Consider the following 57,671-nt stretch of genomic DNA (forward strand, 5'->3'; position numbering starts at 1 on the left):
GGTCGATGATGTCGATCAACTGGTGCGAATATTGGGCCAACAGCGCCTTCGAAGGCTTGGCCGTACCGATATCCATGTCCCGGTAAACCAGGGCAGAGTCGACACTGATCAGCTCGCAAGGCAGCACCTTGGTCAGCTCGATGGCCAGGTCGGTCTTGCCGGCGGCCGTGGGGCCCATCAGGAAAATGGCGGGGGGCAAGGCACTCATCAACGGCCGCGCAAAAACAGTTTGTCCAGATCGTCCAGGCCCATCTGGGTCCAGGTCGGTCGGCCATGGTTGCATTGGCCGCTGCGCTCGGTGTTTTCCATATCGCGCAGCAGGCCATTCATTTCCGGCAGGGCCAGGCGGCGGTTGGCGCGGATGGCGCCGTGGCAGGCCATGGTGCCAAGCAATTCGTTGATATGCGCCTGGATACGGTCACTGGTGCCGTACTCCATCAGGTCTGCCAGCACGTCGGCCACCAGGCGGTTGGCCTCGGCCTGCTTGAGCAGCGCGGGAATCTGGCGGATCGCCAGGGTTTCCGGGCCCAGGCGTTGCAGTTCGAAGCCCAGCTTCTGGAACACACTGTGATGTTCTTCTGCGCAGTCGGCTTCACGCTGACTCACCGCCAGGGATTCAGGCACCAGCAGCGGCTGGCCGCTGAGGCCTTCGCTGGCCATGGCGATCTTCAGACGCTCGTACATGATCCGCTCATGGGCCGCGTGCATGTCCACCAGCACCAGGCCATGGGCGTTTTCGGCGAGGATATAAATGCCTTTGAGCTGCGCCAAGGCATAGCCCAGCGGCGGAATATCACCGCCGCCCTCGGGCAACGCCACAGCAGCGCCCGGCTCGGCACCCGGTAGCGGCGCGAAAAACTCACGGTACGCCGCCTGGGCCTCGGCCACCGGCACCGTCGATTGCGGGCGCGGTGTGTATTGATACTGATAACCCGCACCGGCACCCGAGTTTGGCGCGGTGTAGGCTGGCTGCGCCTGTGGCGATTGCAGCAGGTTGGCGGCCAGGCTCATCTCGCCTTGGGGGCCGAACTCGCCGGCTTCCGGACCGCTCGGCCGCACCACCGCTGTGACGATCGGCGCGGACAGTTGATCATCCGGACGCACGTCGCCCAGGGCGCGGTGCAGCGTGCCGTAGAGGAAGTCATGCACCATGCGCCCGTCACGGAAGCGCACTTCGTGCTTGGTCGGGTGCACGTTGACGTCGACCACCGAAGGGTCAACCTCAAAGAACAGCACAAAGGTGGGGTGGCGCCCGTTGAACAGCACATCGCGATAAGCCTGGCGTACCGCGTGGGCCACCAGCTTGTCGCGTACCGCACGGCCGTTCACAAAGAAATACTGCAAATCGGCCTGGCTGCGGGAGAACGTCGGCAACCCGACCCAGCCCCACAACCTCAGGCCATTGCGCTCGATCTCAATCGGCAGCGCCTGCTCCAGGAAACCGCTGCCACACACCGCCGCCACCCGCCGAGCACGCGCGGCGTCGTCGTTGGCTTCGTGCAGGCTGAGGATGGTCTTGCCATTGTGGCGCAGGTGAAAGGCCACATCGAAACGCGCCAAGGCCAGGCGCTTGATGACTTCTTGCAGGTGATCGAATTCGGTTTTTTCGGCCTTGAGGAACTTGCGCCGCGCCGGGGTATTGAAGAACAGGTCGCGCACTTCCACCGAGGTGCCCACCGGATGCGCCGCCGGCTGGACCCGAGGCGCCATGTCGCGGCCTTCGGTTTCCACTTGCCAGGCCTGCTCGGCGCCGCGGGTGCGGGAAGTCAGGGTCAGCCGGGCCACGGAGCTGATGGAGGCCAGGGCCTCGCCACGAAAGCCCAGGCTCATGACCCGCTCCAGGTCTTCCAGGTCGCGGATCTTGCTGGTGGCGTGACGCGCCAGGGCCAGAGGCAGGTCATCCGAAGAGATGCCGCTGCCATCGTCACGTACCCGCAGCAGCTTGACGCCGCCCTGCTCCACATCGACATCGATGCGTTTGGCACCGGAGTCGATGCTGTTTTCCAGCAATTCCTTGATCACCGACGCCGGGCGCTCAACCACCTCACCCGCGGCGATCTGGTTGGCAAGGCGCGGGCTGAGCAATTCAATGCGCGAGCCGCTGTTCAAGGTGGATTCGCTCATCACTGCGCCGCCAATGAAGTGCCGGGGATGGTCAACACCTGGCCGATCTTCAACTCATCGGTCTTCAGGTTATTGGCGCTGCGCAAGGCTGCAGGCGTGACCTGGAAACGTACCGCCAGCATGGCAACGGTATCACCGGGTTGCACACGATGGTCACGCGGGCCCTGGGCGATTTTGCCGGAGTCGCGCAGCCAGGCGATATAGGTGCCCGGCGGCGGGTTCTGCTGGAAGAACTGGCGCACGCCGGCGCTGATCGAGCGCGCCAGCGCTTGCTGGTGGCTGGCGCTGGCCAGTTTCGACGCTTCGTTGGCGTTGGAGATAAACCCGGTTTCCACCAGGATCGACGGGATATCCGGCGACTTCAACACCATGAACCCGGCTTGTTCCACGCGCTGTTTATGCAGCGAGGTCACACGGCCGATATTGCTCAGGACTTTCTGGCCCACGTTGAGGCTGGAGGTCAGCGAGGCGGTCATCGACAGGTCGAGCAGTACGCCTGCGAGCATCTTGTCCTTGTCATCAAGGGACACGTTGCCGGCGCCACCGATCAAGTCGGAACGGTTTTCACTGTCGGCCAGCCAGCGCGCGGTCTCGGAGGTAGCGCCGCGATCCGACAGAGCAAATACCGAGGCGCCAAAGGCAGCGGTTGAAGGCGCGGCATCGGCGTGAATGGATACGAACAGGTCGGCGCCCTTCTTACGGGCGATTTCAGTACGACCACGCAACGGAATGAAGTAGTCACCGGTGCGGGTCAGTTCGGCGCGGTAGCCTTTCATGCCGTTGACCTGGCGCTGCAGTTCACGGGCGATGGCGAGCACCACGTCTTTCTCATGCTGGCCGCGAGAGCCGGAAGCCCCCGGGTCTTCGCCACCGTGGCCGGCGTCGATCACCACGATGATGTCGCGCTTGCCGGCCGGTGCAGGCGGCGGCGGTGGCAGCTTGACCTGGGGCTGCGAAGGGTTGACCGGCACCGCAGGCACCGTCGCCACGCTCGGCGTTGGCGCAGGCGGCGGTGCGGCGTCGGCGGGGTTGTCGAACAGGTCGACCACCAGGCGGTTGCCGTACTGGGCATTGGGGGCCAGAGAAAAGCTTTTGGGGGTCACGGCCTTTTTCAGGTCGATGACCACACGCAGGTCGGTCGGCGTACGTTGGGCCGAGCGCATGGCGGTAATGGGTGTGTTGGCGGTGGAGACTTTCAGCGGCGCGGCCAGGCTGGCACCGTTGATGTCGATCACCAGGCGATCAGGCGCCGTCAAGGTAAAGACGCTGTGCTGGACCGGGCCAGACAGGTCGAACACCAGTCGCGTGTTATCCGGCGCTCGCCACAGGCGAACACTTTTCACCTGTGAAGCAGCCAGAGCATTGACAGTCATTGCCGCAAGCAACACCCCCACGACAGCAACCAACGCGCGAAAGCGCATACCTAACCCCACCAATTATTTGAATTCCAATGCCAGAGCAGCACACCACGACTCAGCGCGTGGGCTCTGGGGCAACAACTTCAGCTGACGTCCGTGCTCATGCGGCGTAATGGTAATGGTCAGGTCCGGCTTTGGCAAAAAGCCTGTGCCTTTATTTGGCCACTCGATCAGGCATAACGCATCCTCGTCGAAGTAATCACGGATGCCCATGAACTCCAGCTCTTCCGGATCGACCAGGCGATAGAGGTCGAAATGGAAGGCGCGCACCTCCCCGATCTCGTAGGGCTCGACCAACGTGAAGGTCGGGCTTTTTACCGCGCCGGTATGGCCCAGGCCGCGAATAATCCCCCGGGACAGTGTGGTTTTACCTGCACCCAGGTCGCCTTCTAGAAAGATCAACCCGGCCCCTTCCGTGACCTGCGAAATACGCTGGCCCAACGTGACCATGGCCTCTTCATCTGCCAAAAAAAGAACTACTTCAGGCACGGCGACTGCTCCTCCAGCAATTGACGAATGGCGGGGATCAGGTCGCTGGCAGCCAAGCCGCGACCAAAACTGCCCTGGCGGTCTCCGGCGGTCGCGTGCAACCACACGGCCAGGCAGCTCGCTTCGTACGCGGGCATACCCTGAGCCAATAGTGCGCCGACCAGGCCGGCCAGCACATCGCCGAGCCCCGCTGTTGCCATCGCCGGGTGGCCTTGATCACACCGCGACACGCGCCCATCCGGGCTGGCAATCAAACTGCCAGCACCCTTGAGGATAGCCACTGCATTGAATTTCTGACTCAACGCGCGCGCCACCTTAAGGCGATCTGCCTGAACCTCGGCTGTCGATAGCCCCAACAAACGCGCAGCTTCGCCCGGATGAGGGGTAATCACACAATTGGCCGGCAGCTCGACGCTGCCAGTGGCCAGTTGGTTGAGCGCGTCGGCATCCCACACCTGCGGCAGGCTGGCATTGGCCGCGACCGACAACAGGCTCTTGCCCCAGGCGGCATCGCCCAGGCCTGGGCCAATGACGATCACTGAGATTTTTTCCAGCAGGCCCATCAACTGGTTGGCCGAGCTCACGCCAACGGCCATGACCTCCGGCAGCCGAGCCAGAGCGGCCGGCACATGTTCCGGCCGCGTCGCCAGCGAGACCATGCCGGCGCCGCTGCGCAGGGCACTTTCGCTGCTCAACAGCGCCGCGCCGCCAACGCCACGGTCACCACCGATGACCAGCAGGTGGCCGAATTGGCCCTTATGGGCGTCCGGAGAACGCGCAGCCAGTTGCGGCAAATGGCCGGGCAACAACAGCTGAACGTCGGTAATTGGGTGTTTTGTCTGAGGCATGCGTCTTCAAGCTCCGATGTCTGGCAGAATTATACGCATCTAACCTGTGGTTTCCCGTGTCTCATGCCTGCTATTACCTCCGATCTGCCCGCCCTCGCCCAATCGATCAAAGACTGGGGCCGCGAGCTGGGCTTTCAACAAGTCGGCATCAGCGGCCTCGACCTGGCTGAGCATGAACAGCACCTGCAACGCTGGCTCGACGCGGGCTACCACGGCGAAATGGAATACATGGGCGCCCACGGCAGCAAACGCTCGCACCCGGACGAGCTGGTGCCCGGTACCTTGCGCGTGGTGTCACTGCGCATGGACTACCTGCCCGGCGATACCCAAATGGCGCAATTGCTGGCCCAGCCAGAAAAAGCCTACATCTCGCGCTACGCCCTGGGCCGCGATTACCACAAGCTGATCCGCAAGCGCGTGCAGCAATTGGCCGACCGTATCCAGGCGCAGATCGGGCCGTTTGGCTTTCGCGCCTTTGTCGACAGCGCGCCCGTTCTGGAAAAAGCCATCGCCGAACAAGCGGGCCTGGGCTGGATCGGTAAAAACACCCTGGTCCTCAACCGCAAGGCCGGCAGTTACTTCTTCTTGAGCGAACTGTTTGTCGATTTACCATTGCCGGTAGACCCACCCCACGCCACCGAGCACTGTGGCCGCTGCACGGCGTGCCTGGACATCTGCCCCACCAACGCCTTCGTCGGTCCTTACGTGCTGGACGCGCGACGTTGCATTTCCTACCTGACCATCGAACTCAAGAGCGCCATCCCCGAAGACCTGCGCCCATTGATCGGCAACCGGGTATTTGGCTGCGATGACTGTCAGATCGTTTGCCCGTGGAATCGTTTCGCCCGACCCACCGCCGAAAGCGATTTCACGCCACGGCACAATCTGGATAACGCGGAACTGGCCGAATTGTTTATGTGGGACGAGGATAAATTCCTCAGCAGCACCGAGGGCTCGCCCCTGCGCCGCGCCGGTTACGAGCGCTGGTTACGCAACCTGGCGGTGGGCCTGGGCAATGCGCCGTCTAGCATTCCGGTGTTGGAAGCCTTGAAGGCGCGGCGGGACTACCCGTCTGAGTTGGTGCGCGAACACGTGGAATGGGCGCTGGAGCAACACGCTGCGCGCTAGTGAACGTCGTCGTTGTAGACGAACTTGGGCATTTCCCAGTGAAAACGGATCGCTAGCAGGCGCAACAGGAAGCCACTGAACAGCGTCAATAGAATCGCTTGCTCGCTGGGCAACTCCAGGTACAGACACAGCAAGTAGAACCACGCCGCCAGGAAAGACACGCTGGCATATAGCTCGCGACGGAAGATCAGCGGGATGTCGTTACAGAAGATATCCCGCAGGATACCGCCGAATACCCCGGTGATGACGCCGCTGACCGACGCCACCAACATGCCATGGCCCATTTCCAGGGCGGTCATGCAGCCGATCAGGGTGAAGGCCACCAGCCCCACCGCATCCAGCGCCAGGAACAGCGAGCGCAGGTGGCGCATCAAGGGCGCGATAAAGATCGTCACCAACGCCGCAACAGAGGTCAGCACCAGGTACTCCGGGTGCTTGACCCAGGTCAGCGGGTAGTGGCCGAGCAACACATCGCGCACCGAACCGCCGCCCAAGGCCGTCACGCAAGCGATCAACACCACGCCAAACCAGTCCATGCCACGCCGACCCGCGGACAGGGCGCCAGTCATGGCTTCGGCGGTGATGGCGACGAGGTAGAGCATCAGCAACATGATGGCGATCCTGACAGAGAGGCCGGCAGTCTAATCATTTGCCGAGGGCACCAAAAGGGGGCACTTAGCGATAAACCGCGCCGCCTGCATCGCAGGCAAGCCAGCTCCCACACTTTGATTTGCGAATGCAGTCAAATGTGGGAGCTGGCTTGCCTGCGATGGCGCCTCCAATGCCGCCGCAGAATCAAGCCTTGATGAAATGCTTGCGGTAATGCTGCAACTCGGCAATCGACTCGCGAATATCATCCAGCGCCAGGTGCGTACTGCCTTTATGGAAGCTGTCTTTGACTTCCGGCGCCCAGCGCGCAGCCAGTTCCTTCAAGGTCGACACGTCGAGGTTGCGGTAGTGGAAGTAGCTTTCCAGCCCCTTCATGTGCGTACAAAGGAAGCGACGATCCTGGCAGATGCTATTGCCGCAGATCGGCGACTTGCCCTTGGGCACCCACTTTTCCAGAAAGGCGATGGTTTCGGCCTCGGCTTCGGCCATGCTGACGCGGCTATCGCGCACGCGCTGGGTCAGCCCGGAGTTACCGTGGGTGCGGGTGTTCCACTCGTCCATGGTGGCGAGTACGGCGTCGCTGTGGTGGATGGCGATCACCGGGCCTTCGGCCAACGTGTTGAGGTTGCTGTCGGTGACAATGGTCGCCATCTCGATGATGACGTCGGTGTCGGGGTTCAGACCGGTCATTTCCAGATCGATCCAAATCAGGTTCTGTGGGTTTTGCATGGCTTGATTCTCTTGGCACCTTGGCGTAGCCGGGCAGTTTAGCAGGCGGGGGCGTGCTAGACTCGCGACCGTTTTACCCAACTTTTGTATTATCGACACGGAACACCAATGGCCAAACGCCAGCTCAACCGTCGCCAAAACTGGCGCATCGAAAAGATTCAAGGTGAACGCGCCGCCCGCGCCGCCAAACGTGAATCCTCCGCCGTGGAAGCGCTCGAGGGCGGCGACCTGGGCCCCGAACAAACGGGCCTGGTGATCGCGCACTTTGGTGTGCAGGTCGAAGTCGAGGCACTCGAAGGCGAACTCGCGGGCCAGGTGTTCCGTTGCCACTTGCGCGCCAACCTGCCTGCGCTGGTCACCGGCGACAAGGTGGTGTGGCGTGCCGGCAACCAGGGCATCGGCGTCATCGTCGCCCAGTTGCCGCGCAGCACCGAACTGCGCCGCCCCGACAGCCGTGGGCAGCTCAAGCCGGTGGCGGCCAACGTCGACATGATCGTGATCGTGTTCGCGCCGCTGCCCGAGCCCCATGCCAACCTGATCGACCGTTACCTGGTCGCGGCTGAGCATGCCGGTATCCGCCCGTTGCTGCTGCTGAACAAATTCGACCTGATCGACGAGCAGAACGCCCCGGCGCTCAATGCGTTGCTGGCGGTCTACCGCACCCTGGGCTACCCGGTGCTGGAAGTGTCGGCTCACCACGGCAACGGCATGGAACAGCTGCAACAGCAGTTGGACGGGCGGATCAGCGTGTTCGTCGGCCAGTCTGGCGTGGGCAAGTCGTCGCTGGTCAACAGCCTGTTGCCGGAAGTCGAAACCCGCGTGGGCCCGCTGTCGGAACTGTCCGGCCAGGGCACCCACACCACCACCACCGCGCGGTTGTTCCACTTCCCGGGCGGCGGCGAGTTGATCGACTCCCCCGGTATTCGTGAATTTGGCTTGGGCCACGTCAGCCGCAGCGATGTGGAAGCGGGCTTCATCGAGTTCAACGACCTGATCGGCACCTGCCGCTTCCGTGATTGCAAACACGACCGCGAGCCGGGTTGTGCGCTGCTCAAGGCACTGGAAGATGGGCGCGTGCAGCAGCAGCGGATGAACAGCTATCGGTCGATTATTGCGAGCTTGCCCGAGAGCAGCTACTAAGCTGCCCCCCCTCCTCTGTAGGAGCGAGCTTGCTCGCGAAGGCCTCAAGCGCAACGCGGGCATCCTGGATACACGCGTTATCGTTGACGTTTTTCGCGAGCAAGCTCGCTCCTACAGTGACAGATACAACAAGGCCGCGATCATCGCGGCCTTGTTGTATCTGGAGCTTACGACTTCGGTGCAGGCACCGTAGGATCCTTCACCCCACCATCCTCAAACAGGTTCAGCTTCTGGCGCAGCTCATGGGCTGGCAGCGGTTCCTGCTCCGGCGGCAGCGCGTTCGGGTCGGCCGGCACTTCGCCAGGCGCGCCCTCGCCCTGGGTCGGCGCCGGTGGCGGTGGTTGATCGCCTTCAATCGCACGCTGGGCTTTTTTGGTCAGCACCACGATGTCGATACGGCGGTTGACCGGGTTGAACGGGTCTTTGGGATCAAACAGCTGCGAGGAGGCAAAGCCCACCACCCGCGCCACTTGCGGGTCCGGGTAGCTGCCGGCCACCAGCGCACGCCGGGCGGCGTTGGCGCGGTTGGCCGAGAGTTCCCAGTTGCCAAAATCGCCCTGGCCCGCGTAGGGCTTGGCGTCGGTATGCCCGCTGATGCTGATCTTGTTCGGCACCGCCTTGATGGTGTCAGCCATGGCCAGCAGGATGTCTTCAAAGTACGGTTTTAAGCGCGCACTGCCAGAGTCGAACATCGGCCGGTTGGCCGCATCGGTAATCTGGATGCGCAGCCCTTCGGGGGTGATTTCGAAGGAAATCTGGTCCTTGAACTTCAGCAACTGTGGGTTTTCTTCCACCTTGTTCTGCAATTCCTGCAGCAACAGTTCCAGACGCTCCTGTTCGACCTGTTCGGCCATGGACTCGACAGTGTCGCGCTCAATCGGGATTTTTTCCTGGGGCGACTCCGTTTGCACTTCCGGGTTGATGGTGCGCTCGGGCGCCAGTTCCGGCGAGCCGCCCAGGTCAATGACAAACGGCGTGCCGCTTTCCGAAAAGCCAATCGGGTCTTTGAAGTAGCCGGCGATGGCGATCTTCTGTTCTGGCGTAGCGGTGGACATCAGCCACAGCACCAGGAAGAACGCCATCATCGCCGTGGCAAAGTCGGCGAAGGCGATTTTCCAGGCACCGCCATGGTGCCCCGCGGCGAAGCGCTTGACGCGCTTGATGATGATCGGCTGGTTGTTTTCCATGGCTTAGCGACCGCGAACCGCTTGTTCCAGCTCGGAGAAACTCGGGCGATGTTTCGGGTACAGCACCTTGCGCCCGAACTCCACGGCCAGCGACGGCGGCATGCCCGACGCCGATGCCACCAGGCACGCCTTGATCGCTTCGTAGAGGTTGATCTCTTCCTTGGCATCGTGGGCCAGGGAAGTGGCGAGCGGGCCGAAGAAACCGTAGGCAGCAAGAATACCGAAGAAGGTGCCCACCAGCGCCGCACCTACGTGCATGCCGATGGCCGCCTGATCGCCCTCGCCCAGGGAGGCCATGGTCACCACGATACCCAGTACCGCCGCGACAATACCGAAACCGGGCATGCCGTCGGCGATGCCGGTCACGGCGTGGGACGGATGCTCCAGCTCTTCCTTGAGGCTGAACAACTCCATGTCGAACAGGCCTTCCAGTTCGTGGGGTGCCATGTTGCCGGAGGACATGATGCGCAGGTAATCGCAGATATACGCGGTCATGCGCTCGTCTTTGAGCACGGCCGGGTACTTGGCAAAAATCGGGCTGGCTGCGGCGTCTTCGATATCACCTTCGATCGCCATCATGCCTTCACGGCGGCTCTTGTTGAGGATCTCGTAGATCAGCCCCAGCACTTCCAGATAAAACGTGTGGGAGAAGCGCGAGCTGAACATGCCCAGGGACTTCTTGACCACGTGCATGGTCATATAGCCTGGGTTGGCCTGCAAAAATGCGCCGAACGCGGCACCGCCAATAATCAGCACTTCGAAAGGCTGGATCAGTGCGGCGATTTTACCGTGGGAGAGGACGTACCCTCCGAGCACACTTGCGATGACGACAATGATGCCGATAATTTTAGCCATAGGAGAGGGGTACTTGCGCCGTCGGGTTCATGGACATAGGGGGTGTTGCACAAAACTCTTGTTCTACTTATCGGCAAAACTGCGCCAGACTATAGCCCGTTAAGGCGAAAAGCCAATTCGGCCCGTTCCGGGCGTGTTGAACGCAAGTGATGATCGCGCCCCAATCATGGCAATTGAACCGACAGTCCCAACGAACCGCCCCACTACCCTCGCCGCTTGGATCAAGTGCCTGGACGACGTGCTGCTGCCCGTGCCCCAGGCTAGCCATGAGCGCGTGTGCAAAGCCATTCGCGATAGCCGCAGTTCATTGCGAGATATTGCTGAGCTGATGCACAACAGCCCAGCCCTGGTGTTGAGCGTGATGCGCGAAGCCAACAGCCAAGCCCACGGCAGCCTGGCCGAACCTGCGGAAAACCTTGAAGTCGGGCTTAACCGCCTGGGCCTCAAACGTGCCGAGGAGTTGTTGGCGCGCCTGCCTTCGGTACCCGCCCGGGAAATCCCCGTGGCCTTGCGTCAGCTGTTGCTGATCAGCCAGCACGCATCCCAGCAAGCCAACGGTTTGTTCGGCAGTCGCCTGGCGCGGCTGTGGCAGGACATCCACTGGGGCAGCCTGTTGTTTTTGTCGCCGCTATGGCCGATGGCCGTCGCCTACCCCAAGCTGCTGGAAGAATGGGAGTTGCGGGTGATCCATAAAGGCCAATCGGCGCGCCAGGTCGAGCAACAACTGTTCGGCGTGCGCTTGCTCGACCTGTGCCTGGGCCTGACCGAAGCCTGGCACCTGCCGATCTGGGTTTCACAGGGCTACAAGCTGCTGTTGGCCGAGCAACGCCTGCTGGTCAAGGCGCTGCACATTGCTCGTCAAGACGATGCCCTGCGTCACCAGCAATTGCTCGATGCCGAGCCCAACCTGCGACGCTGGCTGAACCAGCCGGCCAACACCGTGTTGCTGGCCAATGGCCTGGCGATGTCGGCCCAGGAATCCTGGACCTGCCCGCACACCGAGCGCTGGCAATACCTGACGGCGCTGTACCTGCAAACGCCATTGAGCGATGTGCAACAGCAAGCCCACCAGCAAGCGGTGACCAGCGCTCGCACCACCTTGATGCCCGACCTCTGGCACCCGGCGCTGTCGCTGATCTGGCCGTGGCATGTGCAGAAAGTCCATCGCGGCTTGTTGCCTGCACCGCCGCCCACTGCCGAAGCCTTGGCCGTGTGGCGCACGCGTTGCACCGAATTGCTGGTGGAGCCGAGCCGCTTTGCCAACGCCATGCACCTGACCACTTGCGCCAAGGAAGCGCTGGTGGCCAGTGGCATGCAGCGGGTACTGATATTCATGGCCGATCGCGCCTTGAGCACCTTGCGTGTACACCAGGCCGACGGCCTGCCCAAGGACGCGGCTCACCTGAGCCTGGATGTGGTCAACAGCACGTTGCTGCAACGCCTGCTGGAAAAGTCCGCCCAGGTACGCCTGAACCCAGATAACCATGCGCAGTTTTCCGCCTTGCTGCCACCGATCCTGCGTCGCCTGTTTGTCGGCGAGCACCTGCTGTTGCGCTCACTGAGCTGCAACGGCCGCGTGGTCATGCTGATCGTGGCGGACCAGGGCGGCGGGCCGTTCTCGGAAACCACCGTGCAAGCGTTCGGCAAAACCGCCCAATGCATCGAGAAAGCCCTGCACAGCTTTACCAACCGCAGCGCCTGATGCTTGCGCTACAATCACCGGCCTTTATCGCCAACATTTGTGCCCAGGAGACCTCACATGCCTGACTTCTCTGGCTTGCCGCTGGTGATCGAATCCGCCGACCTGTCGAGTCGCCTCGATTCCAAGCACTTGATCCTGGTGGACCTCACCAGTGTCGCCCGCTACGCCGAAGGGCATATCCCCGGCGCGCATTTCGTTGACCCCAAGCGCACCCAACTGGGCCAGCCACCCGCACCCGGGCTGCTGCCGAGCACGGCCGACCTGGAAAAACTGTTCGGCGAACTGGGCCACACCCCGGACGCCACCTATGTGGTCTATGACGACGAAGGCGGCGGTTGGGCCGGGCGTTTTATCTGGATGCTCGACGTAATCGGCCACCAGAAATACCACTACCTCGACGGCGGCCTGCTGGCATGGCTGGAGGAAGGGAAGCCGACTTCCACCGCTGTGCCCCCAGCCGCCGGCGGCCCGGTCAGCCTCACGCTGCACGAGGGCCCTACCGCCACCCGTGAATACCTGCAAAGCCGCCTTGGCGCGGCCGACCTGGGGATCTGGGACGCCCGTGGCCCGCTGGAGTATTCCGGCGAGAAAGTGCTCGCAGCCAAAGGCGGCCATATTCCCGGCGCGGTGAACTTCGAATGGACCGCCGGCATGGACAAGGCGCGCAACCTGCGTATCCGCCGTGACATGCCGCAGATCCTCGAAGACCTCGGGCTGACCAAAGACAAAGAAATCATCACCCACTGCCAGACTCACCATCGCTCTGGCTTCACCTACCTGGTGGCCAAGGCGCTCGGTTATCCGCGAGTCAAAGGTTATGCCGGTTCCTGGGGCGAATGGGGCAACCACCCCGACACCCCCGTTGAGATTTAAGGTTTAAGGACAGTTATGAAAAAGCAGTTGTTTATCCTCAGCCAGTACTTGCTGCCGCACCACTTGCTGTCGCGCCTGGCCGGCTGTATCGCCGAGTGCCGCGTGCGCTGGTTCAAGAACGCCTTTACCGCCTGGTTCGCCAAACGCTACCAGGTGGACATGTCCCAGGCCCTGGAGGAAGACCTGAGCGCCTACGAGCACTTCAACGCCTTCTTCACCCGCGCGCTGAAAGACGGCGCCCGCCCGCTGGATCCAACCCCAGGCGCAGTGCTGAGCCCCGCCGACGGTGCGGTCAGCCAGCTAGGCCCGATCGAACATGGCCGTATCTTCCAGGCCAAGGGCCACAGTTTCAGCGTGCTGGAACTGCTCGGTGGCGATGCCGCAATGGCTGCGCCGTTCATGGGCGGCGAGTTCGCGACTATTTACCTGTCACCAAAAGACTACCACCGGGTGCACATGCCATTGGCCGGTACCCTGCGCGAGATGGTGTATGTGCCGGGTCGGATTTTCTCGGTCAACCAGACCACCGCCGAAAACGTGCCGGAGTTGTTCGCCCGTAACGAGCGTGCTGTCTGCTTGTTCGACACCGAACGCGGCCCGATGGCCGTGGTGTTGGTGGGTGCGATGATCGTTGCGTCGATTGAGACCGTGTGGGCCGGCTTGGTGACGCCGCCCAAGCGCGAGCTGAAAACCTTCCGCTACGACGAAGCGGCCCGCGCGCCGATTCATCTGGAAAAAGGTGCGGAACTGGGTCGTTTCAAACTGGGATCGACCGCCATCGTGCTGTTCGGGCCGGACCAGGTGAAGTGGGCTGAAGAACTGGCAGCGGGTACGCCGGTGCAGATGGGCCAGGGTATCGCCTTGCCTAAAGCCTGATATTGCAGTTGATCGTTCCCACGCTCCGCGTGGGAATGCAGCCCGAGGCGCTCTGCGCCCAAAGCGTGACGCAGAGCGTCACTGGAGGCGTTCCCACGCGGAGCGTGGGAACGATCAGCTGTGGGGTTATAGCTGACCGTCGCGGTCACGTAAGCCCAGCAGATACAGCACGCCATCCAACCCCAAGGTCGAAATCGCCTGCTTGGCCGATTGCTTGACCAACGGCTTGGCACGGAACGCCACGCCCAACCCGGCAATCGCCAGCATCGGTAGGTCATTGGCGCCATCGCCGACCGCGATGGTCTGCTCCAGACGCAAGCCTTCCTTGTGCGCCAACTCCTTGAGCAGGTCGGCCTTGCGTTGCGCGTCGACAATCGGCTCCACCGCCACGCCAGTCACTTTGCCATCCACCACTTCCAGCTCGTTGGCGAATACATAGTCAATACCCAGCTTGGCCTGCAACTGCTTGGCGAAGTAAGTGAAGCCGCCGGACAGGATGGCGGTCTTGTAGCCCAGGCGCTTGAGTTCGGCGAACAGGGTTTCGGCGCCTTCAGTCAGGCGCAGCGACGCGCCGATCGAATCCAGCACGCCCACGTCCAGGCCCTTGAGCAGCGCCAGACGCTCCTTGAAGCTGGCACGAAAATCCAGCTCGCCGGCCATCGCCCGCTCGGTAATCTCCGAGACTTGCTCGCCCACACCGGCCGCTTTGGCCAACTCGTCGATGACTTCGGCTTCGATCAAGGTGGAGTCCATATCGAACACCGCCAGGCGGCGGTTGCGACGGAACAGGGAGTCTTCCTGGAAAGCGATATCGACATTCAGTTCCTGGGCCACGCTCAGGAAGTCGGCGCGCAGCGCTTGCGCGTCAGCCGGTTCGCCGCGTACGGAGAACTCGATGCAGCCCTTGCCCTTGTCGGCCGGAGTGTCCAATGGCATGCGACCCGACAGACGGTCGATATGGTCGATATTCAATCCGTACTGCGCGGTAATGGAGCTGACGCGCTGCAACTGTTCAGCCGTTACCTTGCGGGTCAACAGGGTGACGATATGGCGCTTTTTGCCCTGGCCTTCGACCCAGTGTTGGTAATCGGCTTCGGACACCGGGGTGAAACGTACCTGTTGATCGAGCTTATACGCCGTAAACAGGATGTCCTTGAGTACCGAGGAGGCCTGTTCGGTGCTGGGGATTTCCACCAGGATGCCGAACGACAAGGTGTCGTGGATCACCGCCTGGCCGATGTCGAGAATGTTCACACCACCCTGGGCCAGGACGCCGGTAATGGCTGCGGTGAGACCCGGTCGGTCTTCACCCGTGATGTTGATCAGGACAATTTCGCGCAAAGCGCACCCCCAGGCTGGAAAAAAACCGCATTCTACCCACTTTCAGTGACCATCGGGCACAGCCAGCGCTTTGCCGGCCATGGGCCTGTCGCTATACTGCGCGTCAACTTCACGGACCAAGAGCCGAGCGCAAGTGAACCGGCCCACGCCAGTAAAAACCGATAACTTCTTCCTGCTGATCTTCCGGGCACTGCGCCATCGCCGTGTACCGATTGCATTGCGCATCGCCAGCCATAACGTGATCCTGGTCGCTCTGGCCCTGGTGATCTACGCCTGCGTGATGGGTTTGCAGTTCAAGCAGGCCATGCACGAGCAGGCTGATGCCCTGGGCGCGAGCCTGACAACCCAGACTGCCACTTCGGCGACTGAGTTGTTGGTGTCCAACGACATCCTCAGCCTCAACGTGTTGCTCAACAACCTGACCAAGAACCCGCTGGTGGCCCACGCCGCTATCTATAGCGTGGACAACCGGATCATGGCCGAAGCCGGGCAGCGCCCGAAAAACGGCCTGCTCGGTGAGGCCGAAGGCCTGTACCAGAGCAATATTACGTTCCAGGACGTGAAGGCCGGCCAACTGCGTATCAGCCTTGATATGCAACAGTTCCAGCAGCCGATGACCATCAGCCTGCAGAGCATGGGCATCCTGAGCGCGATCCTGCTGGCTTTGGCCCTGGCCTTGAGCCTGCGCCTGGGCCGGCATATCTCCACGCCGTTGATGCAACTGCGCATCTGGCTGCGGGATATCGACGAACACACCCCGGCTACCGATCGCCAGGATGAAATCGGCGACCTCGCGCGCCAGCTCCACGCCAGCTTTGCCCCGGAGCCCAAAGCGCCTGAAGTCGAGCCCGAGCCTGAGTACGACGACACCGAGGACTACAACGACGAGCCTGAGTTTGAAGTGCGCGACCTGCGCGACCCAGGCTTCGACGACAGCGCCCCGGTGGCCGGCCTCAAGCCTGCACCGCGCCATGTGATCAAGGCCGAGGAAGACGAGCTGGACGACGAAGACCCGTTCGCCGACCTGCGCGACACCTCGGCAGTAGCACCGGTTGCCGCACCGAAACCGGTTGTGGTCAAGAACGCCGAGCCGCAGCACAGTGCCGTACTCGCCGTGCAACTGGGTGCCCAGGAGCAACTGCGCCGCCTGCCCCGTGCCCGCCTGACCGAACTGCTCGAACGCTACCGCGACTGCCTCGACCAGGCCGCTTCGCTCTACCAGAGCGAACTGCATACCCTGAACGATGGCAGCACGTTGATGCTGTTCCACAGCGAAGACAGCGGCGAAGACTACCTGACCAATGCCATTTGCTGCGGCGAGCTGTTGCGCGCCCTGGGCCATGCCCTGCAGATCGAAGTGGCCGACAGCGGTATTACCCTGCAACTGCAGCTGGGCTTGACCGTGGGTGACGACCTGTTTGGCATGAGCCAGATCGACTTGCTGCTCACCGAAATCGCCCAGGATGCCCTGGCCTTGTCCCAACACAGCCGCAACCTGCTGCTGGTGGAGCGCAAGATCAGCGAAGACACACTGATCCGCCAACGCGCACGTATCCGCCCGATTGCCAGCCCTGAAGGGGCCAGCTGTGTGGAGCGGTTGATGGAGCCGTATCCGTCGATGCTGGAACGGCAGTTGGCGCGGATGCATGAGACCCGCAAGCCCTGAGGCAAAGGCTTTTGTAGGAGCGAGCTTGCTCGCGAAAAACTCACAGACGCCGCGTTCATTCAGAAAGCACGCGTTATCGTTGACGCTTTTCGCGAGCAAGCTCGCTCCTACAGAACAGCCCAATAAAAAGGCCCGCTTATTCAGCGGGCCTTTTGTTTGTGCGCCATTCAGATCAGAACCTGAACACTTCCAAGTCCGTGCGAATCGGCGTGGCCATCGGCATCTTCGGTTTTTCCGGGGCCGCAGGCTTGGCCTGGGCCGGGGCTTGCTTACGCGGCTGCGCTTCGGCAATCGGCGGCTGGTTGGCCAATGGCTTGAGCGCCACCGACAACTGCTGTGCCAAGTGCTGCAACAGCACACCCTGGGCCTGGACCTGGGACGCGGTGGTGCCTGCATGTTCTTCCTGCAGGTGCACAATGCGGTTGTCCCGCACCTGCCCGCGACGGTCGATCAGGCGCCACTGTGCATCCAGGATCGCCGGTTGCGACTTGCCGGAGTCCAGCCGCGTGATGGTCAGCAGCACCTGTACATCCGGGGTGAACCCGGAGGGTCCTGGTGCTAGCACCACACGTTGGCTGTCTAGCTGGCCGGCGACCTGACGCAACATCAACTGGTTGATATCCGACGACAGGCTACCCGCCCAACGACCATCAGTGGAACCTTGCAGGCTGCCGTCGTTCTGACGTTGAAGCAGGGTTTCGCGTTGCAGGTAATCGGCAACGACTACCGGCCCCAGCAATACTGCCATGCCAGCGGTTTGAGCTGGCTGAGCCGGACTTCCGCTGTCCAGCTGGTACAGCGACACCGGTTGGTGTGTGCTGCAACCCGCCAGCCCCAAAAGGCCAGCGAGCATCAAAAATAGAGGAAGGCGTGGAGCAGTCATCATCCCATCCAAGTGGCTGCCACAAGGCGAACCACAATGTAATACTAAAAATAACCTGAACACGCTCGGCCACGCCGGCGCTGGAAAGGCCATATCATCCGTGAATATGCGCCATGACTCCAGCGCGAAAGCATCGATCTACGCGTTAAATCGTAGATCGAGGCCTCTAGTACCGCTTAAACCGGTGTTTCGACCAGCAAGGCATCCACTCGCTGGAAGCCTCGTGGCAGTTTGTTACCTCGCCGGCCACGCTCACCCTTGTAGTGTTCAAGGTCGTCAGGGCGCAATGACAACGTGCGCTTGCCGGCCTGGAGCACCAGAGTAGAGCCTTCCGGGACCACGGCGATGTCAGTCACATACTCCTCGCGACTGGCCACCCGGTCACCGGGAATCCCGATGATCTTGTTGCCTTTACCCTTGCCCAACTGCGGCAAGTCGCTGATCTTGAACACCAGCAAGCGCCCTTCGGTGGTCACCGACGCCAGCCAGTTGCTTTCACGATCCTCCACCGGCCTCGGCAGGATCACCTTGGCATTGTTCGGCAGGCTCAACAGCGCCTTGCCCGCCTTGTTCTTGGCCTGCAGGTCTTCACCCTTGACCACGAAACCGTAGCCGGCGTCGGAGGCGATGACATACAGCGAATCATCGTCCGGCAACAGCACACACTCGAAATTCGCCCCCGGTGGCGGCGTGAGGCGCCCGGTCAACGGCTCGCCCTGCCCCCGTGCAGAAGGCAGGGTGTGGGCCGGCACCGAATAACTGCGCCCGGTCGAGTCGATAAACACCGCGAATTGATTGGAACGCCCGGCGGCAGCGGTCTTGAAGCCATCACCGGCTTTGTACGAAAGGCCGGTGGCGTCAATATCATGCCCTTTGGCGGAGCGAACCCAACCCTTTTCCGACAGAACGACGGTAATTTTCTCGTTGGGCAACAGCTCGGTTTCGGTCAGGGCCTTGGCTTCAGCGCGCTCGACGATAGGCGAGCGACGGTCATCGCCATAGGTTTCGGCGTCTTTGATCAGTTCGCTACGCACCAGCTTCTTGAGCTTGGCTTCGCTACCCAGCAGGGCTTGCAGCTTGGCTTGTTCCTTGAGCAGCGCATCCTGCTCGTCGCGCAGCTTCATTTCTTCCAGGCGTGCCAACTGGCGCAAGCGGGTGTCGAGGATGTAGTCCGCCTGGATCTCGCTCAGCTCGAAACGCGCGATCAGCTCGGCCTTCGGATGCTCGGCAGTACGGATGATATGGATCACTTCATCCAGGTTGAGGTAGGCGATCAGCAAGCCGTCCAACAGGTGCAAGCGGCGCTCGACCTTGTCGAGGCGGAATTGCAGGCGGCGACGCACGGTCTGTACGCGGAACTCCAGCCATTCCACCAGCAGGTTGCGCAGGTTCTTCAACTGCGGCTTGCCGTCCAGGCCGATGATGTTGACGTTGACCCGGTAGCTGGACTCCAGGTCGGTGCTGGCGAACAAGTGCTGCATCAGCACTTCATGATCCACCCGGCTATTGGTCGGGATGATCACGATGCGGCACGGGTTCTCGTGGTCGGACTCGTCACGCAGGTCGGCCACTTGCGGCAACTTCGACGGCTTGGCCTGCATCAACGCGGCGATCTGCTCCAGCACCTTGGCACCCGATACCTGGTGCGGCAGCGCGGTCACAATAATGTCGCCGTCTTCGATGTGGTACACGGCGCGCATACGTACCGAGCCCTTGCCGGTTTCGTACATCTTCAGCAGGTCAGCGCGCGGCGTGATGATTTCTGCTTCGGTCGGGTAATCCGGGCCCTGGATATGCTCGCAGAGCTGCTCGACCGTAGCCTTGGGCTCATCGAGCAAGCGCACGCAGGCGGTGGCGACTTCGCGCAGGTTGTGCGGCGGCACGTCGGTGGCCATGCCGACCGCAATACCGGTGGTGCCATTGAGCAGGATGTTCGGCAAACGCGCCGGCAACACCAGGGGTTCGTCGAGGGTGCCGTCAAAGTTCGGCCCCCAATCGGCCGTGCCCTGGCCCAGCTCGCTGAGCAGCACTTCGGAATAACGCGACAGCCGCGCCTCGGTGTAACGCATGGCGGCGAAGGATTTGGGGTCATCCGGCGCACCCCAGTTACCCTGGCCGTCCACCAGCGTGTAGCGGTAGCTGAACGGCTGAGCCATCAGCACCATGGCTTCGTAGCACGCCGAATCGCCGTGGGGGTGGAATTTACCGAGCACGTCACCGACGGTACGCGCCGATTTCTTGTGCTTGGAATCGGCGTCCAGGCCCAACTCACTCATGGCGTAGATGATGCGCCGTTGCACGGGCTTCAGGCCGTCGCCGATATGCGGCAAGGCACGGTCCATGATCACGTACATGGAGTAGTTGAGGTAGGCATTTTCGGTGAATTCAGCCAGCGACCGGCGTTCTACGCCATCTAAACTGTCTGCGAGGATGTCACTCATGCGGGCCTCATCATGGGGTAAGGCGCAGCGGAACTGCCGCTGCGCTGATTCAATTCAAAAAAATCTCGATTCATGGCTGGGCACTCCAGCCGCCGTCCGGGGCGGCGAAACGATAGACCATCGGACGCTTTTCACCATCGGCACGCGGGCCGAAATTGTTGTCGATGCCGACCCAGGCACCGTCGGCATCCACCAACAGGGCTTCAGCCAGGCCATACGACTGGGGGTAACGTCGCTGCGGCGTCAGGGCTTCGTCGGCAAACGACCAGCACAGCTCAACCTTGGCCGTGAGCGGGTCGCGCCGGCAGATCTGGAACGCATTGCGCTCCAGGGTAAACAGCTTGCCGTTGAACAGCGACAAGTCGGCAAAGTCCTTGGACACGGCCTTGGCGTTGGGGAACTGCGCCGGCTGCACTTCCTGGCCGGCCTCGCTCAACAAGACACAACGGCCATCGCAATCCCATACGCTCTGCCCACGCTTGATCGAGACCAGGCCACGTCGCTCGCGCTCGGCAGCCAGCCAGATCTGGTTGCCTTCCGGGTTTACCGCCAGGCCCTCGAACAAGGCATTAAAGTGCAGCAACATGCCACTGGCCCTAGCTTCACGCACCATGCCCGGCGCGATTTTCAACCATTCGGGCGCGCCCGCCGCCGGCACCTGCAACACCGCGGCATGGGCTTCGCTGACAATGTAGCGGTTGCCTGCGGCATCACAGCTGATGCCTTCAAAGTCCAGGTCACCGCCGCGTATGAACGAAGCGGCCTTGGTACGCGAACGCAAGCCCCAAGGCAGGCCGGACTCGGGCACGGGCGGCACGTCGATCTTCAGCGCCTCGGCGCTCCAGGTCGACGCACGGGTATCCAGGCGGTAGATCTGGTCGTCATCGCGGTCCGAAACCGTCCACAGCTCGTTGCCACACAACGCCAGGCCCGACAGGTTCCCACCGCGCATGCCGTCCACCGGATGTTCCGAGACCAGCTTGAGCTCTGCCACGCTGGCGGCAGCCACCTGGGTGACCGCCAGCCCGCTCAACATCAGGATCGCCAGGGCGAAGCCTGTGCGCATCAGCCCAGCACCTCGGCCAAGTTGCCTTTGGATTCAAGCCAGGTCTTGCGGTCGCCAGCGCGTTTCTTCGCCAGCAACATGTCCATCATTTCCGAGGTGGCGGCGAAGTCTTCCAGGGTCAACTGCACCAGGCGCCGGGTGTTCGGGTCCATGGTGGTTTCGCGCAGTTGCGGCGGGTTCATTTCACCCAGGCCCTTGAATCGCGTGACCTGTGGCTTGCCGCGTTTCTTCTCGGCCACCAGGCGGTCGAGGATGCCATCGCGCTCGGCTTCGTCCAGGGCGTAGAAAATTTCCTTGCCCAGGTCGATGCGGTACAGCGGCGGCATCGCGACGTAGACGTGGCCGGCGTCCACCAACGGGCGGAAATGCTGGACGAACAACGCGCACAGCAAGGTGGCGATGTGCAGGCCGTCGGAGTCGGCGTCGGCGAGGATGCAGATCTTGCCGTAGCGCAACTGGCTCATGTCCGCTGCGCCTGGGTCTACCCCGATGGCCACGGCGATGTTGTGCACTTCCTGGCTGGCGAGCACTTCGCTGCCATCGACTTCCCAGGTGTTGAGGATCTTGCCGCGCAACGGCAGGATCGCCTGGAACTCCTTGTCCCGCGCTTGTTTGGCGGAACCGCCGGCGGAGTCACCCTCCACCAGGAACAGCTCGGAACGCATCGGGTCTTGCCCGGCGCAATCGGCCAGTTTGCCCGGCAATGCCGGGCCCTGGGTGATGCGCTTGCGCTCGACCTTCTTGCTGGCTTTCAAGCGTCGGCCGGCGTTGTTGATCGCCAGTTCCGCCAGGGCCAGGCCCAGTTCCGGATGCTCGTTGAGCCACAGGCTGAAAGCGTCCTTGACCACGCCAGAGACAAACGCCGCCGCCTCGCGGGACGACAGGCGCTCTTTGGTCTGGCCGGAGAATTGCGGTTCCTGCATCTTCATCGACAGCACGAACGCGATGCGCTCCCACACGTCTTCCGGCGCCAGCTTCACGCCGCGCGGCAACAGGCTGCGGTATTCGCAGAATTCACGCATGGCATCCAGCAAGCCTTGGCGCAAACCGTTGACGTGGGTACCGCCCTGGGCCGTGGGGATCAGGTTGACGTAGCTTTCCTGCACGCTGTCGCCACCTTCGGGCAACCACAGCAGCGCCCAGTCCACCGCTTCTTTATTACCCGACAGGCTGCCGCAGAAGGGCTCGTTGGGCAGGCGTTCGAAGTCGCTGACCGAGTCTTCCAGGTAGGAACGCAGGCCGTCTTCGTAGTGCCACTCGACCTTCTCGCCGGTGCCTTTGTCTTCAAAGCTGACCAGCAGGCCCGGGCACAGCACAGCCTTGGCCTTGAGCACGTGCTTGAGGCGGCTGATGGAGAATTTGGGCGAATCGAAATACTTGGGGTCCGGCGCAAAGTACACGCTGGTGCCGGTGTTGCGCTTGCCCACGGTGCCGATCACTTCCAGGTCGGTGGCTTTGTAGCCATCGGCGAAGGTCATCTGGTACTCGTTGCCGTCGCGCTTGACCTTGACCCGTACCAGGGTCGACAGGGCGTTGACCACGGAAATACCCACGCCGTGCAAACCGCCGGAGAACTGGTAGTTCTTGTTGGAGAACTTGCCGCCGGCGTGCAGCTTGGTGAGGATCAGCTCGACGCCTGGCACACCCTCTTCGGGGTGAATATCCACCGGCATGCCACGACCATCGTCGGACACTTCCAGGGAATGGTCGGCGTGAAGGATGACTTGCACCGACTTGGCGTGCCCGGCCAAGGCTTCGTCGACGCTGTTGTCGATGACTTCCTGGGCAAGGTGGTTCGGCCGACTGGTGTCGGTGTACATGCCGGGGCGTTTGCGCACCGGGTCGAGGCCCGAGAGGACTTCGATGGCGTCGGCGTTATAAGAGCTAGCGCTGGGAGTGGCCATGGGGTCTCGTCGTGAGTCGTTCGATTAAAAAGTGACCTGCGATTTTCTACAGTGACGAAAAATCGAAGGATTGAAACTGATCTGCGCCAATACCGGCAAAGCACAACAGTGCCGGCAATTGCTGGGCGAACCCTTGGTAACCATGGTCGCCACCGGCCTGGATGCGCAAGGCACAGGCCCGGTAATACTGTTGGGCCAGGCGATAATCCAGGGTTTCGTCCCCGGTCTGCAACCACACCTGATAACGCGCGGCATCCTGGGGAGCCGGTACTTCCAGCTCGGCCAGCGCCGTGACGTGGTCCTGCGTCAATTCCCAGGTCTCATCGGTGTAGAGGTTCTTCTGGGTGCCCAGGTAACCGTCGAACATCCGATGGGGGCTTACCGCCGGGTTGACCAGCAGCGCCTTGAGACCATGGCGTTCGGCAAGATGGGTTGCATAGTAGCCGCCGAGTGAGCTGCCGACCAGCAGTGGCCGGCCCAGTTGCGCAATCGCTTGCTCCAATTGAAGAATCGCCTGACGAGGGTGGTGATGCAGCGCCGGCACACGTAGCTGGTCGGACAGGCCAAGGGCATCCATCACAGTGGTCAACTGGCTGGCCTTGTTGGAAGCCGGCGCACTGTTGAAACCGTGGATATACAGGATCGAAGCGGACATGCCGGGCTCTCCGTGCTGAGGCCAAAGAGGCGCAGTTTACAGGGAATGCAGGCAGAAGCGGACCCATTGTGGGAGCTGGCTTGCCTGCGATGACCATAGGTATCGACATAACTTTGTGGGCTGTAGCAGCAGACGGTAACCACGATGCGAAGCGAGCCGCTTTTGCTCTTGATCTGCTTGTGATCTTGATCTTAAGCGCCCCGTTAAACCACGCTGGCCGGAATTCGACAGGGATTTGGGGGGTAAACCGGCAGGGATGCCGGTTTAGCCGCCCCGCGCCATGGATGGCGCGTGGCGGCGGCCCCCCAAATCACTGGCGGATTACGGGCACACCGAGCCTAGGCGAGGTGCCGAGTGGTGGGGCAAGAGCGTTTTGCTTACTTTTGGGCTCTTTTCAAAAGTGAGCCGCTGTCAGAGCGGAACCATCGGTGGCCGTTACCTAAATAATGGATATGTACTCAATATCCCGGTCGGCTGGCAGGCCGCCATCGCAGGCAAGCCAGCTCCCACCTTTTGATCAGTGTGTTTACAGGCCTTAATAGCCGTTGCTGCCGTAATCGACCGTAAAAGCGAAGCCTTTGACCCGCTCCACCCCCGTCTCCAACCGTCCGTCACCATGCAAACGCAACCAGCGATACCCCGGTGCCTGCTCGCTGACCTGAAAATCCTCACTCCCCGGCGCAAACTGGATACAGGTAGACGGCGAAGCCAGCAGCCGCACACCGTCGCGCTCGCTGTCGATCTCCTGATGCACATGCCCCCACAGCAATGCCTTGGTCTGCGGAAAGCGCTCAAGCACGGCAAACAGCGCTTCGGGGTTGCGCAGACCGATGGGCTCCATCCACGCACAACCTATGGGCACCGGATGATGGTGGAAACACACCAGGTGATGGCGGCCCGGCGCTTCGCTCAAGGCCTGCGCCAGCAGTTGCAGTTGCGCGTCTTGCAGGTAGCCCGGCACCGACCCGGGTACCGCCGAATCCAACAGAGTGATACGCCAGTTGCCGATATCCACCACCGGTTCGAGCAAATCACTGTGCATGGCAGCCTGGGCCATGACCTGCGGTTCGTCGTGGTTGCCAGGAATCCAACGCGCCGGAGCGCCAAGGGACGCGGTCAAAGCGCGAAACTGCTGGTAGGACTCAAGCGTGCCGTCCTGGGACAGGTCGCCGGTCGCCAGTATCAGGTCGATGGCCGGCTGTTGCGCACGCACCAGCTCGACTACCCGCTGCAGGCTTTCACGGGTGTTCATGCCCAGCAGCGTGGCGTCAGGGTCGGCAAACAGATGGCTGTCGGACAACTGCACCAGCAACACGGCATCAGGATTCACGGCGGATACGCTCGGCAAGGCGCTCTCCCTGGCAATCACAGGAATGGATAGTTGGCGCGATTATGCTGGGGCAGGACACAAAGAGGAAACCCAAGGAAGCAGACGCAGTTCACATCTACCGCACCACTTCAAACTCATGGCCCAAGGCCAGGCAGTGGCTGAGCCATTCGCCGAGGAACACATTGAGCTGTGCTTTCTCATCGGGCTGGTGCATGAACACATTCGGGTAAGGATAGATGCTGCGAAAGCGTCGCGCATGTTCGGCGCTGATCACTTCGGCCATACGCGCGTCGTGGTACACCTGCACTTCCAATTGCGGCACCGGCAACCACGGCAGGCTGTGCTCCTGGCGTACCCGCAGGGTGGTGGTGTACGGGCAGGTGAGAATGACTTCCAGGGTCAGCACGCCGAGCATCTGGTCGCCATGGGTGACAGCGATGCGCCGCGCCTGGGGAGCATGGCGCATGTCCGGGAGCAGGCGCATCAGCCGCGCATAGTTGGCCTCGCAGGCCGCTTGCAGCCCGATCAGGTCAACTCGGTATCGTTCCCGTGCCTTTACTGCCATAACCCCCTCACTTCCGCGCGATTAAGCGCAAGCCATTGCAGGGCGATAATGCTGGCTGCGTTGGAAATCTTGCCGTCGCGCACCGCCTGCAAGGCATCTTCGAAGGCCCATGTGGTGACGCGGATATCTTCTGCTTCTTCTTCCAATCCATGCACCCCTCCCGCGCCCGAGCTGTCGCAACGGCCCAGGTACAGGTGGACAAATTCGGTACTGCCGCCCGGCGACGGGAAATACTTGGTGATCGGCCACAGCGCGGAGAACGTCAGCCCAGCTTCCTCCTCGGCCTCGCGGTGTGCAACCTCCTCGGGTTGCTCATCCTTGTCAATCAGGCCGGCGACCATCTCCACCAGCCAGGGGTTATCGGCACGGCCCATGGCGCCGACGCGGAACTGTTCGATCAGCACCACCTCATCGCGCAGCGGGTCGTAGGGCAGCACGCACACGGCGTCATGACGCACGAACACTTCGCGGTTGATCACCCGGCTCATGCCGCCGTCGAATTTTTCGTGGCGCAGTTGCACGCGATCGAGCTTGTAGAAGCCTTTATAGGCATTGTCACGCTGAACAATCTCGATTTTGTTCGGCGTCGACTTCGCGATGTCCGTCATGGTGTCCCTCGTTAAGCTCGTGCAATGGCCGCCATCCTAACGCGCCGACGCCCGTTGATGCAGCCCCTTTGCGGTTGCCGGCAGAGGCGGCGAGCGTCAAACTCACTGCAATCAGTTTAGTGGCGAACTGGCGGCCACGTTGGCAGTCCAAGCACTACTCTTTTCGCTTTCCATCGATTTACGAAGGACACACATGTCGCTTTTAAGAATCGCCTCCGTGGCCTGTATTGCCATGACCCTGGGTGCTTGCCAGAGCCTGTTCCAACCGGCCTATCTCAAGCCGCTGGACGTTACCACCGACAAATCGGAGCAGATCAAGCCCGGCTGTGACAGCCCGGCCTGCCCGCTGGTGAACATCGACACCGTGCATTTCCCCGCCGAGCCACAACTGGACAGCCTGGTGGAACAGCGTTTACTGCAAATGACCCGCACCACGCCTGGCGCCAGTGTACCGGCGAGCCTGAACGCCTACCGGAACACCTTCCTGCGTGAGTCGCCGGACCGCCACGGCATGTACTTGCAAGCCAAGGTACGTGACCAGCATGACGGACTGGTGATCGTTGAAGTGTCCAGCTACCTGGACACCGGTGTCGCCCACGGCGAGCCAGGCCGCGGGTTTATCAACTATTCACGGATTCTGCATAAGGAACTGACCCTGGCCGACATGCTGCTGCCCGGCCAGGAGCAGGCCTTCTGGAATACCGCGAAAGTCGCCCACAACAGTTGGTTGATCAGCACCAAGATGGACCGCGATCCAGAGTTCGTGAAGAGCTGGCCGTTCCAGAAAACCCCGAACGTGGCCCTGACCAGCGGCGGCGTGGTGCTCAAGTACAACGTCAGCACCATCGCCCCTTACGCACAGGGGCTGATCGAAATCACCCTGCCCTATACGCGCCTCACCGGTGTGATCAAGCCTGAGCTGGTGCCCGCACGCCGCTGATCGGTTGTTATTACAGGGGGAGATTGGGTGTTTGTCGGATCGCTATCGCGGGCAAGCCCGGCTCCCACAGGGGACCGGCTGTGAACACAAAATCTGTGTCCACTTAGGCCAACTGTGGGAGCCGGGCTTGCCCGCGATGACGGCGGTGCAGGCACCGCCGCCTATAGATCAGACCTTTTTGTAGAGCTGGCTCCCTTCCTGCTTGAACCGCTCAGCCTGCTCGGCCAAGCCCTTGGCCACATCCACATCCACCGCATCAATGCGCTGGTTGGCTGCGTACTCACGCACCTCGTGGGTAACTTTCATCGAGCAGAATTTCGGCCCGCACATGGAGCAGAAATGCGCGACCTTGGCCGATTCCTTGGGCAACGTCTCGTCGTGGAAGGCCCGTGCGGTATCCGGGTCCAGGCCGAGGTTGAACTGGTCTTCCCAGCGAAATTCGAAGCGCGCCTTGCTCAAGGCGTTATCGCGAATCTGCGCGCCAGGGTGGCCTTTGGCAAGGTCGGCCGCGTGGGCCGCGATCTTGTAGGTGATGATCCCGGTCTTCACGTCATCCTTGTTCGGCAGGCCCAGGTGTTCCTTGGGCGTGACGTAGCAGAGCATGGCGCAACCGAACCAGCCGATCATCGCCGCACCGATACCCGACGTAATGTGGTCGTAGCCTGGTGCAATGTCGGTGGTCAGCGGGCCGAGGGTGTAGAACGGCGCCTCGTCGCAGCACTCCAGCTGCTTGTCCATGTTCTCCTTGATCAGTTGCATCGGCACATGGCCAGGGCCTTCGATCATGGTTTGCACGTCGTGCTTCCAGGCGATCTTGGTCAGTTCGCCCAGGGTTTCCAGTTCGCCGAATTGCGCCGCGTCGTTGGCATCGGCCACCGACCCCGGACGCAGGCCATCTCCCAGGGAGAAGCTGACGTCATAGGCCTTCATGATTTCGCAGATCTCTTCGAAGTGCGTGTAGGCAAAGTTTTCCTTGTGGTGGGCCAGACACCACTTGGCCATGATCGCGCCGCCACGGCTGACAATGCCGGTGACGCGATTGGCGGTCAGCGGCACGTAGCGCAGCAATACGCCGGCGTGAATGGTGAAGTAGTCCACGCCTTGCTCGGCCTGTTCGATCAGGGTGTCGCGGAACAGCTCCCAGGTCAGGTCTTCAGCAACACCGTCGACTTTTTCCAGGGCCTGGTAGATAGGCACGGTGCCGATCGGCACGGGTGAGTTACGGATGATCCACTCGCGGGTTTCATGGATGTGTTTGCCGGTGGACAGGTCCATGATGTTGTCCGAGCCCCAGCGAATGCCCCACGTCATCTTCGCCACTTCTTCTTCAATGGACGAACCCAGGGCGCTGTTGCCGATATTGCCGTTGATCTTCACCAGGAAGTTACGGCCGATAATCATCGGTTCCAACTCGGTGTGGTTGATGTTGGCGGGGATGATTGCACGGCCGCGGGCGATTTCTTCGCGCACGAACTCGGGGGTGATGATTTTCGGAATACTGGCGCCGAAGCTGTGCCCGGCATGTTGTTGCTTGAGCAGGCCGCTGGCGCGGGCCTCTTCAAGCTTCATGTTTTCGCGGATGGCCACGTATTCCATTTCTGGCGTGATGATGCCTTTGCGCGCGTAGTGCATCTGGCTGACGTTGGCGCCGGCCTTGGCACGACGCGGGTTTTGCAGGTGGGCAAAGCGCAGGTAGGCCAGGTCGGGGTTATCCAGGCGTTCCTGGCCGTAACGTGAACTCAAGCAGGCCAGCCGCTCGGTATCACCACGTTCTTCGATCCACGGCGAGCGCACATCGGCCAAGCCTTTGCGCACGTCGATAATGACATTGGGGTCGGTATAGGGGCCCGAGGTGTCGTAGACCACTACAGGGGCGTTGATTTCGCCACCAAACTCCGTAGGGGTCACGTCCAGGCTGATTTCACGCATCGGCACGCGAATATCCGGGCGGGAGCCCTGCACGTAGATTTTTTGCGAGCGGGTAAACGGCTGCACGGAGCCGGAGTCGACCTTGGCCGATTCACTCAGGTGCACGGTATTTTTTAGTTTTGTAGTCATCACAGGCTCTCCAACTTATCCAGGCGGTGGATTTTTGTCGGAGCGAACCTGTGACGGACGGACGCACTGGAACCAGTGCTGTGCTTGGCGCACGAGGGCTGTTCGATTGTCGAACAACATCCCGGACGAAGCACAAGAGGACTCGCCGGGTGACGAGAAATCTTGTTCCCTACGCAGGCGCTAACCTGATCAGGTTCAACGGGATCCGGTATTTACCGATCTCAGCCTTCCAACAAGGCACCCCGACAAGAACGCGGCCAGTCTAGACCATGGCGTGGGCAAATTGCCAATAGCGGTTTATTCAGCGTGATGAATGGCGTGATCGTGGGATTGTTGTGCGCAGGCCCGGCCACTACACTCGGGCACGGCCTCAAGGCTTGACGCCAGGCATGGCCAGCCTTAGCCTTGGGCGCTGAATTATCACCGTAATATTCATACTAGGGATCGCCTCATGCTGCGCAAACTCTCACTGGCTGTTGCCGTGTCTTGTGCGACCAACGGACTGGTCTGGGCAGCTGAAGCGCCCTTGTCCGCCAACACCGACCTGGTCAGCGTCTATCAGGAAGCGGCGAACAACAACGCCGACCTGGCCGCTGCCCGTGCCCAGTACGGCGCGCAAAAAGAAGTGGTGCCCCAGGCTCGCGCAGGCTTGCTGCCGAACCTGTCCGCCGGCGCCGATAGCAACAACGTGCGTACCCAGATCGACCAGCCGGCCGCCACGGCCAACCGTGACGCCCACTCCTGGCGGGCCACCTTGAGCCAGCCGCTGTTTCGCGCCGACCGCTGGTTCCAGCTGCAAGCCGCCCACGCCGTCAACGAGCAGGCCTCGCTGCAACTGTCGGCCTCCGAGCAGAACCTGATTTTGCAAAGCGCCGAAAGCTACTTCGCCGTGCTGCGTGCCCAGGACAACCTGGCGTCGACCAAAGCCGAAGAAAACGCCTTCAAGCGCCAGCTCGACCAGTCCAACGAACGCTTCGATGTGGGCCTGTCGGACAAGACCGATGTGCTGCAATCCCAGGCCAGCTACGACACCGCCCGGGCCAATCGCATCCTGGCCCAGCGCCAGGTGGACGACGCGTTCGAAGCGCTGATCACCCTGACCAACCGCCAGTACAACTCGATCCAGGGCATCGTCCACACGCTGCCGGTGCTGCCGCCGGCGCCGAACGACGCCAAGGCCTGGGTCGAAACTGCCGGGCGCCAGAACCTCAACCTGCTCGCCAGCAATTACGCGGTCACCGCTGCAGAAGAAACCCTTCGGCAGCGCAAGGCCGGCCACTTGCCGACGCTCGACGCGGTTGCGCAATACGAAAAAGGCGACAACGACGCCCTGGGCTTCAGCAACCCGAATCAGTTGCCCATCCCGTACGGCGGCGATGTGTCGCAACGCACTGTCGGCCTGCGCTTGAACATCCCGATCTACAGCGGCGGCCTTACCAGCTCGCAAGTGCGCGAATCCTATTCACGCCTAGACCAGACCGAGCAACAGCGCGAAGGCCTGCGCCGTCAGGTGGTGGAGAACACCCGCAACCTGCACCGTGCAGTCAACACCGATGTGGAGCAGGTACAGGCACGCCGCCAGTCGATCATCTCCAACCAGAGCGCGGTGGAGGCCACGGAAATCGGCTATCAGGTGGGCACGCGCAACATCGTCGACGTGCTGGACTCACAGCGCCAGTTGTACGCGTCGGTGCGCAACTACAACAACAGCCGCTACGATTACATCCTCGACAACCTGCGCTTGAAGCAGGCGGCGGGCACGCTCAACCCAGGGGATTTGCAAGACCTGGCGCGCTATCTCAAGGCCGACTACAACCCGGACAAAGACTTCCTGCCGCCGGACCTGGCCAAAGCCGCTGCCGAACAGCTCAAGGCCCGCCCCGGCTATTAAGCGCACCGCCGAACCCATGTGGGAGCTGGCTTGCCTGCGATGCAGACACCTTGGTACATCTGGTACACCGAGGTGATGCTATCGCAGGCAAGCCAGCTCCCACATTGGGTTGGTGTTGTCAGCAATTGATCAGTCTGTCCAAACCATCCAACAACCGCTTTAATGCGCCCTGGTTGGCCTGCATCACCTTGAGGCCCGCCTGCGCCATCTTGCGTGCGTCCTGGGGCAATTCGAACAACTGTCGCACCGCCTCGGCCAGCCCATCGGCATCGTCCACCTCTCGCAACGCCCCGGCTTCACGCATCATCGCGGTGATGTCGAGAAAGTTGAAGACATGCGGGCCCATGATCACCGGCTTACCCAGCGCCGCCGGTTCCAGCGGGTTGTGCCCGCCGGTCGGCACCAGGCTGCCGCCGACGAATGCGCTGTCAGCCAGAGCGTAAAGAAACAGCAACTCGCCCATGGTGTCGCCAAGCAGCACCGAGGTTTGCTCGGTGACCGGCTCGCCACTGGAGCGACGTACGGTGACAAAGCCTTGCTGCACGCAGCGCTCAAACGTCGGGCCAAAGCGCTCCTGATGACGGGGTACCAGAATCAGCAGTGCATTGGGATAGTTCGCCAGCAACTGGCGATGAGCTGCCAGCACCACCTCGTCTTCACCTTCGTGGGTACTGGCGGCGATCCAGACCGGACGCTCGCTGGCGCCCCATTGTTCACGCAGGGCGGCGGCGCGGGCCGTCAACTGGGGGTCGATGCTCAGGTCGAACTTGATCGAGCCGGTCACTTCCACGGTTTCAGGGCGTGCGCCCAGGCTGCGGAAACGTTCGGCCTCGGTCTCGGTCTGTACGGCGAACAAGCTCATTTCTGCCAGCATCGGTGCCGTCAGTTTGGCAAACCGCGCGTACCCCTTGGCCGAGCGCGCCGACAACCGTGCATTGGCCAGCGCCACCGGGATACCGCGCTGGGCGCAGGCATGGATATGGTTGGGCCACAGCTCGGTTTCCATGATCACCGCCAGCGTGGGCTGCACGCGGTCGAGAAAACGTTGGGCGGCGCAGGGCAAGTCGTACGGCAAGTAGCAGTGCTGGATGCGCGGTTCGTTGGCGAACAGCGCCTGGATACGCTCGGAACCGGTGGGCGTCATGCAAGTGACGGTAATCGGCAGCTGTGGATAACGCTCCAATAAGCCGCGAATCATCGGAGCGGCGGCAATGCTTTCGCCCACCGACACCGCGTGCACCCAGATCCCACCGGGCCGCATCACCGGCAAGCCATAGGAAAACCGCTCGCCCACCCGCTTGGCATAGGCCGGCGCCTTGCGCGCGCGCAACCACAAGCGTAAGGCCACCAACGGCAGCGCCAGGTAAAACAGACAGCTGTAGAGAGTTCTATTCATGGCGGCGGAGTTTATCGGCTTTTTCAGTCGATCGCCTGCAAGCACTCGGCAAAACGTTTAGCCAAAAAGCGTGCGGCGGGCCCCAAGTGCTCGTCACGGCGCCACACCAGTTCCACCACCAGGGCAGGCGGGGTCCATTCGCTGGCCAATTCGACCATCTGTTGCTGGTAGGTCGGGTATTGCACGATATGCCGCGGCAGCCAGGCCCAGCCCAGGCCACTCATCAGCCATTCGGCCAATACATAGAAGCTGTCGGCGCGCCACACCAGGGGGCTGGCCGCCTCGCTGCCGGGGTAGACGCTGGTCTGGGTCGACATCAGCAACTGCCGAAACTGGGCCAGGTGCTGGCACGTTACGTACTGCTCCTTGGCCAACGGGTGATTCACTCCGCATACCGTGACCATTTCCACACTGCCCACCACCCTTCGCTCCAGGGCTTCGGGAATCTGGTCGTGATAGAACAGCAGCCCCAGGTCTGCCTTGCGCTCCACCAGCTTGCGCGCCACATCGCCCTGGGCCGCGCTGGACAACTGCACCTCCAGCAACGGGTAATGCACCGCCAGCGCCTCCAGGCTGTCGAGTACTGGCTGGAACAACATCGCCTCATCCTGGGCCAGGCGCAGGCAGGCTTCCTCGCCGCGGGTCAACGACAAGGCCCGGCCCGTCAGGCGCTCGCACTGGCGCAGTACCTCACGCGCTTCCTCCAGCAACACACTGCCGGCTTCGGTCAGGCGCGGTTGCCGGCCGCTGCTACGTTCGAACAGGACAACGCCCAAGTCAGCCTCCAGCAGGGCGATACCATTGCTGACCGCCGATTGCGCCTTGCGCTGCCCACGGGCCACGGCAGAAAACGAACGCTGTTCGGCGACGCTGACAAACAGGCGCATCTGCTCCAGATCCCATTGCACGCTCATGGCTCAACCTATCTCCATTTAAGATAGGTAATGACTTTACCCCATCTGGCAGACGACTAGAATGCCGACCACTGTAGGAGCGAGCTTGCTCGCGAAAAACTCACAGGCGCCGCGTGCATTCAGGAAGCGCGGGTTATCGTTGACGTTTTTCGCGAGCAAGCTCGCTCCTACAGTTCTTGAAATCACACCGAGGATTGCCCTATGAATGCCGCCTACTACTACTTGGCCATCGCCATCTGCTCGGAAGTGATCGCCACCGTTTCCATGAAAGCCATCAAAGGCTGGAGCACCCCTATTCCGTTGTTGCTGGTGATCGTCGGTTACGGCGTGGCGTTCTGGATGCTGACGCTGGTGGTGCGCACCGTGCCGGTCGGCGTGGCGTACGCGGTATGGGCCGGGATGGGCATCGTGATGGTCAGCATCGCGGCGCTGTTCATCTACGGGCAGAAGCTGGATGTACCGGCGATGCTGGGGATGGGCCTGATTGTGTTGGGCGTGGTGGTGATTCAGCTGTTCTCGAAAACCGCCGGGCACTGACCGCCACTCAACAGCCTGTATACTGCGCCTCTTGTCTTGAACACTGAGGTCGCCGATGCCATCCGTTATTTCCACCGACGTTCTGATTGTCGGCGCCGGGGTTGCCGGCCTCTGGCTCAATGCGCGCCTGCGCAGCCAGGGGTTTTCCACGGTACTGGTGGAAAACGCCACCTTGGGCGGCGGGCAAAGCCTGAAGTCCCAGGGCATCATTCACGGCGGTGCGAAATACGCCCTGCACGGCGCCCTCACCGGCGCCTCCGAAGCCATTGCCGATATGCCGCGCCGCTGGCGTGAAGCCCTGGCCGGCAACGGCGAGCTGGACCTGTCCGGCGTGCGCGTGCTGTCCCAGGCGCATTACTTGTGGTCGCCTGGCACGATTGCCGGCAACCTCACCAGCTTTTTCGCCAGCAAGGCCGTGCGTGGCCGCGTCGATCAGGTCAAGGGCGACGAACTGCCCCTGGCGCTGCAGAACCCTCGCTTCAAAGGCAAGGTCTATCGCCTGGCCGAGCTGGTGGTGGACGTGCCCAGCCTGATCAACCGCCTGGCGCAATTGGCCGGTGACGGTCTGCTCGCCGGTGTGCACATCGAACCGCTGCTGGACGGTGACACCCTGGCGGGCTTGAAGGTCGATGGCCGTGAGATCCGCGCCCAGCGCATCGTCTTGAGCGCTGGCGGCGGCACGGCGGATTTGCTCGCGGCCCTGGGCCTGAGTCAGCCGGCCATGCAAAAACGCCCGCTGCACATGATCATCGCCAAAGGCCCTGGCCTCAAGCCGCTGTACGCCCATTGCCTGGGCGGCGGCACCAAGCCACGGATCACCGTCACCACCCACCCGGCCGCCGATGGCAACTGGGTGTGGTACATGGGCGGCGATATCGCCGAGGCAGACGGCGTGGCACGTACGCCTGAACAACAGATCGCCACCGCGCAGAAAGAGCTGGCGCAACTGCTGCCCTGGATCGACATGAGCCAGACCCAGTGGGCCACCCTGCGGGTGGATCGCGCCGAGCCGCTGCAATCGGGGCTGAGCCGTCCCGATAACGCGTTCCTTGCCGAAGACGGCCGCCTGCTGGTGGGCTGGCCGACCAAACTGGCCCTGGCGCCGGACTTCGCCGACCGCGTACTCCACGCCCTGGAGCGCGACGGCATCCACCCAGGCGACAATGCCCCTCTGCCCAAGCTGCCAACCCCGGCAATCGGCCAACCCGCCTGGGAGCAACTGTTGCCATGAGCCTGCCAACCCTGCACGACCTGTATCGCCCGCTGGGCAGCACCGGCCTGCTGGTGTCGCCCCTGGGCCTGGGCACCGTCAAGTTGGGCCGCGACCAAGGGGTGAAATACCCCAACGGCTTTCAGATCCCTGGCGACGACGAGGCGCGCATGCTGTTGCGCCAGGCCCGCGAGCTGGGCATCAACCTGATAGACACCGCGCCGGCCTATGGCATGAGCGAAGAGCGCCTGGGGCCGCTGCTGCGTGATCAGCGCAAGGACTGGGTGATCGTCAGCAAGGTGGGCGAAGAGTTTGCCAACGGCGTGTCCCATCACGATTTCAGCGCGGCCCATACGCGGATGTCGATCGAACGCAGCCTGAAACGACTTGAAACGGATTTTATCGACCTGGTGCTGGTGCATTCCGATGGCAACGACTTGCATATCCTCAACGATTGCGAGGTTTACCAGACCCTGGCGCAGTTGAAGAAAGACGGCAAGATTCGTGGTTTCGGCTTCTCCGGCAAAACCGTCGAAGGCGGCGTGAAAGCACTGGAGCAGGGCGATTGCGCGATGGTCACCTACAACCTCAATGAACAGGCCGAGAAGGCCGTGATCGACTATGCCGCCGCCCACGGCAAGGGCATCCTGGTGAAAAAGGCCCTGGCCAGCGGCCACGTGTGCCTGGAACCGGGAATGGATCCAATTCAGGCCAGTTTCACCTTGTTGTTTGCGCAAACGGGCGTCGCCAGTGCTATTGTCGGGACCATTAATCCGCTGCACCTGGCCCATAACGTAGCAACTGCTGCCCGGGTCATTCGTCAACTCTGATGCCGCCCACGCGGCCGACCCCGTCGCAAGAAGGAGCCGACATGCCGCGAACGCTCATAAGAAAGAACCCCAGCAACTTCAAGACACTGCCGCTGCACGTCGAAGCCACCCCCGAAGGCCTGAGCTACCAGAGCGTCGGCATGCCGCTCAACTTCGCCCAGACCCTGCAACGGCGCAAGCCGGTCGAGGTACCAGATGCCGAACGCTTCGCCCTGGAACTGGCGAACCTCGGCGTCTCGGTACGCCTGACCCTGCACTGGCAAAACAAGGACTACTGGGTGCTGGTGCGCCAACGCCGCCAGGACCGTGGCGACGTGGTGCTCAAGCTGATCTCCGGCTACGTCCCGGCCCATGAACTGAACCTGCCGCTGCACACCGCCATCCAGGAAATCGCCGAAGAGTGCCTGCTCGAAACCCCCGAAGGCTGGCTGGGCGGGCGCTTCAACGACACCTGGCTGCCGGCACCCTACTCCGCGGCCCTGCATTACCGCGAGGCGCTGCCGTTTCGCCTCAGCCCATTGTCCGGCGCCGCGCGCCCGGTGCGCTGCGCCACCATGCAACTGATCGAGCGCCCACGGGCCTACGTGCACCTGCCGACCGCCTCGCTGCAATTGATTTATGACCTGCGTCTGGAAGTGCCGAAGGAAGCCAAGTCCCTCAGTTTGTTTCATGTGGATGAGCGTTTAGAGGGCGACCAACTGGTGGCCCGCCTGGATCGCCAACGCCCGGACCTGTACTTGATGCCGCTCAAAGATGGCGAACCGCTTGCGGAGCTATATACCGTCAAGAAGGATCAGTTATACCCGGCCAGCACACGCGGTCTGTACCTGGCGGAAAGCTTTGCCCAGCAAGAGGGCTGGCTGGTACGCGATGAGCGCATTCGTTGGAAGGATTGGCTCAGACAGCAAGGCCTGGCAGAGCCGGAAAAAGACTCCAAGCTCAAGCGCTTGACCGGCAAGGCGCGGCAGATGCTGCGCAAGATCGTGCCCAAGAAAAAAGTCAGAAGCTGATGCGTTAACCCTTTCATTGAGGCGCGAGGCGGACGGTTTTGTCCACCTCGACTCATGCAGGTCCAGCAGTCAGCCGTTCAACAGCTGCTCCAGCCCCACTTTCAACGGGGTAGGCTCGGGCGGCGTGAAACTGGCCAATAACCTTTGGTTGTTCGCCCTGGAATGCCGAATATCGCCAGAGCGCGCCAGTTCATACGTCACAGCAGGAAGCGAGCCGAGGGCCTCTTCCAACGCCCGCAGAACCTGCCTTAGGGTGGTGGTACGGTTCCAACCGACGTTAATAGCACCCAAGGGTGCATCTGGCACCTCAACGGCCTGTACCAGCACATCAACCAAATCTCCCACATACATGAAATCGCGGGTCTGCTCACCATCGCCGAACACGGCGATAGGCAAGCCGCGCTGAGCACGCTCGCTAAAGATGCTGATCACGCCAGAGTACGGCGATGACGGATCCTGACGGGGTCCGAAAATATTGAAGAAGCGGAAAATCACCGGTTCCAGGCCATGCTGGCGACGGTAGAAATCAAAATAATATTCGCCAGCCAACTTGTCTGACGCATAGGGCGTCAATGGAGCTTTAGCCGTCTCCTCGTCAATCGAAGCACCTTCACCATTGTTGCCATATACAGCTGCACTGGAGGCATATACCACACGCTTCACGCCAGCCTTGCGCATAGCCTCGCAGAGATTCAAGGTGCCGACGAAATTGCTCTGATGAGTGCCGACGGGATCATCCACCGATGCTTGAACCGAGGCTACCGCCGCCAAGTGCACCACCGCCGTCATACCAACAACGGCTCGCGCCACCTCTTCAGCATTGGCGACGTCACCTTCAAGTAATTCGAATCGCTCGTTATCAAGCGGCAAATTGCTTCGCTTACCGGTGGAAAGGTTATCCAGCACACGGACCCAATAGCCTCCAGCAAGTAGCGCATCGACCAAATGCGAGCCGATGAACCCAGCCCCGCCAGTGATCAGAATCCATTTTTTAGTATCAATCATTATTACGGATCTTCTCCACGATTGCGGTGGTTGAACTGTTTTCCACCAGACCCAACACTTTGACCGTGCCGCCATACGCACTGACGATGTCCGCACCGACCACCTGGTCGACGGTGTAGTCACCACCCTTGACCAGCACATCGGGCTTGACCTGGGCCAACAGGTTTTCCGGGGTGCCTTCGGAAAAGCTGATCACCCAGTCCACCGCGCCCAGACCCGCGAGGACCGCCATGCGCCGGTCAACACTGTTGATCGGGCGGCCAGGACCTTTCAAGCGGCTGACCGAAGCGTCATCGTTGACCGCAACGATCAAGCGATCGCCTTGGGCGCTTGCCTGCTCCAGGTACGTCACATGCCCGGCGTGCAGGATGTCAAAGCAACCGTTGGTGAACACAATGCTTTCGTTGTGAGCCCGGGCATCGTCAATAGCCAGCAGCAACTGCTCCAGGCCTAGCACACCGCGCTCCGAGCCTTCCGAGCGCTGAATCGCGCGGCGCAACTCCGGCGCACTGATGGCGGCGGTACCCAGCTTGCCCACCACAATGCCCGCCGCGAGGTTGGCCAGGGCCACGGCGTGGGGCAGCTCTTCACCGGCGGCAATGGAGGCTGCCAGGGTAGAAATCACGGTATCACCGGCGCCGGTGACGTCGAACACTTCACGGGCACGCGCCGGCAGGTGCATCGCCGGGTGGCCCGGACGCAACAGGGTCATGCCGTGCTCGCCACGGGTCACCAGCAAAGCGCCCAAGTCAAGATCGGCCATCAATGCCGCGCCCTTGCTCACCAACTCGTGCTCATCGGCACACCCGCCGACAATGGTCTCGAACTCACTGAGGTTGGGCGTAAGCAGGCTGGCGCCTCGGTAAACCGAGAAGTCCTTGCCCTTGGGATCGGCCAGCACCGGGATGTTGCGAGCCTTGGCGGCCTGGATCAACACCTGGTGATTCTGCAAGGCGCCTTTGCCGTAGTCGGACAACACCAGCACCTTGATACCTTCGAGCAGTGCCTCGACCTGGTCGCCAAGGGCCAGAGCGTCGGTGGCGAAGGGTTCTTCGAAATCGATACGCAGCAACTGCTGGTGACGGCTCATGACCCGCAGCTTGACGATCGTCGGCTGATGGGCAATGCGCTGGAACAACGCACGCACGCCAGCGCCCTGCAGGCTGTTGGCCAGACTTTCGGCCGCTTCGTCGTCACCGGTCACCCCCACCAGGGAAGCCGGGGCGCCGAGCGCGGCAATATTGAGCGCGACGTTGGCAGCGCCACCTGGGCGGTCTTCGATTTGCTCGACCTTGACGACCGGCACCGGAGCCTCAGGGGAAATCCGTGAGGTACCACCATGCCAGTAACGGTCGAGCATGACATCGCCGACCACCAAGACAGCGGCTTGATTGAATCGCGGCATGGACAACTTCATGGAGCAACCCACATACAAAATGAACAGGGGCGCGATATTAGCACAGGGTTTGCGATGGCTTGCGACCACCGCAGGGCAAATGTAGGAGGGGATTTACTCTCTGTAGGAGCGAGCTTGCTCGCGAAAAACTCACAGACGCCGCGTTTATTCAGGAAGCGCGGTTTATCGTTGAGGTTTTTCGCGAGCGAGCTCGCGCCTACATTTCTTTTACACCGTGATGCCTGTTGGATCAGGTGATATCAGCCTGCACCGGTGCATCCAGACCCATGGCATGCAGGCGGGCGTAATAGCCGTTCTGCGCCAACAACTCGCCATGGGTACCGCGCTCGACAATCCGCCCGTCGTCCATCACCAGGATCAGGTCAGCCTTCTCGATGGTGGACAAACGGTGCGCGATCACCAGGGTTGTGCGGCCTTGCATGACCTTATCGAGCGCCGCCTGGATATGCCGCTCGGACTCGGTATCGAGGGCCGAGGTGGCCTCGTCGAGGATCAGCAACGGCGCATTCTTGAGCAACGCACGCGCAATCGCCAAACGCTGACGCTGGCCGCCGGACAACAACACACCGTTCTCGCCAACCTGAGTATCGAAGCCCTTGGGCAACTGATCGATGAAGTCCTTGGCGTTGGCATCCGCCGCCGCCGCCTCAACGTCGGCACGAGGCGCGCCGGACAGGTCGCCGTAGGCGATGTTGTTGGTCACGGTGTCGCTGAACAGGGTCACATGCTGGGTGACCTGGGCAATGTGTTTGCGCAGGTTGAGCAACTTGTAGTCTTCAATCTCGATGCCATCGAGCAGGATTTCACCGCTTTCATGATGGTAAAAGCGCGGGATCAGGCTGGCCAGGGTCGACTTGCCACTGCCCGAACGCCCCACCAGCGCAATCATCTGCCCAGGCTCGGCGGTGAAGCTGATGTCCTTGAGCACATGGCGATCGGTGCCAGGGTAGGTGAAGTTCAGGTGACGCACTTCCAGGCGACCGCTGACCTTGTCGCGCTCGAGAGTACCGTGGTCGACCTCAACGTCTTCGTCCAGTTGTTCGAAGATGCTTTCGGCGCCCGCCACGCCTTTCTGGATGGTCGAGCTGACCTCCGAGAGTTGGCGGATCGGCTTGGGCAACAAGCCCGCCAGAGTGATGTAGGCCACCATGTCACCCGCCGAGGCGTCGCCACGCAGGTACAGCACCAGGAACATCAGCACGGCCATGGCGGAGTAGATCACCAATTGCAGCGCCGGGGTGTAGATCGCCCCGGTGCGAGTCATGCGCAGTTGCTTGTTAGTGTTGCTCTGGCTGGCCTTGAAAAAGCGCTTCTGTTCGTAGACTTCGCCGCCGAAGCTGCGCACCACGCGGTAGCCCTGGATGGTCTCCGAGGCCACGTGGGTCACGTCGCCCATGGCCACCTGGATCTTCTTGCTCTGCTTACGGAATTTCTTGCTGGCAGTACTGACCATCACGGCAATCAACGGCAGGATCGCGATCATCACCAACGTGAGGCGCCAGTTCATGTACAGCAAGGAAGCGAACAGGAAGATCACCGTCATGCCTTCGCGGATCACCACCTTGATAGCATCGGTCGCGGCCCCCGTGACCATGGTCACGTTGAAGGTGATGCGGGAAATCAGATGCCCGGAGTTGTGGTTATCGAAGTAGCGGTTGGGCAGCGTCAGCAGGTTGTTGAACAGTTGCACCCGCAAGTCGTGGACCAGACCCAGGGAGACCTTGGCCAACAGGTAGTTGCCCAGGAACGAACCAAGGCCCTGCCAGGCCGCGATCAGGATGATCAGCAGCGGCACTGCCTGCAGCAATTGCAGGTCGCGCAAAAAGGGCACGGTCGGGAACAGCACAGCTTCCGGATTGGAGAGACCGTCGACAAAGTACTTGAGGATGTAACCCAGCATCGGTTGGGTCGACGCGAAAATCAGAAATCCAAGGATACTCAACGCGAACAAGCCCATATAGGGCTTAACGTAACTGAGCAGGCGGAAGTATATTTTCAAGCTCGAAGGGCTTGCGCTCGGACTGGAGTCGGTCATATCACGCGGCGTTTTGAAAAAGGAGGCTGACTTTAGCACAGCTTCTCTGTTGTACTTGCACCCGGCGTAAGCCGCGGCCCGGTTGGATCCTACCGGCGACATTACTTAGCCACTAGCTTAAGATGGTTGGCTTTCTATTTCTGGAATGGCTCTACTGTATGCACTCCAAGCGCCTTATCTATGGCTCAAATCGCGTTTTCGACTTCCTGGTCCTGTGGATTTTACCTGTTGGCTTGTTGCTGCTCCTAAGTGCACTGTTCTTCGTCGGCAATCGCAATGTACTGCATCGGATCGTATACATCCTGTTCAGCGTACCGACCTTGTTTCTGCTGCTCATGCGTCCCCGGGAACTCAAGGATCTGTTAAGGGAGCCCCTGGCTATTGCGTTTCTATCCTTCTCCGTTTGGGCTCTGACCAGCCTGCTCTGGAGCCCTGAGCCCAGTTCCGATACCGACCTGTTCAAGCGGCCGCTGAACACCTTCATGCTGTTTGGTGGCTGTGGCCTCCTGCTGCATTATCGCAATGAGCTGTTCAAGCCTATCTTCTTTAGCGCTGCTATCATTGCGCTGGTGGTGAGTCTGGGTAACGTTGTGGCGTTTGCAAAAGTCTTTCAGCCCGGCATGCGCATGATCGGTGGCCTTGGCGCCCTAGATAACCCGCTGCTCAGCTCGCACCTTTTTGGCTTTTTCACTGTGTATTGGCTGTACGTCTGCATGACCACCCAGCGCCTGAAGGTGTTGTGGTTCAGCGTACCAGCGCTGGCAATCATGACTGCGGCCGTGCTGGCAACCGGCTCACGTACGCCTTTGGTGGCGTTGACGCTGTCCATCCTGTGGATGAGTTTTGTCAGCCGCAACCGTCGCTCGGCTTTACTTCTCAGCGGCATGGTCCTGGGTGCTGCCGCGCTCCTGTTGCTATACCCCGAATCGATTACTGAACGAGGCAGCTCATTCCGCCTGGAACTGTGGAGCATGTCGTTGCGGCTTATCTCCGAACATCCGTGGCTCGGTCATAGTTACGACTCCGAGCTGTTTCTGACTCTGCCAGATGGAGACCAACTGCGCGAACCTCACAGCTTTGCCCTCGGGGTGCTCTACTACGTCGGTATCATTGGTTTTATCCCGTGGATATTCATGCTCGGTTGGGGCCTGTACAAAGGCCTGAAGGAACGCGCCCAGCCGCTGTTCATCCTGGCTTCGTCACTGCTGGCCTACGGCATCGGTGCGGGCCTGACCGAGGGCGGCGGCATTCTGTCGCGCCCTAAGGAGCATTGGTTCCTGCTGTGGATCCCCCTGGCAATTATCACCGGTCTGAGCCTCGCCCAGCGCCATCGCAGCCTGCTGCGCATGCCGGTGCAGAACCTCAAGCCTGCCGCGTTTGAACAGCTGTGCAGTAACGCCCATGTGATTGAAGCCGATGGCCTGGGGCCCAAAGTCCTGCGCCTGGAGGACGGCAGCTTCCTCAAGCTGTTCCGCCCACGCCGCTGGTACACCTCCGGCAGCTTCAACCCGTACTCCGAGCGCTTTGCCAGCAACAGCGAGCAATTGCGCACCCTGGGCATTCCTACGCCGCACATCCTCGGGCTCTACCGCCTGAGCGACGCCAGCAGCGCAGTGCGCTACACGCCGTTGCCCGGCCTGACGTTGCGCCAAGCGCTGCAAAGTCTGGACAGCAGCCTGCGTGAATCACTGGTGGAGCGCTTTGGCCGGTTCATGGCGCAACTGCACGAGCGCGGCGTGTACTTCCGTTCGCTGCACTTGGGTAACGTGTTGTTGATGGACGATGGTGAATTCGCCCTGATCGACGTGGCTGACCTGCGCATCTACCCGTCTTCGCTGCGTCACGCCCTGCGCCAACGTAACCTGCGCCACATGCAGCGTTATCCCCAGGACCGCAACTGGCTGTTCGAAACGCATTTCGAACAACTGGTCAAGGGTTACGCCTCGGTGGCAAGCCCAGCCGCCACCGCGAAAATCCGCGAGCAAGTCCAAAGCCTGTAAACACCCTCTGTAGGAGCGAGCTTGCTCGCGAAAAACTCACCGGCACCGCGTTTATTCAGGAAACACGCGTTATCGTTGAGGTTCTTCGCGAGCAAGCTCGCTCCTACAGGGTGTGGTGGCGGTTCAGTGTTTGAGCGGTGCCAGATACAACCGCACCAGCCCACGCAAGGTCTTGCGCCCCCAGAACTTCAACGGGATCTGCTTGAGAATTTCCCGCGCCAACGGGCGGTCGCGGTCGGCGGTCTTGAGGAACATCGAGTTCAGGAAGTTGTAGCGCACCGCGTCATAAGCCGGGTGCTCGCTGAACTTGGCGTAGGTCTTGAGGATGTTCTGGATCATGTAGCGGTGGTTCTTGTACGTGTTGCTGGCGTGCTGGCGATACTTGGCCATCACCACGTCAAGGGCGTCGATGGTGTAGCCCGCCGCAGTAATCTTCAGCTGGATCAGCAGGTCTTCCAGAGGAATCTGCGGATCGAAACCACCGACCTCCTCCAGCACTTCCCGACGAATCAGCATGGTCGGCGCCGGCGGGAACGGCTTGCGGTCCAGGAACAGGTCGTCGAAATCCAGACGGCGAAACGGCACATCGCGACGCTGTTTCTTCTCCGGGTGCAGGTTGCCGTCGCCGTCGATCAGTTCGATATTGCCGGCACACATGCCCACCTTTGGCTTGCCGTCCATATACGCCACCTGAGTGGCGATACGGTCCGGCAACATGATGTCATCCGAACCGAACGGTGCGATCAGGCTGCCCTTGGCGCGAGCAATCGCACCGTTCAAGGTGGCGCTGAGCCCTTGGTTCTGCTGCACCTGGAAATCAAAGCCGTGCTCGGCCTGCAAACGCTGGATGCGTTCGACGCTGTCATCCTTGGAGCCGTCGTCGACCACCAACAGCTCGATATTGGGGTAGGTCTGCCCTAGCACACTGAGGATGCTTTGCTCGATGTACTGGCCATGGTTGTAGGAAGCGATGATCACCGAGACCAGGGGTTGTGGCTGATTCATGCTCTACCTACTTCACGCAAACCGGTTTCAATCAGGGTCAGGTACTTGTGCTTGAACTCGTCGAGGGTGTGGTTGGCCTCCAGATAGCGGAACACCTCTTCACCCTTGGCACGTAATTGTTCATCGCTCAGCGCCAGGTAAGTGTCCAGGGCTGCAGCCAGTTGTTCGACGTTGCCCGGGTCGTGGGACAAGCCGCCCGCGCCCTGCACCAGCGGCAGCATCGCCGGGCCGTTGGAGGCAATCACCGGCAGATGGCCGCTCATGCCTTCCAGCAAGGCCAGGCCCAGGCCTTCGAACAGCGACGGCATCGTCCAGATATCGAAGCCGCGCACGTACTTCATGCCGTCTTCGCGAAAGCCCAGCAAGTGCGCACGGCCGGTCAGGCCCAGGCGCCCGATGTCGGCGCGCAGGTCGGCTTCGGCACGGCCGGAACCAATGATGCCCACCTGCGCCTCAGGGTATTTGTCCTTGAGCGTGGCGAAGGCTTGCAGCAGATGGGTATGGCCTTTGATCGGTACCAAGCGCCCCAATGCCCCGATCATCCGTGCATCCATGGGCAGGCCCAGGGCCTTGCGCGCGTCCTCGCGGGACAGCTGCAAAGCCTCTGCCTGGGGAATGTCGATCGCGTTGGTGACGTAGGTGGTGTTCTCACGGGTGAAGCCGCAATTGAGGTCTACCAGGTAGTCCTTGACCGCTTCGGACACACCGACAAAGCGCCACGCCGGGCTGACCCAGCGCTGGGTCTGACGCCGACGGTAACCACGGGCGTACTCGCCAAAGCCGTGGGAGATGCCGATGCACAGCGGAATCTTCAACCAGCGGTTGAGCGACAGCATCATGTTCACCGACTTGAAGCGGTTACAGATGACCACGTCGAACTTCTGCTCGCGGCAGTACTTGTAGATCTGCCACATGGCGCCAAAGCGAAGGCCCTTGAGGGACTTCTCCGGCAGCTCGAAATAATGCGAGTGCTCGGCCACGCTCAGGGGCTGGCCGGGCAGCGGGCGCCCGCTGAGAAATCCGGAGGTCACCTCAAAGCGCTCAGCCGGCAGGGATTTGACGATTTGCTCACCCAAGTCCGCGAAGTCATGGGTCTTGACGTTGTAGTCCGGCTGTAACTGCAAAACCTTGAAACGAGGCTTCATAACTCTCCATGCAGCGATCTGGCTACGGGCACGCAGCCCGGTAAAAAGGGCGACAGGCGCATACCGGCCTGCCTTCAATCGGCTCTCAGTCCTGCTTCAGGACCCACAACAGCTCGTGACGGCGCACGGCCTTGCGAAAGAATTCGTTCTCGCCATAGGGCGACGGCCTACGGCCCGCCAGCAGTTGCTGCAACCACCTACGCACTCGACGCTTGAACGGCGCTGGCGGCTGCAGGTCGTGCATCATGCCCAGGGCCATGGCCTTGTCCTGCTGCTGGCTCAAGGCGAGGGCGAAACTGCACGGCACCAGCTCCACAGCGCTATCGAAACGCGGCGGCAACGCCACGCCAGCGCCGGAATCGCCCATGGGCCAACGGTCGTTATCATGCAGGTGATTGGCGTAGCCGAGCAATGTGTCGGGCTGCCACGCCAGCCCCTGCAAGGCTTCCAGCACTGCCGCGTGGGCGCAGATATGGTCGGCGTGGGGGTCCAGCAACGGCGTGGGCAGGACGATGACCTGGGGCCGCGCCTTGAGCAGCAGCGCCCGCAGGTCGGCGATCAGGTTGTGCCAGGTCGGCGCGCCATCAGCATCGCCAGGCAGGGCAAAACCATTGAACTGGCGAAACAGCCGCGTATCGGCCAAATCCGCTTCGCGGGAGGCTTGCGGCTGATCCGGCGCCGCTTGCATGGCTTGCAACTGCATGCAGAAGTAGCCCAACTGCACGCATTGCGCCTCGGGTACGCCCGCCCAGCGCGGCACCGCGACGCTGTCCCAGGCGCGCAAACGGCCCTTGAGGCGCGCAGCTTCAGCCTTGGGCAGGCCCATATGCTGATAATGCTCGGCTTCGATTTCACCAGCCGTCAGCGTGACGATCCAACTTTCAGTCGCCTGGCTGTAAAGGCTGAACGCAGCCAGTTCGGCATCGTCGGCATGGGGCGCGATCACCATCACACGTTGCTGGCGATAGTCCGGCTGGCGAAAGCGCCACAGCGTCGGCTGCCCCTTGATCCGGCAAAAACGCCCGCGCAATTGGAGGTTGCCCGCGGCCAAGGCTTCGGCGGCGCCGGTCAGGTTCAGATAACGCCGCCCCGCCACGCCGCGTTCGAAGGCTTGCCGGTCTGGAGTTTCCAGGCCCAACAGGTCCACCGCAGGGTCGAAGAAACGCCCCAGCCAGGTACTTTTCAACTCAACGCCGACGATCAGGGTTTCATCCGCCGCCAACGGCGCATCCAGCAGCAACCGGCCCGCCTCCAGGCGCAAGCCGGGCTGCTCGCTGCCGGCCGGGAACGCGTACTCATAGCTGTCTTTGGGCGAGTAAAACAGGTGATCGGCAAACCAGGCCTCATGGGCGGCCCACAGCAGCACCGCAAGGATCAGCGGCAACCACCAGGCCACCAATACGCCAGTCGCGACCAACACCAACACGCCGATCAACAGCGCAATACGCTTGTTACGCCGATGACGCTTGAGCAGTTGCTGTTTACGGCTCATACACTGAACACCGGCACCGGGTTGCACCAGCGCTCCTTGTATTCGCGGTCGGAACGCCCGAAGGAGAAGCGCAGCGACTTGTTCGCCGCCCGCGCCTGTTCCCAGGCACTTTGGGTATTGAGAAAACTCAGCACGCTGCCAGGGCTGAAGGCGCGGGTTTCAGGGTCGACGCCGCCGTTGACATACTCGGCGCTGAACCACTCGTTGGACTGCACCTGATACACCAATTGCACTGCAATCGGCGCGTCGTTCAGAAACAGCACCGAGCCGAACAGGAACTCCTTGAGCAATTCCAGCACCTCGGCCAGACGCGCCGCGCCCGCCGCCGGGAAGCCCCAACGGCGCTGGAACAGATCGCAATAAATCGCCGCCAGTTCTACGCTCGAGAACTCACTGACCGCCCGTACCACGCCGCCCGCCTCTTCCAGCAGGCGCAGTTCACGCCGCTGGTTGTAGCGAAACTTCTTCGACAGGTCTTCAGGAGTGCGCGCCATGGCCAACTGCTCGGCCTGGGGCTTGAGGGTGCTCACGCGCCCCTCGTTCACCGCCGAGAGGTAGCGCGCACGATGCCGCAACGGCACCTGCGCATCGGCAGCAATCGGCAGGATGATCTCGGCATTGCCCAGGTCAAACAGGCCTTTTTTGCCGCTGCGCTTGAGTACGTCCTTGGACAGCGCCAGGTCGCGCCCCCAGGTGGCGATCGCCCCCTTGAGTTCACCACCTTGCTCCCAGCCCAGGTAGCGCACGGGTATCTGCGCCAGGCCGGCCAGGCGTTCGATCACCTGGGGATGGGTCGCCACGCTGCCGCCGTAACGCTGCCAGGCCTGGGCGTAAACCTCGGCCTCGACAGGCGCCCAGCCACGTTCACGCCAGCCCTGGAAGCGGTTCAGCATTTAAACCACGGCGTCATAAGGGTCTACGCCGTCCTTGACCACGAGGATGTCTTCCATGATCAGGTACTGCAGGTCCGAACCGAAGAACATGTTCAGCGCGTCGGTCGGCGAGCAGATCATCGCTTCGCCACGACGGTTGAGCGAGGTGTTCAGGGACACGCCGTTGCCGGTCAGCACTTCCAGCTCTTTCATCATGTCGTAGTAGCGCGGGTTGTATTCGCGCTTGAGCACCTGGGCGCGGGAAGTACCGTCTTCGTGCACCACTTCCGGTACGCGGGTCTTCCACTCTTCGGCAACTTCAAAGGTGAAGGTCATGAACGGCGCCGGGTGATCGACCTTGATCATCTGCGGGGCCACGGTGTCGAGCATCGACGGGCAGAATGGCCTCCAGCGCTCGCGGAACTTGATCTGGTGGTTGATGCGATCTGCAACGCCGGTCGCACTTGGGCAACCAATGATCGAACGACCGCCCAACGCACGCGGGCCAAACTCCATGCGGCCCTGGAACCAGGCCACCGGGTTGCCGTCGACCATGATCTTGGCAATGCGCTTAGGCATGTTCTCGATCTTGCGCCAGTTCGGCTTGCTCTCGTGCTTGGCGCACGCGGCAATCACGTCTTCGTTGCTGTAGGACGGGCCGAGGTAAACGTGCTCCATCTTCTCGACCGGTACGCCACGGGCGTGGGACACATAGGCAGCCGCGCCAACAGCGGTACCGGCATCGCCGGAGGCCGGTTGCACGAACAGTTCTTTGACGTCGTCACGGGCAATGATTTTCTGGTTCAGCTTGACGTTCAGCGCACAGCCGCCGGCGAAGGCCAGCTTGCCGGTGTCCTTGAGGATGTCGCCCAGGTAATGGTCGATCATCTGCAAGGCCAGCTTTTCGAACAGCGCCTGCATGCTGGCCGCGTAGTGGATGTACGGCTCGTCGGCGATGTCGCCTTCGCGTTTCGGCCCCAGCCACTCGATCAGTTTTGGCGAGAAGTAGAAACCCTTGCCCTTCTCTTTGTAGCGGCGCAGGCCGATGACGTTGGCGTAGTCGGTGTTGATCACCAACTCGCCGTTCTCAAAGGAGGCCAGGCGCGAGAAGTCGTATTTGCTGGCGTCGCCGTACGGCGCCATGCCCATGACCTTGAACTCACCGTCGAGCATCTCGAAACCGAGGAACTCGGTGATTGCGCCGTACAGGCCGCCGAGGGAATCCGGATCGTAGAATTCCTTGATCTTGTGGATCTTGCCGTTTTCGCCGTAGCCGAAGAAGGTGGTGGCGTACTCGCCCTTGCCATCGATGCCCAGGATCGCGGTTTTTTCCTGGAAGCCCGAGCAGTGGTAGGCGCTGGAGGCGTGAGCCAGGTGGTGTTCAACCGGTTCGATCTTGATTTTCTTCGGATCGAAGCCCAGTTGCTCCAGGCACCAGACGATCTTGTTGCGATAGCGCTTGTAGCGACGGTTGCCCATCAGGATCGCGTCGAGGGCGCGGTCCGGGGCGTACCAGTAACGCTTGGCGTAGTGCCAGCGCGCCTCGCCGAACAGGCTGATCGGGGCAAACGGGATCGCCACCACATCAACGTCCGAAGGCTTGATGCCGGCCTGTTCCAGGCAGAACTTCGCCGACTCGTAGGGCATGCGGTTCTTTGCATGTTTGTCGCGTACGAAGCGCTCTTCTTCGGCGGCCGCAATCAGCTTGCCGTCGATATACAGGGCTGCGGAAGGATCATGGCTAAGGGCGCCGGACAGGCCAAGAATCGTCAATGCCACTGGGGTCTAGCCTCTTTTAGTCTGCATGCAGGCGCATCGCGCCTGAAAAAAGTGTGCCTCCCGCCCGGGCGGGAAACAGCTAAAGGGCGGGATTATAGCTTAAAAGCAGTGGGAAGCTGTTAGCGGCAAGCGCCGAGAGGGGCTAGCGGAAGATCTCGATGCTGCCGTCCTTGTTCTGGCGGTAGATCGTATAAGGCAGCATCAGGGTGTCCATGACACCAGAGGCGACAAATTCAATTGCGATGATCGGAAAGGCATTGCCTTGGCGATCCAGCAGGCTTTGGTCCTTCAGGCTTTTGTCCGGTGCAGGCTCGCCATTGAGGGTACAAAAACCGTAAATCACCCCACTGTAGATACGCGGCACGTTTTCGCAGTGGCTGCGTGACTCCTTGAGGTTCTGGCTGGCCACGGCATCCGGACGAAAGACGGTATTGATCGTTCCGCAGCCGGAGGCCAATAACAAGGTTGAAACCAGCAGGATTCTGAAACCACGACTCACGGACAACTCCTTTCGCCCAGTCGATGAGCTGGGCAGGTGCTTTTATACCCACAGGCTTATGAACGGCCCGGACGCCAATAGATGCTGATATTGCCGTCGGCCGATTGTCGATAAATCGTATAGGGCAAAACCACCGTATCGGCAACCGCGGATACCGCAATATCTACGAGCACGAAGGGTATGAGGAACCCGGTGGGGTCCGGGGCCGCGTGCAGCATGCAGAAATCAAAGGCCACGCCGCTGTAAGCGCGGGGAATGGATTGGCAATAGGTTTTTGCGAGCCTGAGCTCACGCGCCGTGTCGCCCTCTTTGCGCATGACGCTATTAACAGTTCCACAGCCGCTTAATAACAGCGCAGCGACACTTACACTCAGTGCAGCCATTATTTTTCTTGTCATATCCTAGCCTCGCAAACGGTCAGCCACGCTAGCACCGAGAGATTGGCTCATTCACCCGAGAGACGCCGCCGCATTGCGTAGGAAAAATCCGAAATGGTAAAACCTACCTGACTGTTTAAACTTGCGCACTTTTTGCGCGCCTTCGCTATGCGTGCCCAAGACTCTGGCTGCCTCATGAAAAAAATGCACGCTCGTTTTCCCCTCTTGCTGCCTGGCCTGCTGGCCTTGAGCAGCACCGTGCAGGGCGATGATTCGCCACTGACCCTCGCCCCCACCGTCGTCAGCGGTTCGCGCAGCGCTAGCCCAACGTTCGACTTGCCCTATTCCGTGGATGGCATCAGCCGCGAGCAGATCAGTGACGGCCAACTCGGCATTAACGCCTCCGAAGCCCTGTCCCGCGTACCCGGCCTGGTGGTGCAGAACCGCCAGAACTACGCGCAGGACCTGCAGATTTCTTCCCGCGGCTTCGGCGCCCGTTCGGCATTTGGCGTGCGCGGCATCAAGCTGATCGCCGACGGCATCCCCGCCAGTACCCCGGATGGCCAGGGCCAGGCCGCCACCTTCAACCTCGACACCGCCGAGCGCATCGAAGTGCTGCGCGGCCCGGCGGCGACGCTGTATGGCAGCAACGCCGGCGGCGTGATCCAGATGTTCTCCCGCGACGGCGAAGGCCCGCCGCGTATCGGCGCCGAAACCCTGGTGGGCAGCGACGGCCTGAACAAAAACCACCTGAGCGCCGAGGGCGCGGCGAATGGCGCCGGGTTTGTGCTCGACGCCTCGCGCATGGACACCAACGGCTACCGCGATCACAGCAGCGCGCGCCGCGACCAGACCTTCGCCAAGCTCAATTTCGAGCCGGATGACGACAGCAAGCTGGCGCTGATCTACAGCAGCCTGGAGCAGAACGGTACGCAGGATCCACTGGGGCAGACATGGGCGGCATACAAGGCCGATCCGCGTTCGGTGAGCGCCAATGCGCTGAACTACAACACGCGCAAAAGTATCGATCATCAGCAATTGGGGATGAATTACGAGCGGTATTTGGGTGGCGCGACCTTGCAGATCAATGCCTATACCGGGCGCCGTAGTGTGATTCAGTACCTGTCGATCCCCAAGGGCACGCCCGCCAACGAACGCGGCGGTGGCGTGGTGCAATTTGACCGTAAGTTCTACGGCGCCAGCGTACGCTGGATGCAGCCCATCGAAAGCGCGCCTGGCGAGCTGATGATCATCACCGGCCTGGACTTCGACCAAAGCGAAGACAGCCGCCATGGCTATCAGAACTACAGCGGCAACACCCTCGGCGTGAAAGGCCAACTACGCCGCGACGAAATCGACACGGCTCGCAGCCTCGACCCGTATATCCAAGCCAACTGGGCCCTCGACCGCTGGACCCTGCAAGCCGGCGTACGCCACAGCACGATGCAGATGGACGTTGACGATCAGTTCCTCAGCAATGGCGACGCCAGCGGCAACAAGACCTACCAGAAAAACACACCTTCGATGAGCGTGATGTATGCGTTCACACCCGACCTGCACGGCTACATCAGCGCAGGCAAAGGCTTTGAAACCCCGACCCAGGCCGAGCTGGCCTATGCACCAGGCAACATCGAGGGTTTCAACTTCGGCTTGAAGCCGTCTGAAAGTACGCAATATGAAATGGGTGTGAAAGCGCAACTGAACAACACGCGGATCAACGCCGCCGTTTTCCAGATCACCACCGAGGACGAACTGGTGGTGCAGCAATCCATCGGTGGCCGTACCAGCTACCAGAACGCCGGTCGCACATTGCGCCGCGGCTTCGAACTGGGTGTTGAAAGCCAACTGAGCGACCACTGGAGCACCAGCTTGGCCTACACCCGCTTGCACGCCACCTACGACAGCGATTTTGCCAGCGGCGCCAACATTATCGACAAAGGCAACTACCTCCCCGGCGTGCCACAAACCACCCTGTTCGCCGAACTGAACTGGAAACCACGGGACTGGGTCAGCACCGCCATCGAAGGCCTGTACCGCAGCAAAGTCTACGTAGAAGACACCAACCAGCAACATGCCGCACCGGCCTACAGCGTTTTCAACTGGCGCGCACGGTTTGAGCAGAAGGTCGAGCACTGGACCTTTCACCAGACCTTGCGCCTGGATAATTTGCTGGATCGCCAGTACGTGGGGTCGGTAATTGTGGGCGACGGCAATGGTCGCTATTACGAAGCCGCGCCGGGGCGCTCGTGGTATGCAGGCGCCGGGGCGCAGTACCAGTTCTGAATGCGGCGCCTGGACGGGCGCCATCGCGGGCAAGCCCGCTCCCACATTTTGACCGCGTTCACAGATCAAGTGTGGGAGCGGGCTTGCCCGCGATAGGTTTAACTGCCGACACCCGCCTCTTTGGGCAAGCGCTGGTCAATCACCTGGTACAGCGCACTGCCCTGCGGCCAGTTACGCATAAATCGCGCACGGTCTTTGGCATACGCAGGGGCGAAGCTGGACAGCGAGGTGTGCTGGCACATGGCATCCAGGTCAATCATCGCCCAGCGCCCGTCATTCCAGAACAGGTTATGGCCCTTGAAGTCCCCATGGCTGATGCGTTCGCGGATCAACTCGGCAAACAACTGGTCCAGCGCCTGCAATTCGCTTTCGGGCGCCTCGCCGCTTTCCACATACGGAGCAAAGCGCTCGATGATGTCTGGCCCTGGCAGGTACTCGGTGACCAGGTAGGCACGGCTGCGCAACCACAGGAACCGTTTCTCCAGCACCGCCAGCGGCGTGGGTGTGGCAAAACCCAGGAAGGCCAGGCGGTTGCCTTCGCGCCAGGAGTGCCAGGCGCGGCTTGGGCGCCAGAAACGCTTGAGCCAATGGGCAAAGCCCTTGATGTTGTAGCGCTTGATCACCAGCGGTCGGCCGGCCACGTCGACCTTGGCCACGCTCGCCGCGCCACCGGTCTTGTACAGGTGGCCCTGGTCGAGCAACGCATCGGCCTGCTCCAACACCGGCACCATGGCGGCTTCTTCTTCGCGGCGGATCGCACGCAGGCCAAAAGCGCCGCGCACCACACTGAACAGCGTGCATTCACGACCGGTCTTGTCCAAGTAGTCTCTCAAGCGCCAGGCGCTGACTTTACGCACCTGCTTTTCCAGGGCTTGCATTGGCAAGGCGTGTTCGCCGTTGGCCAGCAGGTAATACACCAGCAATTCTTCGGTAAACGGCTCGAGGCTTTTCGGCAGTTGGGCGAAGAACACACCGAGGTTTTCCAGCACGCGATTGCGTGACAGCGGCTTGCCCGCCTCTTCGACACGAATGCTGGCGCCATCGATCAAATACAGCTTGCCGTCCTTGCGCAGCAGGTTGTCCAGGTGCAGGTCTTCTTGCCATAGGCCCTTGGCATGCATCTGGGCAATCGCGCCCAGCGCTTCGGCGAGCACGGCGGTTTGTTCGTCCGCCAATGGCGGCAGGTTTTCGACGGCGAGCCAGGCGTCGGACAGGCTTTGGGCCCCTTCGATAAATTCAAACAGCAGCCAACCGCCCTCGCCGTCCTGCAAGCCATCGGCCAACAGCAACGGTGTGGTCAGGCCTTGCTCAGCCAACAGGCGTACACCTGTAAGCTCACGCTGAAAATGCCGCGCCGCCTTGCTGCCCACCAACAACTTGGCCAACACCGGGCGACCCCGCCACACGGCGGCGCCCACATAGCGCTGCCCTGGCAACACCCGCAACAGGCTCAGCAATTGCAATTGCCCAGGGCCGGCGGCATCCGCCAGGTCGAGGGTCAGCGGCAGGCTGGGGGTACGCCCAGCCGTTTTCAGCTCGGATAAACGCATCAGCGATTCTCCTTGTGGCTGCGGCGTGCGGTCAGGCGCTGGTGCCAAGTGGCGACCAAGGCACTGTCCTCGGGCTGCTCAAGGTACGCCGCCAGCAGTTGGCGCACCTGCGCATCCGACCATTGCGGCGCGCGGCGCAGCAGCGGTTCCAGGTCCTTGACCCGGTCACGCCAGCCAAACAGCAGCGGGCGGGTTTTCTCCAGGTCGATCAACTGCGCGGTATAACCCTCACCGGCAGGCTGCAGGAAAATATGCTTGGGGTAAAAACAGCCATGCACCTGCCCGACGCTGTGCAGATGACGCGCCAGCTTGCCGCACGCCAACAGGATCGCACCGTGCTGGGCTGCGCTCAATTGCGGCCACTGTTCCAGCAACGAATCCAGGTCATTCCAACCATCCAGCGCACGGGTGAGCAGCATCGCCCGGCGCTCGCCCTTGACCTTGCGCTCACCGAAGAACGCCGCTTGCAGGGCCGGGATGCCGAGCTTTCGATACAGGCTGATGTTGCGAAACTCGCGGGCAAAACTCGGCTCGCCAAACGGGCGGTGCAAGGTGCGCGTGAGGTAGTTGCTCTGGCGCTTGAGGTAGTAACCCTGCCCCTCAAGCTCCAGGCGATAGACGCTGCTCCAACCGTCGCCGCTGGTGTTCGGCTCGTCCACCGCATCCAGTTGCTTGGCCCACAGCGCGTCGAAGGTCGCCAGGCCGTTGCGCTCAAGCAGAGCGCGGTCTTCGGCCGCCAGGAAGTCACTCATTCGCGTCCCTCGAAAAACTTCACCACATGGCGAATTCGCTGTTTGTCCGACGCGGTCAGGTGCGCGCGCTGGCGATATTGCAGGTAGAAGCGCAGGCGCTGGGTGGCCGACAAGTGATACTTGGCGACTTTGTCCAGGCAGGCCAGGTCTTTGGTGATGCGGTACTTGAGCCAGAAGCCGCGCCAGAAATCACCGTTGGGGCAGTCGATCAGGTACAGCGTGCGCTGGTCGTCCACCAGCAGGTTGCGCCACTTCAAGTCGTTATGGGTGAAGCGGTGATCGTGCATGGTGCGCGTGTATTCGGCGAGCTGGCGGCTGATGCCATCGACCCACCGGGGGTCTTTGAGGCGCTCATCATGACGCTCGGCCAGCACCGACAGATCTTCGGTCTTGGGCAATTCACGGGTGATCATGGCGCCACGGTTGTAGGCCAGGCCCTTGCGGTCCAAGCCCCAGGCCACCACGTCGGCGGTGGGGATGCCCCACTTGGCGAAGCGCTTGAGGTTCTGCCATTCGGATTTCACCCGTGGCCGGCCCAGGTAACGACGCAGGCCCTTGCCGGCGCCTACATAGCGCTTGACGTAATAATTGACCCCGCCACGTTCCACCCGGATCACTTCAGACAACGGGTCGCGGGTCAGCCGCTCGCCTTGCAGGGCGAACACCGCGTCCAGGCTTCCAAAGTCATCCGCCAGGGCGGCGTAGGCAGGCTCCAGGTTCCAACCCGCCATCAGATCGCATCCCCGTATCGTTGTTTACGCGCATACAGCTTTGCAGCCATGCGTTCCAGCGCAGACAGCAGCGCGGTTTGCTCCGCCAGGATCTGGCGCAGCGGCTGCTGGAAATACGCCTTGAGAAAACGCAGCTTGTCACGCTGGGTCAAGCCGATCTCCAACGCCGAGTAATACAGGCCGGCCAGGTCTTTGTTGCGCCAGCGCACGGGGATCGTCGCACGCACCTGGGCGCGGTGCAGGTCGATCACCGACAGCTTGAGGTTGTCGACGCTGATGGGCCGGTCGGTGTGCAGCAGGAAATGGCAGAGGTAGCAGTCACGGTGGTTGACGCCGCCGCGGTGCATCGCGCCCACGGTACGCGCCAGCTCAAGGGTCAAGGCATGCTTGATGGCCGGCACGGGCGGTTGCTTGACCCAGTCCAGGGTCAGGTCTTCCAGGCTGATGATGGGGGTCAGTTCCTGGGTGATGATGAACGAGTGCTGGTCGGCCGGGTTGCTGCCTTTTTCACCGAACGCCACGGCGGTCATGGTCGGGACGCCAAGCGCCTGCAAACGCTGGATCGCCACCCACTCCTGGCCCGCGCCCAATACCGGCAATTTGGCAGTGACCAGGTTTTTGAGAATTTCGCCCCAGCCAATCCCACGGTGGATCTTCACAAAGTAAGGCTGGCCCTCGACCACCGTACGCAACGTACGGCGAGCGGCCAGCTCGCGGAACACCTGGCCTTCCAGCTTCTCGACCTCGGCGAACGCATCGCGCCCGGCCCAGAGGGTCTTGAAGGGTTCGGCTAGAATCAACTTCATCGGTTTGGCTCCGCCAGAATCAGGTCCGCAGCGTACTGCGGCATGCTAAAGAGGTCGGCCGTCTCAGCGAAGGCCAGACCATTGCGACTCCAGGTCGCACGCGCTTGTGGGTCGTCGAGCATATCGACCAGATACTGGTTGAGCTGGGTTTGCTCGAACGGCTCGTCCAACACCCGGCCGCTCTGGGCCTTGTCGATGTAGAACGCATAGCCGCACACCTGGCTCACCAGTACCGGGAGGCCGGCGACCACCGCTTCGACCAGCACCATGCCGGCCGCCTCGTTGTACGCGGGGTGAATCAACAGGTCGGCCCCCAGCAGGAAGCGCGGAATATCGTTGCGGCCCTTGAAGAACTGCACCTGGTCGCCCAGGCCCAGCGCAGCGCTCTGCAATTGGAATACTTTGGGGTCGTCCTGGCCGATTACAAATAGCCGGGTGCGTTTCTTCAGGCGTGAAGGCAGTGCGGCCAGCGCCTTGAGGCTGCGGTCGACGCCCTTGGTCTTGAACCCCGAACCGATCTGCACCAACAGCAAATCATCTTCGGCCAGGCGAAATTCAGCGCGGAACTCGGCGCGGATCTCGGCGGCGTTCGGCGGCGCTCGGCGGTCGCGGGCGATACCCGGTGGCAACAGGTGAAAACGCTCGGCCTGGGTGCCGTAATACTGGGTGAACAGCTGCTGCTGATGCTCGGACAACACCA

Annotated in this window: 50 protein-coding genes and 1 riboswitch (2 of these 51 cut by a window edge); of the genes, 14 read left to right on the forward strand and 36 right to left on the reverse strand. The window is 61.5% G+C overall.

Annotation, left to right across the window (positions count from 1 at the left end):
• The 5 genes in view from miaA to V8689_RS27185 are tightly spaced (at most 15 nt apart) and all read right to left on the reverse strand, a layout consistent with a single transcriptional unit that may run on beyond the window.
• Window positions 1-208, reverse strand: the beginning of a protein-coding gene (gene miaA / locus V8689_RS27165) for a tRNA (adenosine(37)-N6)-dimethylallyltransferase MiaA (RefSeq protein ID WP_434520655.1). 764 nt of this gene lie to the left of the window's left edge; the window shows 208 of its 972 coding nt (coding positions 1-208); it begins with the start codon at window positions 206-208; the stop codon falls past the left edge of the window.
• Window positions 208-2,124 (reverse strand): DNA mismatch repair endonuclease MutL, encoded by a 1,917-nt coding sequence (mutL, locus tag V8689_RS27170; protein ID WP_056782753.1) that lies wholly within the window; start codon window positions 2,122-2,124, stop codon window positions 208-210. The genes miaA and mutL overlap by 1 nt, the downstream gene beginning before the upstream one ends.
• The gene (locus tag V8689_RS27175) at window positions 2,124-3,545 is read right to left on the reverse strand and encodes an N-acetylmuramoyl-L-alanine amidase (RefSeq protein WP_003188054.1); all 1,422 of its coding nucleotides are present in this window, start codon (window positions 3,543-3,545) and stop codon (window positions 2,124-2,126) included. The genes mutL and V8689_RS27175 overlap by 1 nt, the downstream gene beginning before the upstream one ends.
• Before the next feature lie 15 nt (window positions 3,546-3,560).
• Window positions 3,561-4,031 carry a tRNA (adenosine(37)-N6)-threonylcarbamoyltransferase complex ATPase subunit type 1 TsaE gene (gene tsaE / locus V8689_RS27180; protein WP_056782752.1) on the reverse strand — a complete coding sequence of 157 codons (471 nt, stop codon included), beginning with the start codon at window positions 4,029-4,031 and terminating at the stop codon, window positions 3,561-3,563.
• Window positions 4,019-4,879, reverse strand: coding sequence for an NAD(P)H-hydrate dehydratase (locus V8689_RS27185; RefSeq protein WP_056782751.1), 861 nt, complete (start codon window positions 4,877-4,879; stop codon window positions 4,019-4,021). The genes tsaE and V8689_RS27185 overlap by 13 nt, the downstream gene beginning before the upstream one ends.
• A gap of 63 nt (window positions 4,880-4,942) precedes the next feature.
• Between V8689_RS27185 and queG the strand changes: the two genes are divergently transcribed.
• Window positions 4,943-6,007, forward strand: coding sequence for a tRNA epoxyqueuosine(34) reductase QueG (gene queG / locus V8689_RS27190; RefSeq protein ID WP_056782750.1), 1,065 nt, complete (start codon window positions 4,943-4,945; stop codon window positions 6,005-6,007).
• Here the strand turns inward: queG and V8689_RS27195 are convergent.
• Both V8689_RS27195 and orn read right to left on the reverse strand, forming a co-directional pair.
• Entirely contained in the window at window positions 6,004-6,621 is a 618-nt protein-coding gene (locus V8689_RS27195) for a trimeric intracellular cation channel family protein (RefSeq protein ID WP_169913170.1), read from the reverse strand. The two genes, queG and V8689_RS27195, sit on opposite strands and share 4 nt — an antisense overlap.
• A gap of 181 nt (window positions 6,622-6,802) precedes the next feature.
• Window positions 6,803-7,345: an oligoribonuclease gene (orn, locus tag V8689_RS27200; RefSeq protein ID WP_056782749.1), complete on the reverse strand. Its 543-nt coding sequence runs from the start codon at window positions 7,343-7,345 to the stop codon at window positions 6,803-6,805.
• A 108-nt stretch (window positions 7,346-7,453) separates the two neighbouring features.
• On the opposite strand from orn, the gene rsgA reads away from it, so the two are divergent.
• On the forward strand, window positions 7,454-8,485 hold the full coding sequence (rsgA, locus tag V8689_RS27205) for a small ribosomal subunit biogenesis GTPase RsgA (protein WP_003188044.1): 1,032 nt from the start codon (window positions 7,454-7,456) through the stop codon (window positions 8,483-8,485).
• Window positions 8,486-8,652: 167 nt separating this feature from the next.
• Here rsgA and motB read toward each other — a convergent pair whose 3' ends face one another.
• A complete protein-coding gene (gene motB, locus V8689_RS27210) occupies window positions 8,653-9,672 on the reverse strand; it encodes a flagellar motor protein MotB (RefSeq protein WP_056782748.1) in 1,020 nt (339 codons plus the stop codon).
• 3 nt (window positions 9,673-9,675) lie between these two features.
• Window positions 9,676-10,527, reverse strand: a complete 852-nt coding sequence (motA, locus tag V8689_RS27215; RefSeq protein WP_003188041.1) for a flagellar motor stator protein MotA — start codon at window positions 10,525-10,527, stop codon at window positions 9,676-9,678.
• A 166-nt stretch (window positions 10,528-10,693) separates the two neighbouring features.
• On the opposite strand from motA, the gene V8689_RS27220 reads away from it, so the two are divergent.
• Genes V8689_RS27220 through asd form a run of 3 tightly spaced genes read left to right on the forward strand, consistent with a single transcriptional unit; the run spans window position 10,694 to window position 13,978 of the window.
• Window positions 10,694-12,229 (forward strand): HDOD domain-containing protein, encoded by a 1,536-nt coding sequence (locus V8689_RS27220; protein ID WP_056782747.1) that lies wholly within the window; start codon window positions 10,694-10,696, stop codon window positions 12,227-12,229.
• Window positions 12,230-12,286: 57 nt separating this feature from the next.
• The gene (locus V8689_RS27225; protein WP_056782746.1) at window positions 12,287-13,102 is read left to right on the forward strand and encodes a rhodanese-like domain-containing protein; all 816 of its coding nucleotides are present in this window, start codon (window positions 12,287-12,289) and stop codon (window positions 13,100-13,102) included.
• 15 nt (window positions 13,103-13,117) lie between these two features.
• On the forward strand, window positions 13,118-13,978 hold the full coding sequence (gene asd / locus V8689_RS27230; protein ID WP_056782745.1) for an archaetidylserine decarboxylase: 861 nt from the start codon (window positions 13,118-13,120) through the stop codon (window positions 13,976-13,978).
• 126 nt (window positions 13,979-14,104) lie between these two features.
• Here the strand turns inward: asd and serB are convergent, their stop codons facing one another.
• On the reverse strand, window positions 14,105-15,319 hold the full coding sequence (serB, locus tag V8689_RS27235; protein ID WP_003188034.1) for a phosphoserine phosphatase SerB: 1,215 nt from the start codon (window positions 15,317-15,319) through the stop codon (window positions 14,105-14,107).
• A 133-nt stretch (window positions 15,320-15,452) separates the two neighbouring features.
• Here serB and V8689_RS27240 point away from each other — a divergent pair, with 133 nt between their 5' ends.
• Window positions 15,453-16,985 (forward strand): HAMP domain-containing protein, encoded by a 1,533-nt coding sequence (locus tag V8689_RS27240; protein WP_056782744.1) that lies wholly within the window; start codon window positions 15,453-15,455, stop codon window positions 16,983-16,985.
• Window positions 16,986-17,157: 172 nt separating this feature from the next.
• Here V8689_RS27240 and V8689_RS27245 read toward each other — a convergent pair whose 3' ends face one another.
• The 8 genes from V8689_RS27245 to V8689_RS27280 all read right to left on the reverse strand — a co-directional run bounded on the left by V8689_RS27245 (window position 17,158) and on the right by V8689_RS27280 (window position 26,437).
• Window positions 17,158-17,871 carry a PqiC family protein gene (locus V8689_RS27245; RefSeq protein WP_032873461.1) on the reverse strand — a complete coding sequence of 238 codons (714 nt, stop codon included), beginning with the start codon at window positions 17,869-17,871 and terminating at the stop codon, window positions 17,158-17,160.
• Between the two features lie 173 nt (window positions 17,872-18,044).
• Window positions 18,045-20,309, reverse strand: a complete 2,265-nt coding sequence (parC, locus tag V8689_RS27250; protein ID WP_020301636.1) for a DNA topoisomerase IV subunit A — start codon at window positions 20,307-20,309, stop codon at window positions 18,045-18,047.
• A 70-nt stretch (window positions 20,310-20,379) separates the two neighbouring features.
• A complete protein-coding gene (locus V8689_RS27255) occupies window positions 20,380-21,375 on the reverse strand; it encodes an esterase-like activity of phytase family protein (protein WP_056782743.1) in 996 nt (331 codons plus the stop codon).
• The gene (parE, locus tag V8689_RS27260) at window positions 21,375-23,279 is read right to left on the reverse strand and encodes a DNA topoisomerase IV subunit B (RefSeq protein WP_003188026.1); all 1,905 of its coding nucleotides are present in this window, start codon (window positions 23,277-23,279) and stop codon (window positions 21,375-21,377) included. The genes V8689_RS27255 and parE overlap by 1 nt, the downstream gene beginning before the upstream one ends.
• 46 nt (window positions 23,280-23,325) lie before the next feature.
• A complete protein-coding gene (locus V8689_RS27265; RefSeq protein WP_032893865.1) occupies window positions 23,326-23,934 on the reverse strand; it encodes a YqiA/YcfP family alpha/beta fold hydrolase in 609 nt (202 codons plus the stop codon).
• A gap of 535 nt (window positions 23,935-24,469) precedes the next feature.
• Complete coding sequence (gene cpdA, locus V8689_RS27270) at window positions 24,470-25,282, reverse strand: 3',5'-cyclic-AMP phosphodiesterase (protein WP_056782742.1); 813 nt, start codon at window positions 25,280-25,282, stop codon at window positions 24,470-24,472.
• Between the two features lie 97 nt (window positions 25,283-25,379).
• Window positions 25,380-25,829: a DUF1249 domain-containing protein gene (locus V8689_RS27275; RefSeq protein WP_003188022.1), complete on the reverse strand. Its 450-nt coding sequence runs from the start codon at window positions 25,827-25,829 to the stop codon at window positions 25,380-25,382.
• Entirely contained in the window at window positions 25,820-26,437 is a 618-nt protein-coding gene (locus V8689_RS27280) for an NUDIX domain-containing protein (protein WP_056782741.1), read from the reverse strand. The genes V8689_RS27275 and V8689_RS27280 overlap by 10 nt, the downstream gene beginning before the upstream one ends.
• A 193-nt stretch (window positions 26,438-26,630) precedes the next feature.
• On the opposite strand from V8689_RS27280, the gene V8689_RS27285 reads away from it, so the two are divergent.
• Entirely contained in the window at window positions 26,631-27,377 is a 747-nt protein-coding gene (locus tag V8689_RS27285) for an RsiV family protein (RefSeq protein ID WP_056782740.1), read from the forward strand.
• Between the two features lie 168 nt (window positions 27,378-27,545).
• Here V8689_RS27285 and thiC read toward each other — a convergent pair whose 3' ends face one another.
• Window positions 27,546-29,435, reverse strand: coding sequence for a phosphomethylpyrimidine synthase ThiC (gene thiC / locus V8689_RS27290; RefSeq protein ID WP_056782739.1), 1,890 nt, complete (start codon window positions 29,433-29,435; stop codon window positions 27,546-27,548).
• Between the two features lie 149 nt (window positions 29,436-29,584).
• Window positions 29,585-29,690, reverse strand: a riboswitch (TPP riboswitch).
• Between the two features lie 196 nt (window positions 29,691-29,886).
• Between thiC and V8689_RS27295 the strand changes: the two genes are divergently transcribed.
• Window positions 29,887-31,326 (forward strand): TolC family outer membrane protein, encoded by a 1,440-nt coding sequence (locus V8689_RS27295; protein WP_003188016.1) that lies wholly within the window; start codon window positions 29,887-29,889, stop codon window positions 31,324-31,326.
• 118 nt (window positions 31,327-31,444) lie between these two features.
• Here the strand turns inward: V8689_RS27295 and waaA are convergent, their stop codons facing one another.
• Complete coding sequence (gene waaA, locus V8689_RS27300) at window positions 31,445-32,722, reverse strand: lipid IV(A) 3-deoxy-D-manno-octulosonic acid transferase (protein WP_056782738.1); 1,278 nt, start codon at window positions 32,720-32,722, stop codon at window positions 31,445-31,447.
• A 23-nt stretch (window positions 32,723-32,745) separates the two neighbouring features.
• A complete protein-coding gene (locus V8689_RS27305) occupies window positions 32,746-33,636 on the reverse strand; it encodes a LysR family transcriptional regulator (RefSeq protein ID WP_032893879.1) in 891 nt (296 codons plus the stop codon).
• A 201-nt stretch (window positions 33,637-33,837) separates the two neighbouring features.
• On the opposite strand from V8689_RS27305, the gene V8689_RS27310 reads away from it, so the two are divergent.
• Genes V8689_RS27310 through V8689_RS27325 form a run of 4 tightly spaced genes read left to right on the forward strand, consistent with a single transcriptional unit; the run spans window position 33,838 to window position 37,223 of the window.
• Window positions 33,838-34,173, forward strand: coding sequence for a DMT family transporter (locus V8689_RS27310; protein WP_003188013.1), 336 nt, complete (start codon window positions 33,838-33,840; stop codon window positions 34,171-34,173).
• Between the two features lie 55 nt (window positions 34,174-34,228).
• Window positions 34,229-35,404: an NAD(P)/FAD-dependent oxidoreductase gene (locus V8689_RS27315; RefSeq protein WP_056782737.1), complete on the forward strand. Its 1,176-nt coding sequence runs from the start codon at window positions 34,229-34,231 to the stop codon at window positions 35,402-35,404.
• Window positions 35,401-36,213, forward strand: a complete 813-nt coding sequence (locus V8689_RS27320; RefSeq protein ID WP_056782736.1) for an aldo/keto reductase — start codon at window positions 35,401-35,403, stop codon at window positions 36,211-36,213. The genes V8689_RS27315 and V8689_RS27320 overlap by 4 nt, the downstream gene beginning before the upstream one ends.
• Window positions 36,214-36,254: 41 nt before the next feature.
• Window positions 36,255-37,223, forward strand: a complete 969-nt coding sequence (locus V8689_RS27325) for a hypothetical protein (RefSeq protein WP_056782735.1) — start codon at window positions 36,255-36,257, stop codon at window positions 37,221-37,223.
• Window positions 37,224-37,292: 69 nt separating this feature from the next.
• Here the strand turns inward: V8689_RS27325 and V8689_RS27330 are convergent, their stop codons facing one another.
• The 3 genes from V8689_RS27330 to msbA form a co-directional block, all read right to left on the reverse strand.
• The gene (locus V8689_RS27330) at window positions 37,293-38,228 is read right to left on the reverse strand and encodes an NAD-dependent epimerase/dehydratase family protein (protein WP_056782734.1); all 936 of its coding nucleotides are present in this window, start codon (window positions 38,226-38,228) and stop codon (window positions 37,293-37,295) included.
• Window positions 38,221-39,645, reverse strand: a complete 1,425-nt coding sequence (gene hldE, locus V8689_RS27335; RefSeq protein WP_056782890.1) for a bifunctional D-glycero-beta-D-manno-heptose-7-phosphate kinase/D-glycero-beta-D-manno-heptose 1-phosphate adenylyltransferase HldE — start codon at window positions 39,643-39,645, stop codon at window positions 38,221-38,223. Before hldE ends, V8689_RS27330 begins: the two co-directional genes overlap by 8 nt.
• A gap of 229 nt (window positions 39,646-39,874) precedes the next feature.
• Window positions 39,875-41,680 (reverse strand): lipid A export permease/ATP-binding protein MsbA, encoded by a 1,806-nt coding sequence (msbA, locus tag V8689_RS27340; RefSeq protein ID WP_056782733.1) that lies wholly within the window; start codon window positions 41,678-41,680, stop codon window positions 39,875-39,877.
• Window positions 41,681-41,838: 158 nt separating this feature from the next.
• Between msbA and V8689_RS27345 the strand changes: the two genes are divergently transcribed.
• Window positions 41,839-43,680: a bifunctional O-antigen ligase/aminoglycoside phosphotransferase family protein gene (locus tag V8689_RS27345; protein ID WP_056782732.1), complete on the forward strand. Its 1,842-nt coding sequence runs from the start codon at window positions 41,839-41,841 to the stop codon at window positions 43,678-43,680.
• A 123-nt stretch (window positions 43,681-43,803) separates the two neighbouring features.
• Here V8689_RS27345 and V8689_RS27350 read toward each other — a convergent pair whose 3' ends face one another.
• The 7 genes from V8689_RS27350 to V8689_RS27380 all read right to left on the reverse strand — a co-directional run bounded on the left by V8689_RS27350 (window position 43,804) and on the right by V8689_RS27380 (window position 50,855).
• Window positions 43,804-44,685, reverse strand: a complete 882-nt coding sequence (locus V8689_RS27350; protein ID WP_056782731.1) for a glycosyltransferase — start codon at window positions 44,683-44,685, stop codon at window positions 43,804-43,806.
• Entirely contained in the window at window positions 44,682-45,830 is a 1,149-nt protein-coding gene (locus V8689_RS27355) for a glycosyltransferase family 4 protein (RefSeq protein WP_056782730.1), read from the reverse strand. Before V8689_RS27355 ends, V8689_RS27350 begins: the two co-directional genes overlap by 4 nt.
• Window positions 45,831-45,915: 85 nt before the next feature.
• Window positions 45,916-47,322 carry a PIG-L family deacetylase gene (locus tag V8689_RS27360; RefSeq protein WP_056782729.1) on the reverse strand — a complete coding sequence of 469 codons (1,407 nt, stop codon included), beginning with the start codon at window positions 47,320-47,322 and terminating at the stop codon, window positions 45,916-45,918.
• Window positions 47,319-48,215, reverse strand: a complete 897-nt coding sequence (locus tag V8689_RS27365) for a GNAT family N-acetyltransferase (protein WP_056782728.1) — start codon at window positions 48,213-48,215, stop codon at window positions 47,319-47,321. The genes V8689_RS27360 and V8689_RS27365 overlap by 4 nt, the downstream gene beginning before the upstream one ends.
• Window positions 48,216-49,973, reverse strand: a complete 1,758-nt coding sequence (locus V8689_RS27370; RefSeq protein WP_014716634.1) for a carbamoyltransferase family protein — start codon at window positions 49,971-49,973, stop codon at window positions 48,216-48,218. It abuts the gene before it with no gap.
• A gap of 142 nt (window positions 49,974-50,115) precedes the next feature.
• Entirely contained in the window at window positions 50,116-50,472 is a 357-nt protein-coding gene (locus V8689_RS27375) for a YceK/YidQ family lipoprotein (RefSeq protein WP_044270881.1), read from the reverse strand.
• 56 nt (window positions 50,473-50,528) lie between these two features.
• Window positions 50,529-50,855, reverse strand: a complete 327-nt coding sequence (locus V8689_RS27380) for a YceK/YidQ family lipoprotein (RefSeq protein ID WP_056782727.1) — start codon at window positions 50,853-50,855, stop codon at window positions 50,529-50,531.
• 189 nt (window positions 50,856-51,044) lie between these two features.
• On the opposite strand from V8689_RS27380, the gene V8689_RS27385 reads away from it, so the two are divergent.
• A complete protein-coding gene (locus V8689_RS27385) occupies window positions 51,045-53,132 on the forward strand; it encodes a TonB-dependent receptor family protein (protein ID WP_056782726.1) in 2,088 nt (695 codons plus the stop codon).
• A 98-nt stretch (window positions 53,133-53,230) separates the two neighbouring features.
• On the opposite strand, the gene V8689_RS27390 is transcribed toward V8689_RS27385, so the two are convergent.
• The 5 genes in view from V8689_RS27390 to V8689_RS27410 are tightly spaced (each overlapping or abutting the next) and all read right to left on the reverse strand, a layout consistent with a single transcriptional unit that may run on beyond the window.
• Window positions 53,231-54,682 carry a lipopolysaccharide kinase InaA family protein gene (locus tag V8689_RS27390; protein ID WP_056782725.1) on the reverse strand — a complete coding sequence of 484 codons (1,452 nt, stop codon included), beginning with the start codon at window positions 54,680-54,682 and terminating at the stop codon, window positions 53,231-53,233.
• On the reverse strand, window positions 54,682-55,434 hold the full coding sequence (locus V8689_RS27395; RefSeq protein ID WP_056782724.1) for a lipopolysaccharide kinase InaA family protein: 753 nt from the start codon (window positions 55,432-55,434) through the stop codon (window positions 54,682-54,684). Before V8689_RS27395 ends, V8689_RS27390 begins: the two co-directional genes overlap by 1 nt.
• On the reverse strand, window positions 55,431-56,165 hold the full coding sequence (locus V8689_RS27400) for a lipopolysaccharide kinase InaA family protein (protein WP_003187993.1): 735 nt from the start codon (window positions 56,163-56,165) through the stop codon (window positions 55,431-55,433). Before V8689_RS27400 ends, V8689_RS27395 begins: the two co-directional genes overlap by 4 nt.
• Window positions 56,165-56,971 (reverse strand): lipopolysaccharide core heptose(I) kinase RfaP, encoded by an 807-nt coding sequence (rfaP, locus tag V8689_RS27405; RefSeq protein ID WP_014716628.1) that lies wholly within the window; start codon window positions 56,969-56,971, stop codon window positions 56,165-56,167. The genes V8689_RS27400 and rfaP overlap by 1 nt, the downstream gene beginning before the upstream one ends.
• Window positions 56,968-57,671, reverse strand: partial view of a glycosyltransferase family 4 protein gene (locus V8689_RS27410; RefSeq protein WP_044270872.1) — the 3' portion only. Its footprint extends 421 nt past the window's final position; 704 of the gene's 1,125 nt are visible here — the last part of the coding sequence; its start codon lies off the right edge, out of view — the gene reads right to left on this strand; it ends in the stop codon at window positions 56,968-56,970. Before V8689_RS27410 ends, rfaP begins: the two co-directional genes overlap by 4 nt.

It is taken from the genome of Pseudomonas sp. AK181 (assembly GCF_051122975.1).
GTDB lineage: Bacteria > Pseudomonadota > Gammaproteobacteria > Pseudomonadales > Pseudomonadaceae > Aquipseudomonas > Aquipseudomonas lactis.

Coding starts and splice junctions, on each gene's coding strand:
- V8689_RS27390 (WP_056782725.1), bottom strand. CDS start 54,682: ATGCGTTTATCCGAGCTGAAAACGGCTGGGCGTACCCCCAGCCTGCCG.
- motB (WP_056782748.1), bottom strand. CDS start 9,672: ATGGAAAACAACCAGCCGATCATCATCAAGCGCGTCAAGCGCTTCGCC.
- V8689_RS27385 (WP_056782726.1), top strand. CDS start 51,045: ATGAAAAAAATGCACGCTCGTTTTCCCCTCTTGCTGCCTGGCCTGCTG.
- waaA (WP_056782738.1), bottom strand. CDS start 32,722: ATGAATAGAACTCTCTACAGCTGTCTGTTTTACCTGGCGCTGCCGTTG.
- V8689_RS27245 (WP_032873461.1), bottom strand. CDS start 17,871: ATGATGACTGCTCCACGCCTTCCTCTATTTTTGATGCTCGCTGGCCTT.
- V8689_RS27395 (WP_056782724.1), bottom strand. CDS start 55,434: ATGAGTGACTTCCTGGCGGCCGAAGACCGCGCTCTGCTTGAGCGCAAC.
- V8689_RS27280 (WP_056782741.1), bottom strand. CDS start 26,437: ATGACGGACATCGCGAAGTCGACGCCGAACAAAATCGAGATTGTTCAG.
- msbA (WP_056782733.1), bottom strand. CDS start 41,680: ATGACCGACTCCAGTCCGAGCGCAAGCCCTTCGAGCTTGAAAATATAC.
- V8689_RS27360 (WP_056782729.1), bottom strand. CDS start 47,322: ATGAGCCGTAAACAGCAACTGCTCAAGCGTCATCGGCGTAACAAGCGT.
- V8689_RS27365 (WP_056782728.1), bottom strand. CDS start 48,215: ATGCTGAACCGCTTCCAGGGCTGGCGTGAACGTGGCTGGGCGCCTGTC.
- V8689_RS27305 (WP_032893879.1), bottom strand. CDS start 33,636: ATGAGCGTGCAATGGGATCTGGAGCAGATGCGCCTGTTTGTCAGCGTC.
- V8689_RS27275 (WP_003188022.1), bottom strand. CDS start 25,829: ATGGCAGTAAAGGCACGGGAACGATACCGAGTTGACCTGATCGGGCTG.
- V8689_RS27220 (WP_056782747.1), top strand. CDS start 10,694: ATGGCAATTGAACCGACAGTCCCAACGAACCGCCCCACTACCCTCGCC.
- V8689_RS27320 (WP_056782736.1), top strand. CDS start 35,401: ATGAGCCTGCCAACCCTGCACGACCTGTATCGCCCGCTGGGCAGCACC.
- V8689_RS27345 (WP_056782732.1), top strand. CDS start 41,839: ATGCACTCCAAGCGCCTTATCTATGGCTCAAATCGCGTTTTCGACTTC.
- mutL (WP_056782753.1), bottom strand. CDS start 2,124: ATGAGCGAATCCACCTTGAACAGCGGCTCGCGCATTGAATTGCTCAGC.
- V8689_RS27330 (WP_056782734.1), bottom strand. CDS start 38,228: ATGATTGATACTAAAAAATGGATTCTGATCACTGGCGGGGCTGGGTTC.
- thiC (WP_056782739.1), bottom strand. CDS start 29,435: ATGACTACAAAACTAAAAAATACCGTGCACCTGAGTGAATCGGCCAAG.
- hldE (WP_056782890.1), bottom strand. CDS start 39,645: ATGAAGTTGTCCATGCCGCGATTCAATCAAGCCGCTGTCTTGGTGGTC.
- V8689_RS27285 (WP_056782740.1), top strand. CDS start 26,631: ATGTCGCTTTTAAGAATCGCCTCCGTGGCCTGTATTGCCATGACCCTG.
- orn (WP_056782749.1), bottom strand. CDS start 7,345: ATGCAAAACCCACAGAACCTGATTTGGATCGATCTGGAAATGACCGGT.
- V8689_RS27310 (WP_003188013.1), top strand. CDS start 33,838: ATGAATGCCGCCTACTACTACTTGGCCATCGCCATCTGCTCGGAAGTG.
- queG (WP_056782750.1), top strand. CDS start 4,943: ATGCCTGCTATTACCTCCGATCTGCCCGCCCTCGCCCAATCGATCAAA.
- V8689_RS27400 (WP_003187993.1), bottom strand. CDS start 56,165: ATGGCGGGTTGGAACCTGGAGCCTGCCTACGCCGCCCTGGCGGATGAC.
- V8689_RS27355 (WP_056782730.1), bottom strand. CDS start 45,830: ATGAAGCCTCGTTTCAAGGTTTTGCAGTTACAGCCGGACTACAACGTC.
- V8689_RS27175 (WP_003188054.1), bottom strand. CDS start 3,545: ATGCGCTTTCGCGCGTTGGTTGCTGTCGTGGGGGTGTTGCTTGCGGCA.
- motA (WP_003188041.1), bottom strand. CDS start 10,527: ATGGCTAAAATTATCGGCATCATTGTCGTCATCGCAAGTGTGCTCGGA.
- V8689_RS27350 (WP_056782731.1), bottom strand. CDS start 44,685: ATGAATCAGCCACAACCCCTGGTCTCGGTGATCATCGCTTCCTACAAC.
- V8689_RS27265 (WP_032893865.1), bottom strand. CDS start 23,934: ATGTCCGCTTCGATCCTGTATATCCACGGTTTCAACAGTGCGCCGGCT.
- V8689_RS27225 (WP_056782746.1), top strand. CDS start 12,287: ATGCCTGACTTCTCTGGCTTGCCGCTGGTGATCGAATCCGCCGACCTG.
- V8689_RS27315 (WP_056782737.1), top strand. CDS start 34,229: ATGCCATCCGTTATTTCCACCGACGTTCTGATTGTCGGCGCCGGGGTT.
- V8689_RS27325 (WP_056782735.1), top strand. CDS start 36,255: ATGCCGCGAACGCTCATAAGAAAGAACCCCAGCAACTTCAAGACACTG.
- V8689_RS27295 (WP_003188016.1), top strand. CDS start 29,887: ATGCTGCGCAAACTCTCACTGGCTGTTGCCGTGTCTTGTGCGACCAAC.
- asd (WP_056782745.1), top strand. CDS start 13,118: ATGAAAAAGCAGTTGTTTATCCTCAGCCAGTACTTGCTGCCGCACCAC.
- parE (WP_003188026.1), bottom strand. CDS start 23,279: ATGGCCACTCCCAGCGCTAGCTCTTATAACGCCGACGCCATCGAAGTC.
- parC (WP_020301636.1), bottom strand. CDS start 20,309: ATGAGTGACATCCTCGCAGACAGTTTAGATGGCGTAGAACGCCGGTCG.
- rfaP (WP_014716628.1), bottom strand. CDS start 56,971: ATGAAGTTGATTCTAGCCGAACCCTTCAAGACCCTCTGGGCCGGGCGC.
- V8689_RS27185 (WP_056782751.1), bottom strand. CDS start 4,879: ATGCCTCAGACAAAACACCCAATTACCGACGTTCAGCTGTTGTTGCCC.
- V8689_RS27380 (WP_056782727.1), bottom strand. CDS start 50,855: ATGGCTGCACTGAGTGTAAGTGTCGCTGCGCTGTTATTAAGCGGCTGT.
- V8689_RS27255 (WP_056782743.1), bottom strand. CDS start 21,375: ATGCGCACAGGCTTCGCCCTGGCGATCCTGATGTTGAGCGGGCTGGCG.
- rsgA (WP_003188044.1), top strand. CDS start 7,454: ATGGCCAAACGCCAGCTCAACCGTCGCCAAAACTGGCGCATCGAAAAG.